The organism is Cognatishimia maritima, from assembly GCF_900129685.1.
GTDB lineage: Bacteria > Pseudomonadota > Alphaproteobacteria > Rhodobacterales > Rhodobacteraceae > Cognatishimia > Cognatishimia maritima.
The window spans coordinates 55383-112852 of the sequence record NZ_FQWM01000001.1; the positions used below are offsets into that span (position 1 = coordinate 55383).

Here is a 57470-nt window from a genome sequence, read left to right on the forward strand (position 1 = left end):
AATGTCCTGCCGCGCGGCCTGATCTTCTGACATGACCATCACACCTTCGCGCGAAAGCACGTCGAAGGCAGGCAGGTCAGAAGGCAGCTTGATGGGCATTGGACAAATTTCCTATATCTTGGAACGCACTATGTAGGGCAGTTGTTATGCGTGCTCAAGGGCGTCGGCGATCAGTGCTTCAAAGTCTGACGCAGATGTGACCTTGCCCACGTCTTTGGCATCCACGGTGAGGCCCCATTTTGCCATGGCTTCGTAGCGTGGCTGGCGATGCGCCAGAGCCTGCGCATAGGTCCATCGGACAAAAGCATCAGGGTCGACCTCAAGCGGCCCACAGCCTTCTTTGGCCAGATACTCTGCCCAGCGGTCATTCAGGAAACCTGCCTGATAATACATTGGTTTCGGCGCACGATCGAAGCGGCGGATCAGCTCTTCGGTATGGGCCTCTGTGCCTTTGATCCAGACCATCAGCGTGTGTTCTGACAGCGTTTTCAGGACCAGATCATCGGGGTTTTCCGGGTCCACAACCTCGCAGATCGACCCGCTCGTGTCACAGATGAAATTGTCATAGCCATAGAGCGACTGTGCGCGATTGATGAAATGCACCGTGTCGAGCATGGCGGCCACCTCGGCGTCATGGTGCAAGCATTGGCGGCGCATGTATTCTTCGAACGGAACGCCGCCCTTGTCGGGATTGCCGGGCTTGCCGAGGTAAGTCGAAAGCGGCGCGAGGTTGTTGAAGGTGATATTGGAGCCGATGTAGATGCTGTCGCTCAGCAAGAGTTCCCGCAGAAAGGGGACTTTCATCGCTTCGGTCTTGGCATTGTCGGCAATATGCTCGCCCATGTATCGCGTGCCGATGCGATAATCGACGGAATAGTGAAACCAATTCCCAGTGCCGCGCAAGATGTTGGAAAGATGCGTTTTTCCAAGCCCTGACATGCCAAAAAGCAAGACTTTCTTTTGCTTGGCTTTGCGCCAGTCATCTGCGGATTTGTAGATCATCGCTGCGCCTCAACTGTGGTTGATTGTTGGTAGCGGGCTAGACTGCTGTGGTCAACAATCCGCAAATGCAAAGCCCCGCCATTCGGGCGGGGCTTTGTGTCGTTTGGGTTAGGGATCAGAAGCGATAGCGGATTCGCAGGCCCGCACCAACGGCGGTGTTGTCGGTGAAACTCGCAACCGCTGTCGGGGCGGCGGCTGAAACCGTGGTGGTGGCATCGCCGATCCAGATGTAGCTGATACCACCTGTGATCTCCATCTGACCCTGCTTGTACGTCGCACCAATGGTGACACCAGAGCGGCCATTGAGGGGACCAAGGTTGGTGTAGTTCCCGGCATTGCTCGGCTCATGTGTCAGCGAAACAGCCCCGGACCACGTGTCGTTGAACCGGCGACCCACACCAAGCGTGTAGGTCACGGTGTCGCTTGGGTAGCTGACCAGCGGCGCGCCGAACGCTGTTGTGTAACTTGTCGGGGAAAGGTCAAACTCCGACCAATCCACCCAACGTGCGCCCCCAAACAGCAACGTGTCTTTGGCAATGCCGGTCTGAAAATCCAAGTTAACCGACTGCGGCGTTTCGTAGGACAGGGTTGATGCCCCCGGCACCGCACCGCCCGTTTCAACAACAGCGTTGTCGTGTTTGATGGCAGAGTTGTAGGTCAGTGCGATGCGCAGGGCGATCTCTGGCTTTTCATAAGCGACACCGGCGACATAGCCGAGGCTGCCGTCTGTTTCGCTTTCGACGTTGTAGCCCGCAAATATCAAGTTCGCTTCGGCGCGCATGGTTTGATAGCGCAACCCGCCAAAGACGCTGACGTTTGCGTCGGTTGTGTATTTCAAAAGGCCTGTCAGAGCGTTGCTGGCCAAAGTCGCAGAAGACCCTTGCGCGAAATAGCCGGTGCCCAGCGGGTAGGCAGTGTTGGCCCCGAAGGGTTGATCGTAAATCAGCGCAAAAGAAAGCCGGTCAGAGAAATCCTGTTTGATCGCAAGACCAGCGTTTGTGTAGCTTTCTGCCAAGTCACCCGAGGCAATGCCCGCTGCGCCAAATGGGGCGAAAGCACCCGTCGTTGCGCCCGAAACTGATGGGTTTACCGACCCGAAACTCAGTTCGACAATATTGCCTTTTTCAAACAAAATCGCTGTTGATTGCGCCGTGCGCTCGATCCCGCCCGCCGATGCGGTTGTCGCTGCCAGCGCTAGGCCAGCCGCAACTTTCCATGCCCGTATCATTCCACGCCTCCCCACGTGTTAAAAAGTGAAGCGAAGCTATGGATCAGTTGACGTGCACGTCAACTATGACCACGCGTTAAACTGGTTGGTCTAACCTTGGGTCAGTCTTTGGCTACGGCGCGCGATGCAACCACGTTTGATTTCATTTCTGATACGATATTCAAATAGTTGCCGCCGAAAATTAATGCAGCACCTAATAAGACAAATATGTCAATTGGTTCGTCATAAAACACCGCGCCGACCACAGCGATGGCAGGTAAACGGATGAAATCAATCGGTGCACAAACCGAAGCTGGCGCCAACTGCAGGGCTTTGGAAATGCAAAGATGGGCCACCAAACCGGTCGCCGTGATTACCACCAAAGGCAGGATCAATTGGGGCGACGGCAGTGTCAGACCGCCGTCAAAGCTGGTGATAATCAGCCCCAATGTGGCTTGCATGATCACCATCTGAAACAGAATGGCCGAGATGCTTTCATACGCCAAAAGCTTCTTTGTGAAGAAGTACGGTAATGCAAAGCCGATGGCGCATCCCAACGCGGCCCAAACGCTGGGGCCAATGGGGACGGCTCCCGGGCGGGCCACGACTAAGATGCCGACAAAAGCCACGCCGGCTGCAACCAACCCCGGCCAGCGCAGCTTGGTGCCCAGCATCAGCGGGGACAATAGGATCACCCAGATCGGCGTTGTGAATTCAAACGCAAACAGTTGTGCCAGTGGCATCACTGTCAGGGCGTAGAACCAAAGGTTTTGACCTACGAAATGCGACAGGTTGCGCGCGCTGTGCATGCGCCAATGCCGCAGCGAGATTTCATGCCAGCCACGCCGCAAACAAAGAACGAAAGCCATCACGATGGCCCCAAGGAAGCTGCGGTAGGTCATCATTTCAAAAGTATTGAGTTCCACGCTTGCCGCGCGTCCGGCCACGGCCATGCCCATAAATGAAACAATTGCCCCGCCCATCCAAAGCGCAGCCCCAAGATATGCGTTCATGAAAACTCCTCTGCCGTGCAGGGTGTCCTAATTCGCGTCTTGGGAAAAGGACTATTTGCCGGCCGCGGTGCCTGTGACGCAAAGATGGAGCGCTTGATCTGCTGTCAAAGGCGGCGTCCAGCCACAATCGGTTGCGGAAAATTGAAGCGATTCAAACAGTTGCTCATAAAGGTAAGGGCGGCGCACCAATGTCGCACCCGCTGACATCAAGGGTTTAGGCACCGCAAAAAGCCGACGCGGCTTGCCCATCGCTTTGCGCAATTCGGTGCAAATGCGTGTGGTGCCAAGATCATCGTGATCCGTGGCAAGGATCACCTCTGGCGTGTCGTCAGATTGCAGGCAATGCCGGATCAGATCGGCCAGATTCTGTACAGCGATCATGCTGCGTCGGTTGCCGACGAAGCCAAAAGGCAAGGGGTAGCCGCTTTGGCAAAGCCGCATCAACTTGCGCCAATTGCCCGGCGCGTGTGGGCCATAGACCAGCGGAACGCGCAAAATGGTGCTTCGCATCGGGCAGGCTTGAACGATGGCTTCGGCCTCTAGCTTGGCTTGCCCATAAGCGGTGTTTGGGGCGCTCGGGTAATTCAGCGCGATAACCTCGGATGCCTTTTGCAGCCCATAGACAGCCACGGTCGACAGAAAAACAAAATGCTGAACACCGGCCGCTTCGGCCTGTCGCAACAGGTCCGCTGTGCCATCACGATTAGCTTTTCGGTGGTCGTCCAGTTCCGTTTTCGGGTCTTCTTTACTGTGCACCCGCGCAGCGCAATGCACCACAGCTTTGGCCCCGGACAGAACCTTTGACAGGTCGCCCATCTCCATCAAATCAAAGCCATGCACCAGACCCTTGGTGGGCTTGCGGCAAAGACCAACCGGATATTCGCCTGCAGCAGCCAGGGCTTGCATGACATGGGTGCCAATAAACCCGCTGGCACCTGTTACAACAATATGTGGTTGTTTTTCAGTCATTTGGGGGTGGCTCGCATTGGCGTTCAGAACGGTGTGTTCCTTGCAGGAAACTTAGATCAGTTCTTCCATTTTGAACTTCCGAGGTATATCGCGTGTGATCTCGGCCCAATGGGATAGCGCGGTGCGGTCCTGATGGCGCTTGAACGCATCCAAATTCATGAAAGTTTCGTCGACTTCCAAACGGAAGGGCACCGACTCACTTTGCTTGACTTCAAATGCGACGTTTCCGGGTTCTTGTCGGGTCCGCTTTATATGTTCGGGAAGTGCCGCGATGACCGTTGCAAAGCGGTCTTCGGGGATGTCGATATAGCCTGTCAATTGAATCATGGTGTCTCCAAATTTCACGAATGCCAGTGCCAGTCGTTTCAAAAGCACAAAAGCCAAGCGCGTGGTTGCGCTTGGCTTTGTTGGTTCAAATCATTCCCACTCGATGGTGCCCGGAGGCTTAGAGGTGATGTCATAGGTGCATCGGTTGATGCCTTTGACCTCATTGATAATTCTTGTGGCGGTTTCGCCGAGGAATTCGTGGCTGAATGGGTAGTAATCCGCGGTCATGCCATCCACCGAGGTCACTGCGCGCAGGGCGCAGGCGTAGTCATAGGTGCGGCCATCGCCCATCACGCCCACGGTGCGCACAGGTAGGATCGCAACGAAAGCCTGCCAGATGTCATCATAGAGACCGTGCTTGCGGATCTGATCGATATAGATCGCATCCGCTTCGCGCAGGATGTCGAGCTTTTCGCGGGTGATTTCGCCCGGACAACGGATCGCCAGACCCGGCCCTGGGAAGGGGTGGCGGCCGATAAAGCTTTGCGGCAGGCCGAGTTCACGGCCCAAGGCGCGCACTTCGTCTTTGAACAGTTCGCGTAGCGGCTCGACCAGCTTCAGACCCATCTTTTCAGGCAGGCCGCCCACATTGTGGTGGCTTTTGATGGTCACGGATGGACCGCCAGAGAAGGACACGGACTCAATCACATCAGGATAGAGCGTCCCTTGAGCAAGGAACTCTGCGCCTTCGATGGTGTCCGCGTGTTTCTGGAAAACGTCGATGAACAGCTTGCCAATGATTTTGCGTTTGGTTTCTGGGTCAGACTGCCCATCCAGCTCACCAAGGAACAATTCCTGCTCATCCGCGTGGATCAACTGCATGTTGTAATTGTCGCGGAACATGGTCACGACTTCTTCGGCTTCGCCTTTGCGCAACAGACCGTGGTCAACAAACACACAGGTCAGTTGGTCACCAATCGCTTCGTGGATTAGAACCGCAGCAACGGAACTGTCGACGCCGCCTGAAAGACCGCAAATGACTTTCTTGTCGCCAACTTCCTCGCGAATCTTTTCGACCATTTGTTCGCGATAGGCGCCCATGGTCCAATCGCCTTTGAAACCAGCCAGACGCACGAAGTTTTCATAGAGCGTCGCGCCATTTGGCGTGTGGTGCACTTCCGGGTGGAACTGCACCGCGTAGAAGTTACGCTCCAGATCTGCCGTGATGGCAAAAGGGGCGTTGGGTGAGGTGCCGTAGACCTGAAAACCCGGCGCAATTTCAGAGACATGGTCGCCGTGGGACATCCAGACCTGTTCGGTCTGCTCAAGGAACCATCCCGTCAGCAAATCGATCCGCTCTTCACTTGGGGTGACATAGGCGCGGCCAAATTCGGCAGTGCCATGGCCACTTTCGACCTTGCCGCCCAATTGGTGCATCATCACCTGTTGACCATAGCAGATGCCCAAGATCGGCACGCCGTAGTCGAAAATCTCTTGCGGGGCGCGTGGGCTGCCCTCGCGGGTGACACTGTCCGGGCCACCGGAAAAGATCACCGCTTTGGGGTCCATCTCGCGCACGAAATCCATCGTGACGTTCTGATAGGGGTGGATTTCACAATAGACGTTCAACTCGCGCAGGCGACGCGCAATCAGCTGCGTGACCTGGCTGCCAAAGTCGATGATAAGAAGGCGGTCGTGGGATGTCTCTGTCATGATGGCCGCATAGGACAAAGCACCTGATTTCGCAAGCGCCATGACGGGCTTGGCCACGTGTTTGTTCCCGGAAAACGCAGTTCGTTGGCGGAAGCTGTGCAAATGCGGTGAAAACAGCCATTGCGCGATGCAAGGTGTCGGCCTGCTAGCCCGGAAAATGTCAGGGACCGCGAAATTCGTAGATGTCGCTTTTCCCCCAATTGCGCCGCTATTTTCCGTTTTCCGCCCTTCAGGTAGGATACTTCTGAAACATCATGCAATTTCGGTCTAAGGATGACACGATATGGGAGAAGCCCCAACCCGGCGCAGATCGCGGAGTGGCGGTGGTGCGGCGCGCCGTGCCGAGCGCACAGCAGTCAGCATTGAAACAGCAAAATATATCGAACGGAACGTGCCCCTCTATGAGGTGCTGACCGACGAAGCCTTGGCCGTGATCGAAGAGAACGCGGAAACGGTGCTGGAAGAAATCGGGGTTGAGTTCCCAAGCAACCCGCGCGCCCTAGAGCGCTGGAAAGCCGCTGGGGCCAGCATTGATGGCACGCGGGTGCGTATTCCGCGTGGACTGGCGCGCGACCTCTGCAAGACTGCGCCAAGCAAATTCACGCAACACGCACGCAACCCAGAAAAATCGGTTGAGATCGGTGGTAACACATTGGTTTGCGCGCCTGTCTATGGTCCGCCCTTTGTGCGCGACGAAAACGGTGGCCGTCGCTATGCAACAATGGATGATTTCCACAAGTTCGTGAAACTTGGCTACATGAGCAAATGGCTGCACCATTCTGGCGGCACGGTTTGTGAACCAACCGATGTGGCCGTGAACAAACGCCACCTTGATATGCTGCTTGCCCATATGACGCTGTCTGACAAGCCTTTCATGGGCTCTGTGACCGCACCAAGCCGCGCGCAGGATTCGGTGGATATGTGCAAAATCCTCTTTGGAGAGGAGTTTGTGCAAAATAACACCGTGATGACCTCGCTCATCAACATCAACTCGCCCTTGACCTTTGACGACATCATGATGGGTGCGCTGGAGGTCTATGCCGAAAACAACCAAGCCTGCATCGTTTCGCCGTTTATCGTAGGTGGCGCGATGGCACCGGTGTCTGTCGCCGGTACGCTGACGCAGGTATTTGCAGAGGTTCTGGCGGGCATCGCTTACAGCCAATTGGTCCGCCCCGGTGCGCCGGTGATTTTTGGGGCCTTTGTGACCTCGATTGATATGGGGTCTGGCGCGCCGACCTTTGGCACTCCGGAAGCCAGCCAAATCCTGTACGGTGCGGGGCAATTGGCGCGTCGCATGAACTTACCGTTCCGCTCTGGCGGTGGGCTATGCGGGTCGAAATTGCCTGATGCGCAAGCGGCCTATGAGACCGCGCACACACATAACGCAGCCCTTCTGGGTGGTGTGAACTTTATGCTGCACAGCTGTGGTTGGCTGGAAGGCGGTTTGGTGGCGTCCTTTGAGAAATTCGTGATGGATGCCGACCAGCTTGGTATTCTGCATAAGTTTGCCGCTGGTATTCCCATTGATGAAAACGGGCAGGGCATGGATGCGCTGCGCGAAGTGGGGCCGGGTGGTCACTATCTGGGTTGTGCCCATACGCAGGCGAATTATCAGACGGCGTTCTGGCGGACCGAGGTTCTGGATTACAAACCGTTTGAAACCTGGCAGGACGAAGGCGCGCGCGATACGCAAACTTTGGCGGCAAAGCGGGTTAATACGCTGCTGGATGCGTATCAGCGTCCGGCCATCGATCCGGCGATTGAAACCGCGTTGATTGCTTTTGTCACTGAAAAGAAAGCATCGATGCCTGACGCGTTGGAATAAGACCAAAGGCGGCAGGTTAGCGTTTGCTGACCTGCCGCTCATTTGCGCGGGCATCGTGCCAATGGCGCGCCTCACCGATGATGGCGGCCAGAACATTGATGTGGTCGGTCAGCGAGTAATCCAGATCAGCCCTTTGACGCATTGCGTTCTGCTGCTGCTCCACCTCCATCAATTCCAATATCGCCGCCCCATGGCTGGGCAGCCACGATGATTTCAGAAACGGCGTCAGGTGACGTTCGCGGTGATAGGCTTCCGCTGCGAGTTTGGCGGTGCGCGCCAAGAGCCGTGGCCGGTTAAGACCGGAAAGCCGTGTCGCAATATCCTGCATCTTGCATCCTCCTGAGAAAGATCAGAGGCGCAGCATGGCACAACCTTTGGGGGTGTTGCGTTGCGACCCGACACAGCGCACGGCGGATTTTTGACCTGTTTAAGTTTCCCGCGCAAACTCGCTTGGGCCGACAGATGTTAATATATGGGTAACCATTTGCGACCTTGGCCTTCTTTCATTTTCCGGGGGCATCTGTGGGCATGGACCATGAAACAGATACCCATCGGGGGCAGGAATGACAAAACATTGGCGGGCGGAGGCGTCCCTTTGCCGCGTACCGAACTGGGTGCCGCAATTTGCGTTGCGCTACCTTGCTCATACGGAAAAAGGTATTTCTATCAGAGAATTGGCGCGCAGTTCTGATGTGCATGCCTCGACGGTTTTACGACAGATCAGGCGGGTGGAATCCAAACGTGACGATCCTTTGATCGACGAAGCGCTTGTACGGTTGGGCGCAGTGGTCGGAGAGGACACCAAAGGCGGTGGTGATTCCGATTTGGCGTCTGAAAGACGAGACACCTCTGAAAGCTACCTCAATGACGAGGCCCTTGATCAGGCGGCGGGTCTGATCCTCTGTAAGTTGAATGTCGCGGGCGCGGTCTTGGCTGTGGCGCAAGACATGGACAAAGCCGTTGTTGCGCGCGATGGGGCAGATGGCAGGACGCGGCGCACCGCAGTGGTGGACCGCGAAGTCGCCCAAGCCATGGCCCTGCAGGATTGGATCAGTTGCAGCGCCAAGGGGCGCATATCGCGGTACAAGATCACGGCTGCCGGACAGGCGAAACTGGCCGAGCTGATGCAAAGCGGTGTTTCGTTTGAGGACGAGAATTCCGAAACAAAGCCCACTCATGCGGAACCAAAGCTGCGCCGCACGCGGTTCAGCACAAACGACGGGCCGGTTCTGACCCTTGCACGTCGAAAAGATCGCGATGGCAATCCTTATCTGACGCCGGACCTTGTCAGCGCTGCAGAACGCCTGCGCGAAGACTTTGAACTGAGCCAATTGGGCCCGATCATTGGCCAGAATTGGAACAATTTCCTCACTCCGGGAACGCGGGTCGCACCCGGAATGGGCCACAACGGCCCCGGCAGCGCGGCGCGTCAACGATTTGAGGCCGCTTTTGAGGCCTTAACCGACGATCTGGCGGGCGCGGCACTCTGGTGTTGTTGTCATCAGGAAGGATTGGAAAGCGTAGAGCGCCGTTTTGGTTGGCCTGCGCGCTCTGGCAAGGTTGTTCTTCGGATCGCGCTTGAGTACCTCAGCAAGCATTATGGCGAAACACGCGACGACAGCCGCGACATGATTGGATGATTGCGGTTGCCTAACAACAATTGCCGCAAAAAACTGTGTCCCTGTATGCGCGGGACACAAAAAGACCCGGCAAGTAGGGATACCGCCGGGCCTCTGATTTTTAGCGAAGTGGGTCTTATGCCGCTGCTTCTGCCTTCGCGGCTTTCAGCGCCTTCAGAACGTTCTCTGGGGAGCTTTCGCCATATGGGTCTTCTGGGTGGTTGTCGTCGCGGCCTGGCTCTTCGAACCATGCTTCTACAACACCGTCATTTACGATGGCCGCGTAGCGCCAAGAGCGCATGCCGAAACCGACGTTGTCTTTGTCGACCAGCATGCCAACTTTACGGGTGAATTCGCCAGAGCCGTCTGGGATCACTTTGACGTTTTTGATGCCCTGCGCTTCGGCCCATTTGTTCATGACAAAGCTGTCGTTCACGGACATGCAGTAGATCGCGTCGATGCCTTCGGCTGCGAAATCTTCAAAACCGTTTTCAAAACCCGGCAATTGGTAGGTCGAACAAGTCGGTGTGAAGGCACCCGGCAGAGAGAAAAGCACAACGCGCTTGCCGGCGAAATATTCATCGGTGGTCATGTCCTGCCAGCGGAATGGGTTTGGTCCTTCGATGCTTTCATCACGTACTCGGGTGCGGAAAGTTACTTTGGGCAGTTTTTGGCCTGCAAACATTTTGGTATCCTCAATCGTTGGGTTCAACTCGACCTGCGATTTAAAATGATTCTAATGTGCCCGCAACGTGGGAATTGGGATATCAGGTCTTGCAAAGGCCGAGGGCAGGAAATTGCCTGCAATCGCATCACATTGCATAGCGGGAATGCACCTCTGGCACTGGTTTTGTTCTGTCGCTATGTTAAGCAGTATTGACGCAATTGATGTGCAAGGAAGACCCGCGTGCGAGATTTGAAGATCCCTGAACAGCGCCACCCCGAAAAGGCGCACCGCCCGGACAACGCTCAGCCGAAAAAGCCAAAGTGGATTCGCGTCAAAGCGCCGACGGGCGAGGGCTATAACGCGACCAAAAAGATCATGCGCGAAAACAAGCTGGTCACGGTTTGCGAAGAGGCGGGTTGCCCGAACGCGGGTGAATGCTGGAGTCAGGGTCATGCCACCATGATGATCATGGGCGATATCTGTACGCGTGGTTGCACGTTCTGCAATATCGCGACGGGCCGCCCGGATGATCTGGACGTGTTTGAACCGGGCCGCGTGGCGGATGCGGTGCAGAAGCTGGGGTTGAACCACGTTGTGATCACCTCGGTTGATCGGGACGATCTGGCAGATGGCGGGGCCGAGCATTTCGCGCAGACCATTCGCGCGGTGCGGCATCGCTCGCCAAAAACGACAATTGAGATTCTCACACCGGACTTCCTCAAATGCGCGCCGTCGGTGCTGGAAACCGTGGTGGAAGCAAAGCCAGACGTCTTTAACCACAACCTTGAAACCGTGCCGGGCCTTTATCCCGAGGTGCGCCCCGGCGCGCGGTATTTCCACAGCCTGCGCCTGTTGCAGCGTGTGAAGGAACTTGATCCGACGATCTTTACCAAATCTGGCATCATGGTCGGGTTGGGTGAAGACCGTCAGTCGGTTTTGCAAGTTATGGATGACGCGCGCGCTGCGGATGTGGATTTCCTGACCATCGGCCAGTATCTGCAACCAACGCCGAAACACCACGGTGTTGATCGTTTTGTGACTCCAGAGGAATTCGCGAGCTACGAGAAAGCCGCCTATGGCAAGGGATTCCTGATGGTGTCGGCCACACCGCTGACTCGCAGTTCCTACCACGCCGGCGATGATTTCGCGAAGCTGCGCGATGCACGGATGAAGAAGCTGGGACAGGCTTAATCGTCGATCGTTTTGATGGAATAGCGGCACCTTCGGGTGCCGTTTCTATTTTGCCAAAGCTTTCAAATAAGCGGCAATCGCTTCGCGATCTTCTGCGGGCAGTTGGGACATGTTTTCAATGACATGCACCATTGCGCCGCCGGAACTGTCAAAATCAGGCGTAAAACCTGTTTCCAGATAGAAGGCGATGTCCTTTTCCGCCCAATCTAGACTTGTTGGATCAATACCAGGGACTTTGCCTTCACCGGGCACCACGGCCCCGGTCATCCACGCATCGGTCTTTAGCCCGCCCAGTACATTGCGGGGCGTATGGCATTCGGCACAATGGGCCTGCGCCTCGACCAGATAGCGGCCTCGGATTAATTCAGGGGTGTCCGCATCCTGCAAGACCCAATCGGTTCCGGCAAAGAGGATTTTCCAGGCACCCAACGTTCGGCGGATGCTGAATGGAAACCCAACGTCATGGGCTTGGCTGGGGGTATCGCTGGCGGGCAGGGCATCTATGAAGGCCTTTAGATCGGCAATGTCCTGATCCGCCATGCGGGCATAGGCCGTGTAGGGAAAGACCGGGTAATAATGCGCGCCATCGGGCGATATCCCGCGCTTTACGGCATTGGCGAATTCAACAAGGCTCCAGCCGCCGATGCCTTGTGTGGTGCTAGGCGAGATATTGGGGGCAATGAAGGTTCCGAAGTCCGAAGGGAATTGCCGCCCGCCTTCCAAAACTGGCTCTGTGGAAAAATCCGTTTTGGGTGCTGTGTGGCAAGAGGCGCAGCCAGCGGCATGAAAGGCTGAAGCACCCCGGTTGGCATCGCCTGTTAGCCCGGCAAAGCGGGCTTCATCCACACCGCGCGGCATGGTTAGAACGTAGAACGCCCCAAGGCCTGCAATCAGCAGAAAGATACTCCATCTGACCAATGCGACCATGCGGCGTCCTGTTTTGTTAAAGCGAAGCGCGCGGCTTAACGGCTGCGATACTCTTTGTGGCAGTCGTTGCAGGCCGCACCAACAGGCCCAAGGGCTGCTTGCATGGCTTCCTTGCCGTCACCAGCGACGGCAGCCAGCGCTGCAGTGGTTTCCTGCATAGTGCCGAGTTTCGCAAACACATCTGGGAAATTGGCCCAGATCTCTGCCTTCGCACGTGTGCCTTCAACGCTGCTGGCGTCCGACCCTTGGGGCCACATGGCACCGCCATTCAGGTTCGCCATGGCAACCAGATTGTCGGCCGCCGCTTGAGCCGCCTCAGCGTTATATTCGATGTCGCCTTTTGCCATGCCAAACAGGGCGCCAACGTTCAGCTGGTTGATATTCATCTGGCCCTGCCGCGCCTTGATCGCTGCTTGAATGGCGCTGTCTGCGTGGCCATCGGCAAACGTAAGCCCTGTGCCCAAGGTCAAAATCAGAGCTGCGGTCATCGTTACCTTTGTCTTCATCGTTATCTCCCTGTTCTCATTTTGGCATTGAGATTCACTTTATGGGTTGGCGCTGCAAAACGAAGCACTGAATCTCGCGGGTTGTTCACGATTAGTTGAACAGCCGCCTTACTGGCGCAGCCCCCGGTTGCCGATTTTCTCGACCGTTAGCGCCTCTGGCCAACCGAAATATTGCTCGATTCCATACAGAATGGCTGTGCAGACCACAGCAAATACCACGATCTGGATACGTCGCTTAGATGGAGGATTGCGCGCCCAAAGCGCCATGCGCATCAACCAACGCGGGTTCATTCCGGGAACCTGACCTTGCCAATGAAGGGCAGGTTCCGGTTGCGCTGTGCGTAGTCGATGCCATAGCCCACGACAAATTCGTCTGGGATTTCAAAGCCGATCCAATCTGCGCGCACATCCGCCTCACGTCGGGTGGGTTTGTCGAGCAGGGCAATGGTTTTCATCCGGCGCGGTTCGCGGCTTTCCAGCAGGTGTTTGACGTGATGCAGCGTGTGGCCGGTGTCGACAATATCCTCGACCACCAGAACATCGCGCCCCTGAATTTCGCCGCGCAGATCTTTGAGAATACGCACCTCGCGACTGCTTTCCATGCTGTTGCCATAAGAAGATGCCTCAAGGAAATCGACCTCAACCGGCAGATCAAGTTCGCGCACCAAGTCGGCAATAAACACAAAGGAGCCGCGCAAAAGGCCGACGACCACCAGCTTTTCGGTGTCCGAAAACTCCTCTCGGATATCGTGACACAGGTCTTCGATACGGGCGGCGATGCTTTTAGCCGAGATCATCTGGTCGATCACATAGTCAGGCTGTGTCATGCTGCCCCCTTGATTTTCCGCGCCCAGCATACGAAATGGGCGCCCACTGTCCATTTGAATTTCGGGAAGATCATGCCGACCCACTCAGAAACCAAGCGGCTGCCCTATTCGGCGCAGCAAATGTACGATCTGGTGGCCGATGTGGCGTCCTATCCCGATTTTTTGCCATGGTGCGCCGCGGCCCGCATCCGGTCGCGCGAGGCGGAAGGCGATGCAGAGCTGATGCTGGCCGATCTGGTGATATCGTTCAAAGTGTTCCGCGAGCGGTTCGGATCGAAAGTGCTGCTGCATCCGGCAGAGAAAAGCATCGACACAGAATATCTGGATGGTCCCTTTAAGTTCCTGAAATCCACATGGGATTTTAAAGACGTGGAAGGTGGCTGTGAGGTGGCGTTTTATGTCGACTTCGAGTTCAAGAACGCGATCCTTCAGGGGATCATTGGCGTGGTGTTCAATGAAGCGATGCACCGGATCGTGAGGGCGTTTGAGAGCCGGGCGGCGGACCTTTACGGCTAACCGCTGTTGGGCGACAGGCGTAGGCCGGGCTTCAGCCCGGCGCCGTAAGCCAGACTGCGATTGCCGGGCTAAAGCCCGGCCTACGAAATGACAGAAAGAAAAGGGGCGGCCCTTGGGCCGCCCAGTTCAGGAAGAAAATTTGATACGACTACGAACGTATGTCGTAAGCGCGTTCGCCGTGCACAGCGAGGTCCAGACCGTTGGTTTCTGTTTCCTCATCCACGCGCAACGGGGTGACAAGTTTCACCACATAAATCAGCACCAAAGTTACAACCACGGTGAAGACACCCACAATAACAAGCGATCCAAGCTGTGCAGCCCATGCGCCGGCACCAAAGACAGCAATCATAATTGTGCCGAAGATACCGCCGACGCCGTGCACCGCGAACACATCCAGGGTGTCGTCGATTTTCAGCCCGTTGCGGATCAGGTTCACGGCCTCTTGGCACAGGATACCGGCGATGGCCCCGATGATCAGCGCTTCAACCGGGCCGACAAAACCTGAGGCCGGGGTGATGGACGCGAGGCCGGCGATGGTGCCGGTGACCATGCCCACCAAGGACGCTTTGCCGTATTTGATCTTTTCCCAAATGGCCCATGTCAATGAGGCCGTTGCAGCAGAGATATGGGTCACGGTCAAAGCCATCGCCGCGCCGCCGTCTGCCGCCAGCTGAGAGCCGCCATTAAAGCCGAACCAGCCAACCCACAGCATCGCGGCACCAATCATCACCATCCATGGCGCGTGCGGCGGCGTGGTTTTGTTTTTGCGCGGGCCAAGCACGACAGCAATCAGCAACGCCGCAATCCCTGCGGTTTCGTGCACGACGATGCCGCCAGCGAAATCTCTGACGCCGGTGTCACCGAAGATGCCACCGTCAGCCAGCATGCCGCCGCCCCAGACCCAATGCACAACTGGCGCGTAGCACAGCAGCATCCAAAGGCCTGAGAAGAGCAGGACAAAGCCAAAGCCGATGCGTTCCACATAGGCACCCACGATCAGCGCCGGGGTGATGATGGCAAAGGTCATTTGGAAGGCAAAGAACAGAACTTCGGGCAGGGTGCCTGACAGGCTGTCAACGGTGACGCCCGACAGGAACATCTTGTCCAGACCGCCCCAGAACCCGCTTTCCCCGCCGCCAAAGGCGATGGAATAGCCAAATATGAACCAAAGCACGCTCATCAGGCAGGCAATGGCGTAGCAGTGCATAAAGACGCTCAGTACATTGCGCGCGCGCACAAGGCCGCCGTAGAAAAGCGCGAGCCCCGGTAGGGTCATAAACAGCACAAGCGCTGTTGCGACGATTATCCAAGCGGTATCCGCTCCGTTCATTGTCCCATCCTTTCCAAATATTTTGGTTGGAAGGGGTGAACCCTATGCGGACTGCAAAACAAAGCGGCATTGCCGCGAATGAGCGCCTAAAGATTGCGCAAGTTTGTTAATGATTAAAAAATAGGCGTATGCTGGTGGTGTTTGATTATTTTTATATCACTTTGTCGAAAGCGCCTGATGCAGAAGCGATAAAGCATGATCGCGCGCCGATTCTCGCACCATTTTGCGGCCCAAAGCGCCGAATTCGACGGTTTCGGTGTGTGTATCTGTTCCAAAAGTGATGCCAAAACAGACGCGGCCTTCGGGCTTATGCTCTGATCCCCCGGGGCCAGCAATCCCCGTGATCGAAACCGCAAGCTGCGCTTTGCTGTTAGCGCGGGCGCCTTCTGCCATCTCTTTGGCCACTTGTTCCGACACGGCACCATGCGCGGCCAAAGTGGCGGACGATACTCCAAGCATCTCTTGTTTGGCGTCATTTGTGTAGGTCACAAAGCCGCGATCCATGACGGCGGAGGAGCCAGCGATGTCTGTCAGGGCCGCGAAGACCATTCCGCCGGTGCAGCTTTCGGCGGTGGCGATCATCACACCTTTTTCTTTGGCGCGGGTCAGGACATCGGCGGCGAGGCTCACAGGATCACCAGATGAAAAAGCGCGGCGAGGGCTGCAGTCGCCATCGCGGCATAAATCCCAGCGATGATATCATCCAGCATCACACCCAAAGCGTCTCCGCGCCGGTCGGCCCAGCCGATGAGGTTCGGTTTGGTGATGTCAAACAGCCGAAACAGCAGGAAACCCGCGATCCAGCCAGGATAAAGCGCCAGCGGGTCAGCGCCCATGCGCCATGCGCCATAACTTGTGACAAGTAGGGCAATCCATTGGCCCGCAACTTCATCAATCACAACCTCACTTGGATCGTGATTTTCGCTGCCAGCAGTGTAATTGGCCGTGGCCCACCAGCCGACCGGAAAAACAAGGAGCGTGGCAAGCGCGAGGAGGGGGAAGCCACCTGCGTAGTGAAGTGCCAGTGCAAGAAGCACAGCGACCGCTGACCCCCAAGTGCCGGGCGCAGGGCGCAAAAAGCCGACGCCGCCGACCGTCGCAATCAGGCGGCTCATGCGGACACCAGCGTGGCTGTTGCAATTGCGGCGATGCCTTCTTCGCGTCCGGTAAAGCCAAGTCGTTCAGAGGTTGTTGCCTTAATCGAAATCCGGTCAACAGACAGCCCCATGATCTCTGCCATACGGGCGCGCATAGCATCTGCATGCGGGCCGATCTTGGGTCGTTCGCAAATCAGCGTGCAATCAATGTTTGAGAACGAGAACCCTTTTTGCCCTGCCAAATCAACAGCATGCTTTAGGAATATCGCGCTGTCGACATCTTTCCACTCCATCTCACTGGGCGGGAAATGGCGACCTATGTCGCCTTCGGCCAAAGCGCCGTAGATGGCATCGGTTACCGCATGCATCCCAACATCCGCATCGGAATGACCTTTCAGCGCTTTGCTGTGTGGGATTTTGACGCCACAGAGGATGACATGGTCGCCCTCTTCAAAAGCATGTACGTCGTACCCATTGCCCAACCGAATATCCATGTGACCTCTTAGTATGTGCTCCGCCCGCGCGAAGTCTTCGGCGGTGGTGATTTTCAAATTTTCTTCGGCGCCGGGGGTGATTGTGACCTCAAGGCCCGCGGCGCGGGCAACTTCGACATCATCCGCTGCCGTGCTTTTGTGGGCGCGATGGGCGCTTAGGATAGCGTCAAAATGAAACCCTTGCGGGGTTTGCGCGCGATAGAGCCCGTCGCGGGCTTGCGTGCCTTTGACTTGGCCGTTCTCTCCACGCCAAAGCGCATCGGTGACCGGGAGCGCAGGGGCCGCGCCCAGCGCATGATCCAACGCATCAACCACGTCTTGGATGCACTGGGCGGGCACGGTCGCGCGGGCGACATCGTGGATCAGCACTTTGCCAAAACCGCGCCCTTCCAGCGCCAGCAAGCCGTTTTTCACGGACTGATCTCGGGTCTCGCCGCCAAAAACGGTTTCAATATCAAGCGATTGGAAATGCGGCGCATCGTCGGGGTTTACGACCAATAGGATGTGATCAATGGCGGGGTGCGATGCAAATCGTGCAATCGTCCAATCCGCCACGCGCTTTCCGGCCAAAATCCGCCATTGTTTTGGAAGCCCTGCACCCGCGCGGGTGCCGCGCCCGGCTGCGACGATCAAAACCGCTGTTTTTTGAGACATTCCATACATGTACGCTGTCTAAGTCTTGCCGCCCAAAGACGCAATCTCCCCCTTTTGATTGCCTATTTATTGAGCATCTGCATATTTCTGAAACAAAAAACGCGCCAGATTCGTTGAGAGAGTCCCGAATCCCCCGTAATTTAGGCGCAATAGACAAGGATTAGACGTTTGAGCATTCGCCTCGGAAACTTGACCCTGGACCCGCCGGTGTTTTTGGCACCGCTTGCGGGGATAACGGACCTGCCGTTTCGCGAACTTGTCGCGCGATTCGGCGCGGGTCTGGTTGTGTCAGAGATGATTGCCTCGCAGGATTTGCTGAACGCAAAGCCGGGTGTTCGAGAGAAGGCCGAGCTTGGGTTTGGAATAGAAGGCACCGCGGTTCAAATTGCCGGTTGCGAGGCCCATTGGATGGCCGAGGCCGCGCGCTTTGCGGAGGCCAGCGGCGCGAAAATAATCGACATCAACATGGGGTGCCCCGCGAAGAAGGTCACCAGTTCCAGCGGGGCCGGTGCCTCTGGGTCGGCTTTGCTGCGCGATTTGGATCATGCGCTGAGCTTGATTGAGGCGGTGGTTGGCGCTGTCGATGTCCCGGTCACCTTGAAAACGCGGCTTGGCTGGGATGATGCCTTGCTGAATGCACCGGAATTGGCCGTGCGGGCAGAAGCAGCGGGCATCCAAATGATCACGATCCATGGGCGGACACGGTGCCAGTTTTACAAAGGTGCTGCCGATTGGCGTGCCATTCGTCGCGTCAAAGATTCTGTACGTATCCCGGTCATCGCCAACGGTGACATTGTCGATACGTGCACCGCGCGGACCGCTCTAGAGCAGTCCGGCGCGGACGGAGTGATGCTTGGCCGTGGTGTTCAGGGGCGTCCTTGGATGCCCGCCTTGGTTGCTTCGGACCTATTTGGCTCGAAAGCGCCAAATATCCCCCAGGATGATGACTTTATCGCCATGGTTTCATATCATTACGAGGCAATCCTAAAGTTCTACGGCAATGACCTAGGAGTACGGGTCGCCCGCAAACACCTTGGCTGGTATATGGATCACCTAGGAACAGAGAAAACCATTAGAAATCAAATACTCACCTGCAAGACTTCAGAGGAAACATTCGCACTTTTGCCGGACATGCTGTGTCAGGCACATGACGGCGTCAAAGCCATTGACGGAAGGGCGGCCGCATGATCGAAAACGCTGCGCTATGGTCCTCGCTTCCGGTGCCTGCGATCCAAGTCGATGCAAATGATGCTATCGTCGACATCAATGGTGTTGCAGAAGTCTTTCTGAATGCGTCTGCAAAATCTTTACGCGGCGTGCCGGTCTGGGACAAGATCGCTGTGGATGCGCCTTTGGAAGAGGCGTTTGATCGCGCCCGGCGCACGGGTACGCCGTTGTTTGTGAATGACGTCGATGTTGGCACGGGCAATGCGCCGCCGATGCAATGTAACGTTCAGATCGCCGAAATTGTGGACAGCGAAGGCGAGATGATCATCCTGATCTCTCCGCGTGAATTGGCCAGCCGGGTCAGCAATTCAGTCACTGTCAAAAGCGCTGCAAAGTCTGCCATCGGTATGGCCGAAATGCTTGCGCATGAAATCAAAAACCCATTGGCCGGTATCACTGGCGCAGCGCAGCTTTTGTCGATGAATCTTCCTACTGAAGAGCTGGAATTGACCGATCTGATCGTCGAAGAAAGCCGCCGGATCGTTAAATTGCTGGAACAGGTCGAGCAATTTGGCAACCTGCAACCGCCCGCGAAACAGGCAGTAAATATTCACGACATTCTGGATCGCGCGCGTCGGTCCGCTCTGTTGGGTTTTGGCGCGCATATGGAGATCATTGAAAACTATGATCCGTCGCTGCCCTATGCCTGTGGCGACAGCGACCAATTGCTGCAAGTTATTCTGAACCTTCTGAAAAACGCGTCCGAAGCCGCTGGAAAAACCGGCACCATACGCATCCGCAGCTATTTTGAACACAGCTTCAAACTGCGCCGCAGCGATGGCACTGGCCATTCGCTTCCGCTGCAGATCGAGATCACCGACGACGGGCCGGGCCTGCCGCAGGACATCAAGGGCGACATCTTTGACCCCTTTGTATCCGGTAAGGAAAATGGCACCGGCCTTGGCTTGGCGCTGGTCAGCAAGATTATCTCGGACCACGGCGGCTGGATTTCAGTCGATTCCGTGCCCGGCCGCACCGTATTTCGTATTTCATTACCAAGGGCCCCCAAGGACCTACTTCCCCCAGAGGAGACATAAGTCATGGACGGTACAGTTCTCGTCGCTGATGACGATCGCACCATTCGCACCGTACTCACGCAGGCGTTGACGCGGGCAGGGTGCAAAGTGCATGCGACCAGTTCGCTGACAACGCTGATGCGATGGGTTGGCGAGGGCAAAGGGGATGTGGTGATCACCGACGTCGCGATGCCGGATGGCAACGGACTGGAAATGTTGCCTAAAATTTCCAAAGACCGCCCCGGGCTGCCGGTGATTGTCATTTCGGCGCAGAATACAATTATGACGGCCATTCAGGCGGCAGAGGCGGATGCCTATGATTATCTGCCGAAACCCTTTGATTTACCCGACTTGATGAAGCGTACCGGTAAGGCGTTAAGCCAAAAGCGGACGTTGTCACCACAGTCGTCAACGGAAAAAGAGCGCCCGGATGAGCTGCCTTTGGTGGGACGCACACCGGTAATGCAGCAGCTTTATCGCGTGGTCGCGCGGGTGATGAACACCGATCTGCCGGTTTTGATTTCAGGAGAGTCCGGCACGGGTAAGTCGCTCATCGCGAAGGAAATTCACGATTTCTCTGACCGCCGCAGCTTGCCGTTTGTGACGGTCACGAAGTCAGACATAAGCGATATCGAAGGTCCCGCGCGAATATTCGCGCGCGCGAAGGGCGGTACGATCCTCTTTGATGAGGTCAGCGATTTTGACGATGTCGATCAGGCGCGACTGGTGCGGATGATCGACAATCCGGGCGAACACGGGCCAAGGTTTATGGCGACAAGTCAGCAAGACCTTATGGAACTGGTCGAAAAGGGCAAAGTACGTCAGGACCTGTTCTACCGGCTCAACGGCGCGGGTCTACATGTGCCGAGCCTCCGCGAGCGGGTTGATGACATTCCGCTGCTGATCGAACACTTTCTGAATCGCACCGAACGCGACGGCGCACCGTTGCGTTTGTTCTCTGCGGATGCGCGCGAACTTTTCCGTGCTTACAGTTGGCCGGGCAACGTGCGTCAGTTGGAAAACGCGGTGAAGCGGCTGGTTTTGACCGCGCGGGGCGAGGAAATCACACGATCTGAGGCTGAATCCGTTCTGGGCAGCCAACCTGAGGCGGTGCCGCTCTTGGGCGGTGGCGAAAGTGAAAAGCTCTCTGGCGCGGTTGAACGCCACCTTCGGCGCTACTTTGATCTGCATGGCAACATCCTGCCTCCGCCCGGCCTTTACGGGCGTATTCTGCGTGAGATCGAACTGCCGCTGATTGAAATTGCACTGGATGCGACGGGCGGGAATCAGGCGAAATGTGCTGATCTTTTGGGGATCAATCGAAATACTTTGCGCAAGAAGATCACTGACCTTGATATTCACGTGACACGTCGTCGTAAGTTGATGTAAAACTGCCACAGGTCGTGGCGGTTGCGCCGCATATACCTTTGAAACCACACGATCTGGCAGAGAATCGCCCATCGGGCACTACATCAATTGGGGGCAACGGGTGGTCACCCGGGCAAAAACATCACATTGGGTTCGTCTGCAGCGCCTGCGCCGACAGCGCCGTGCGCAGAATTTCGCCACTTTCGGGCTGGTTGTGCTTGGACCGATTCTGGCGGCGCTGACCTATTATGTGTTTGGTCCGCTGCAGCAGGGCAGTTCGTCCATTTCGCTGCGCTCCATTCTGCTGGCCGATCTGGTTTACGTTCTTCTGATTGCCGCGCTGGTCTTGCAGCGCGTGGTGCGTGTCATTGCATCGCGTCGCGCGCAATCGGCCGGGTCGCGGTTGCATCTGCGCCTGACGGGGGCATTTGCGCTGATGGCGCTTGCGCCCGCTGTCACAATGGCGATTTTTGCGGGTCTCACAATCAATATCGGGCTTGAGGGCTGGTTCTCTGACCGGGTTAGCAAAGTGGTCGGCAGTTCAGTGGCCGCCGCCGAAGCCTATGAAGCCGAGCATGTCAGCGCGCTGGAAACCGACGCATTGGCGGTCGCGGCCTATATCAATGCGAACCGTTCGACCGGGGGGCGGATATTCCTGACCGGCGACTTCAGAACGCTTCTCAGCCAAGCCCAGTCGCGCATTCAGCGTGGCCTGCGTGAGGCGTATATCGTGAACGGCTCGGGCGATTTGCTCGCCCGTGGAGATCGGTCCTACCTTTTTGATTTTGAACAGCCAAGTGCCGAGCAAATTGCCGAAGCGACGGAAAATGGCGTGCTGGTGATCCGTGACTTGGAACAAAGCGAGTTGCGTGCGCTGGTGCAACTTGACGGCTTTGTGGATCGTTACCTCTATATTAGCCGCTCGGTCGATGCCTCGATCTTTAGCCTGTTGGATGAAACCAAAGAAACCGCGAAACTTTATGCTCAGTTGGAAAACGAGCGGGGTGAGGTATTGATCCGCTTTGGCCTGATCTACATGGGATTTGCCGCGATTTTGATCCTTGCGGCAACGTGGCTGGGTCTTTTGTTTGCCGAACGGTTGTCGCGTCCTGTCGGGCGGTTGACGGATGCCGCGCAGCAGGTTGGCGCCGGGGATCTGGACGTGCAGGTCATCGAAGAAGACGGTGATGACGAAATCGCCATGCTTGGGCGCTACTTCAACCAGATGACGCGCCAGCTAAAAGGCCAACGGCAAGCGCTGCTGGAAAACACCGATCAAATCGAACGCCGCCGCCGCTTGTTTGATTCTGTTCTTGGGTCGGTCACGTCCGGCGTGATTGGCTTGGACCCTCTGGGGCGGATCACCTTCCTTAATCGCTCGGCGGAACATGTGCTTGAATCAGATCAGCACGACGCTTTGGTGCCGCTGGCTGTGGCGATTCCTGAGTTCACCGCTATTTTTGAAGATCTGCGCCAGTCGGGTGCTGAAGTCGCGCAGGAGGAAATCAAAGTGCTGCGCGACGGTCAGTTGGAAAGCTTACTGGTGCGCATATCGCCACGGCGCAGTGAGGCAGGAGCTTTGGAAGGTTACGTGGTTGCCTTTGACGAGGTGACTGACCTGGTGACGGCGCAACGTATGGCGGCTTGGGGTGATGTCGCCCGCAGGATCGCACATGAAATCAAGAATCCGCTGACGCCGATTCAACTGTCTGCGGAACGGATCAAACGCAAGTTTGCGCCACGTGTCGGGGATGACTCTGACAAACTGGAACAGATGACCGATGTGATCGTGCGCCAGACAAATGACCTGCGCCGGATTGTCGATGAGTTCTCAAAATTCGCGCGCATGCCCGAACCAGAGCGGCGTGATGTTGACCTGGTGCAATTGGTGAAAGACGCGGTTCTTTTGCAGGAGTCTGGCCAGCCAGAAGTGCGGTTTAGAACTGACATTCCGGATCGCGTTGTGCAGGGCTTTGCAGATGAAACCATGCTGAGTCAGGCCTTGACAAACCTAATTAAGAACGCAGGGGAAGCCATTGAAAGCCTTGCGCAAAAAGGTGAAGTTGAATCGCTGAAACCTGAAATTTGGGTGAGCGTAAAAGTCACAGATGGCGACTGCGTGATCTGCGTCGCCGACAATGGCATCGGCCTGCCAGAAGATCGCGCCAAACTGTTTGAGCCCTATGTCACCACACGTGACAAGGGCACCGGTTTGGGGCTTCCGATTGTGAAAAAGATTATCGAAGAACACGGCGGCACTTTGGCCTTGCTGGATGCACCTGTGTTCGAAGGAAATGCCCATTTCGGGGCAATGGCGGAAATTACGTTACCAGTAACTGCAGCGGCACAGCCCGCGGGTGAAGCTTAAGGTTTGGGGGAAGATATGGGCGATATTCTAATTGTAGATGACGAACGCGACATCCGGGAGCTGGTGTCCGATATTCTTGAGGATGAGGGCTATACCACCCGTCTGGCAGGCACCAGCGATGAGGCCATGCAGCAGGTCACTTCAGAACAGCCGGCGCTGATGATCCTCGATATCTGGCTGAAAGACAGCAATATGGATGGGATCGACATCCTGAAGGTCGTCAAACGCGACTACCCTGACGTGCCGGTTGTCATCATCTCGGGCCACGGGAATATCGAAATCGCGGTCGCTGCGATCAAACAGGGGGCATACGATTTCATCGAAAAGCCCTTCAATATTGACCAGCTTCTGGTGGTGATCCGCCGTGCGATGGAAACCAGTCGTCTGCGGCAGGAAAATCAGGCGTTGCGCCGTCAGGACAGCAAACCGACTGAGATGATTGGGCAAAGTGCGTCGTTCCGAGCGCTAATTTCACAACTCGATAAGGTCACAAAGTCCAATGGTCGCGTGATGCTATGCGGCCCGGCGGGCGCAGGCAAAGAGGTCGCCGCGCGCTACATTCACGCGCATTCCAACCGTGCGAATGCGCCTTTTGTGACGGTGAATTGCGCGGGCGTTGAACCTGACCGTATGGAAGAGGTTCTGTTTGGCCGAGAAAGCCCAGAACGCGGGATCGAACAGGGCCTTCTGGAGAAGGCCAACGGCGGTGTCGTTTACTTTGATGAAGTTGCGGATATGCCTTTGGGTACGCAATCCAAGATCCTGCGCGTATTGGTGGATCAAAGTTTCAGTCGTGTCGGCAGCACCGATGCTCAGAAAGTCGATCTGAGGGTCATTTCCTCAACCAGCAAAGACCTTGCCCTTGAAATCGCCGCCGAACGGTTCCGGCAAGAGCTTTATCACCGGCTGAATGTGGTGCCGATTGACGTGCCCTCTTTGGAAGACCGGCGCGAAGATATCCCGACCTTGGCCGAACACTTTATCGCCGAACTCAATGACACGCAGGGGCTGCCTTTGCGGAAACTGTCGGACGAGGCCATTGCCTTGATGCAGACCATGTCTTGGCCGGGTAACGTGCGCCAGTTGAAGAACCTGATTGAACGCGTGCTGATCCTTGGAGATGGGACCGGAGAGATTCTGGCCAAAGAACTGCCGGGCAACGACATAGCAGGCGAAGAAGAGGGGCGCGTGGTGCTGTCTGGCGCATTGGCCACATTGCCTCTGCGTGAGGCGCGTGAGGCATTTGAACGCGAATACCTGCTGACGCAAATCAATCGTTTCGGTGGAAATATCAGTCGCACCGCCAATTTTGTGGGCATGGAACGCTCTGCCTTGCACCGCAAACTCAAGTCTCTGGGGGTTGTGACCTCTAGCAAACAAGGTGCTCGCGTGGCGCGTGTAGATGAAGTTGACTAAGGGCTGCGGCCTAGGATGCGGGTGCAGCAATGAATTGACGCCTGCGCTGCGGTCTGCCACACCAAGGGCCTGACGAATGCGGAGGCATGCATGAAGGTCATCATTTGCGGCGCAGGGCAGGTGGGCTGGCAAATCGCCCGCCATTTGGCCAATGAGCTCAACGATGTCACGGTGGTCGACAACAATCCCGATTTGGTGCGCAGTGCGACGGACACCTTGGATGTTCAGGGTGTGGCTGGGTTTGCAAGTTACCCGGATGTGCTGGACCGGGCTGGCGCGCGCGATGCCGATATGATCATCGCCGCCACCCATTCGGATGAGGTCAATATGGTCACCTGTCAGGTGGCGCATTCGGTGTTCAACATTCCGCGCAAGATCGCGCGCCTGCGGGCGCAGTCCTATCTGGACGCGATTTATTCTGACCTTTACCGCCGCGAACACATGCCGATTGAGGTCGTCATTAGCCCGGAACGCGAAGTTGCGGCAGCCGCACTGAAACGTCTGGCGGCCTCTGCGGCTTTTGACACCGAATTCTTTCTGGACGGTAAGCTGCAGTTGATTGGCATTGTGCTGGATGAAGACTGCCCTGTCGTGAACACGCCTTTGCGGCAGTTGTCTGATTTGTTCTCCACGTTGCGGGCCGTAGTTGTTGGTGTGCGCCGTGATGGCACGCTTTTCGCCCCGGAACCCGGCGACCAGCTTTTTGTTGGCGACGATATCTACGTGATGGTGGATGTGCGCGACACGCAGCGCACGCTTGAGATTTTTGGCAAAACTACACGCAAACAGGAACGCGTTGTTTTGATCGGTGGCGGCAACGTGGGGCGGATGGTGGCCCAGGAACTTGAGGCACTGCCGGGTCGCGCGATCCGCGCCAAAATCATCGAGCGCGACCGCGCAACCGCTGAAGCAGCAGCCGATGCGTTGGAACGGACGATTGTGTTGAACGGAGACGGAATGGATGCCGCGCTGTTGCGCGAGGCGGGGATTTCGCGCGCAGACGCCGTGCTTGCTGTGACCGATGACGACAAGACCAATATTCTGACCGCGGTGCGCGCCAAATCCCAAGGCTGCCCGCTGGCCATTGCCCTGATCAATGATCCAACTTTGGTGCCATTGATGGCCCCCTTGGGCATCGACGCCCATATCAACCCGCGCGGAACAACTGTATCCTCGATCCTGCGTCACATCCGCCATGGCCGCGTGCGCGATGTCTATTCGTTGGGCGATGCCGAGGCAGAGATCATTGAAGCAGAGGTTCTGTCAACGTCACCCATCGCGGGCCGTCTGCTGCGCGACGTGGATTTTCCCGAAGGCGTTTTGCTGGGTGGCATCCTAAAAGACGGAGAGATGATCAAGCCCCAGGGCGACACGCAGATCGAGGAAGGTGACATTATCGCCCTGTTCGCGCTGTCTAAGGACGTCGGCGAAGTCGAGCGCCTGCTGCAGGTCTCGATTGATTTCTTCTAGGGCCAGATGAAGGGCTTTTTCCAAAACATGCCCTTGTTGCTGCAATTCTCTGGGATTGCGGCGCTCTTGATGTTTCTGCCCGCAATTTATGCGTTGCGGCTGGAAGACTTTGAAATTGCCCGGTCATTTTTTTATGCAGGTTTGCTGACGCTTTTTGCGACCGTGTTGATCTCGATTGCAATGTCCAAAGCCGAGGGGCGGCAATTGCGGCTGCAGCGCTACCTGCTTGCGCTGTTTGCGGCCTATACATTGCTGCCAGCGGTGCTGGCGCTGCCATTCCATGAATCGCTGCGCACGACGAGTTTTCTGAACGCCTATCTGGAGATGGTCAGTTGCCTGACCACCACCGGATTGATCCTTTTTGACGATCCGGGTCGTCTTCCGCCGGCGCTGCACCTGTGGCGCGCCATTGTCGGCTGGATGGGGGGCATGATGATGTGGGTGGCGGCTGTCGCGGTGTTTTCGCCTTTGAACCTTGGTGGATTTGAGGTTTCTGCCCGCAGCGATTTTGGTCAGTTCCACGATCATGGGCAGCGTCTTGGCCGATTGGATGCGGGGCGACGTTGGCGGCGGGCGGCCTATCACCTGATACCGATTTACGCTGGGCTCACGCTTGTTCTGTGGATCTTATTGATGGTGGTCGGAGAGCGGTCTTTGACCGCGCTGACCCATGCTATGTCGGTCATGGCCACAAGCGGCATCTCGAACGTGGGCGGAATGGAGGGCACCACAACGGGCTTGCCCGGAGAGATTTTGATTTTCCTCTTTCTGCTTTTTGCGCTGTCCCGCCAGACGTTTTCAGCCGACTGGGGGGCAACCCGCCGCGAAAGCCTGTTTGAGGACCCGGAGTTCCGCTTTGGCCTGTTCTTGATCTTCATTGTGCCGACGCTTTTATTGCTGCGGCATTGGTTCGGCGCGATTGAGGTCGACGAAGAATACAATCTGACCGCGGCCTTCCGCGCGGCTTGGGGATCGGTCTTTACGATTTTGTCGTTCCTGTCGACCACAGGATTTGAAAGCGCTGAATGGCAGACAGCGCAGAACTGGTCGGGGCTTAGTACGCCTGGCTTGATCCTTTTGGGTCTGGCGATGATCGGCGGTGGCGTCGCCACCACCGCAGGTGGCGTGAAATTGTTGCGCGTCTATGCGCTTTATCTACAAGGGCTGCGCGAGATGGAGCGCCTTGTGCATCCCAGTTCGGTCAGTCGCTCGGGCAGTACATTGCGCCGAATCCGGCGACAGGGCGCATTGATCGCTTGGGTTTTCTTTATGCTGTTTGCGCTATCGCTGACGGCGGTTACGCTGATGTTGACGGGATTGGGGATTGGATTTCAGGACGGGCTGGTGCTGGCGATTGCCACGTTGTCAACCACAGGCCCCTTGGCACAAAGCGCGGTTGAGGTGCCCATCGACATCTTATCTGCGAGTGCAGCCGTCAAGGTTGTATTGTCTGTCGCGATGGTGCTGGGGCGTCTGGAAACCCTAGCCATCATCGCGCTTTTGTCGCCAAACCTTTGGCGCAGTTGACAGATACAGACGCCACGACACAAAATATCGCAGTTTTAGGGGGTGGAATCTTTTCACGCATCGTTTCATACTCTCTGACGAATACTTCAACCGTGGCACAACAAGAATAAAGGCGAACAAGCAATGGCTTCGGATCGACAGAACCTTCAGGATGCATTCCTGAACCATGTCCGTAAGACAAAGGTTCCGGTAACTATCTTCCTCATCAACGGCGTGAAACTGCAGGGTGTTATCACTTGGTTTGACAACTTCTGTGTGCTGCTGCGCCGCGATGGTCAAAGCCAGCTGGTGTATAAGCACGCGATTTCCACGATCATGCCTGCGCAACCCATCAGCCTCTATGAGGGCGAAGACGCCCAGTAATTATCCCCAATGATGGAACATGATACGCACGTCACCCGCGCTTGGGTGCTGCGTCCAGAAGTGAAATCGGCAGATCAAAAACGCGACGCCTCCTCCGCCTTGGAAGAGGCGATTGCGCTTGCGGCTGCTTTGCCCAACCTTGATGTGGTTGGCGCCGATGTCGTGCGCCTGCAAAAGATCCAGCCGGGTCAGCTGTTTGGATCGGGTAAGATCGAAGAACTCAAGGCGAAGCTAAAGGCCGAAGAGGTCGAATTGGTGCTGATCGACGGCCCTGTGTCGCCTGTGCAGCAACGCAACCTTGAAAAGGAATGGAAGGTCAAACTTCTGGACCGCACCGGGTTGATCCTGGAAATCTTTTCGGATCGCGCGCGCACCCGCGAGGGTGTTTTGCAGGTTGAGATGGCTGCGCTGTCCTATCAGCGCACGCGGCTGGTGCGGGCTTGGACCCACCTTGAGCGGCAACGCGGTGGATTGGGCTTTGTCGGTGGTCCCGGTGAAACCCAGATCGAGGCCGACCGCCGCGCGATTGACGAACAGCTTGTGCGTTTGCGTCGCCAATTGGCGAAGGTTGTTAAAACCCGCGAATTGCACCGTGGTGCGCGCGCCAAAGTGCCTTATCCGATTGTTGCCCTTGTGGGCTATACCAACGCTGGTAAGTCCACACTGTTTAACCGCGTCACCGGGGCTGAGGTTCTGGCCAAGGATATGCTGTTTGCAACGCTTGACCCAACGATGCGGCGGCTCGAATTGGCGGATGGGCCAGAGGTTATTCTATCAGACACCGTGGGTTTCATTTCCGATCTGCCGACAGAACTTGTCGCGGCGTTCCGCGCCACGCTGGAAGAGGTGCTGGCCGCCGACATCATCCTGCACGTGCGGGACATTTCGCATGCCGAAACCGAAAATCAGGCAGAGGATGTGAACACCATCCTGACGCAGCTTGGCGTGTCAGAGGACATTCCGCAGTTGGAAGTCTGGAACAAGATCGACCTGCTGGACGACGGTGATATCAGCGCAATGCATGCCAAGGCTGCACGCAGCGAAGACATCTATGCGATCTCTGCCATCACAGGCGAAGGCATTGACGCGCTGCTGCACGAGGTGACGCGCCGCCTGCAAGGGGATGTCACCATCGAAACCCTCAGCTTGCCATTTTCGGCAGGCAAAGAACGCGCTTGGCTTTTTGCGGAAAACATTGTCGAGGCCGAAACCCAAACCGATCAAGGCTTTGATATCACCGTCAAATGGACGCCGCGCCAAGCGGCGAAGTTCAAAACGCTCTGATCTTCTTATTGGTCTCAAAACCTAGGGCATTGCGAGGGGTTTGCCCCCTCGCAATGTTTGCCTTTACGGCAAGAGACGTGTGATCCCGACCGCTGCCGCGCGCGCCAGTTCTTCGTCCAGCGACATCGGAACATATTCGCCGCGCCGCCAAAGCTGTGCCATGTCGTCATAGTAGCGGCTTAGGAAGTGGCCGGATTGCCCGGTTGCAATCACAAAAACCGAACTGTCGGGATCCGCAAAATCATAGACCCCGCGATAGCCCGCCGCATGCCCACTGAGGAACGGATCAGGTCCGCGCCCAATGGTTTTGCCACGCTGCAATGTGTTGTCACCGCCGCTGGTCGATTGGCGAATATTCACAAAATTCTTCAGCAACGGCACTTCGCCCAGAACCTGGTGGTCATGGGTCGCTTGGTGGGCATCTCCCCATCGTAGGCTTTCAAGGTTGCGGCCGTATTTCTCATCAATCCAAATCAGAGCATCATCCAATGCAAGCCGCGCCATGTCTGCGCAGGTTTCCTTGGCAGAACTTTGGATCACATCGCACCATGTTGCCGCGCCATCAACATCGCGGAACACGCGTTCGATAAAGAGCGGTTCAAGATGGGTGAATTCTGGTTCCAGCGGCCCCAACTCGTCTTTGATGATCCGGGTCTGCAAAGCGCGCATCCACGCGGAATAGATCAAGGGTTCCGGCAAATGTTCGTTCATCTCGCCGTTCCATTCCGCCAACAAAGCCAGCGCGCGTTGGCGTTGGCGTTCGGGCGTGCCTTCTGGCGCGGATTCTCCGGTGAACCACAGATCAGCGGCGACCAAAGGCAGCAGGCTGCGGGCGGTGAAGCTGACAGTATCCAGTTGCGCTTCGATAAAACTGTCGCGCGTATGGACCTGACGGCCTTGCATCAAACGCTCCCAGCGATGGATGCGTTGCGTGTCACCCCAAGTGAAGGACATATGCAGCGGAAAGGCGCGGTCGACGGTTTTGTTGTTGGTGTTGCCCAGAATGCCGCCGATGGGGGCGACAAATTCCGGGTTCGAAGCATAGGGCAAGCGGCCCTGCCACCGGTTTTCCCGTCTCCAGCCGAGGCTTGGCATACGCCCTTGGGATTGATGCAGCGCCGCCCGGCGCGGGTTCGCACCAACTGTTTTGAAGCCAATGGTTTCGCGGTCAACCAGCATTAGGTTTATGGCGGGGGAAACGTATTTCTCTGCCGCATCAATGGCGTCTCGGACGTTGTCTGCGTACATCAATCCAATGGCGGCTTCCATCGAGGTGTCGTTGGGGCTGAGGGCGGTCCAACTGACAGCGGCCACATGGCCATTGGGTGTGACGGTTTTCAGATCGAAAAACCGCCCCGGTAGGATCGGGCCATTGTCAGACCACCGCAGGGTCAGGGTGATCGGCTCAGAATCTTTGATATTGATGATCGAATTGCGGCTGCGGAATTCTTTGAAGCCGTCGGGCGTGCGGTATTCGTTTGGATTGGCCGTGTTCAACTCTTCGATCAGAACGTCCTGATCATCCAGATGGGCTGCCGTCAGCCCCCAACCAAGCCGCGCGCTGCGCCCGGTCAGGATTGCTGGAATGCCGGGAATGGTGCCGCCGATGACGCCGCCAGAAGACAATTCCATTCGCGCGAGATACCAAATCCCCGGCGCGCTGAGTTCCAAGTGCGGGTCATTGGCCAAAAGCGTTCCACCGGCGGCGGAGCGTGAAGGCGCAGCCGCCCAAGCGTTTGATGCGCCTGCCAGACCGCGCGGCTTGAAAGGGGACAGCGGGTGCGGCTCGTAGTCTGCGGTTTGGATAAATGACGGATTGCCCGGCACGAGTGCTGCGTATTCGGGCAGGGCGGTGATGCCTTTGCCAGGTTCATCCGGCATGATGTCAGACAGGCGTTTTTCATCCGGGATCAACAGCGAGACGCGCGCGCGCAGCACTTCATCCTCCAGGTGACCGGCCAGTTGCAACGCCATAACGCGTTGTATGGCAAGGGAATCTGCCATACGCCAAGGGGCAACCGGGGCGTTGAACAGGAACATCTCTGGCGCACCCCGGCCAAGGGCTTCTGTGTTCACCTCATTGATCCGGGCGTTCACGCCATTGGCGTAGGCCGTCATCATGGCGCGGGTGTGATCGGACAGGGATTCGACGGATTGGACTGACAGCGGGTAGATGTCTAAACGGCGGATCAGCTGGTCGATATCAACGGTGCGGGTGCCAAAGACCTCGGACAAACGCCCCTGCGCGGTGCGCCGCATGGTGACCATTTGCCAAAGCCGATCTTGCGCGTGCGCGTAGCCCAAGCCAAAGAACACGTCCTCGTCCCGCTCGCCAAAAATATGCGGCACATTGGCATTGTTGCGCACAATTTCGACCGGGGCGCTGACGTAGCCTGTACGCAAGTCTTTGCTGTATTCGGGCAGGGACCGCGACGCGAAAAAATAGATCAGGGCGACAGCCAGACCAGAAAGGATCAGTAGGCCACTGACGATTCGCAGGAGCCATTTGAAGATTAACGCCATGTCTTGCCTTTATTCGCCTTGCATCTCGGTATGTTGCGCGGGCAAGTATTACTGCGAAACGCAAGAAGGGGAAAGCACATGGCGAAGGTTGCATTTTTGGGTCTGGGTGTGATGGGATTCCCGATGGCGGGGCACCTTCAAGCCGCGGGGCATGAGGTTACGGTTTACAACCGCACAGCCGCCAAGGCCGAAGCATGGGTGGCCCAGCATGGCGGTGCCATGGGGCTGACGCCAGCGGCGGCTGTCGATGGGGCGGACTTTGTCATGGCTTGCGTCGGAAACGATGATGACTTGCGTCAGGTCTGTACGGGCGCAAACGGCGCGTTTTCTGGCATGAAAGACGGTGCGATTTTTGTCGATCACACTACGGTTTCTGCCAAGGTCACAGCTGACCTCTATGAGGCTGCAAAGGCGCAGGGTTTGAATTTTGTGGATGCGCCTATTTCCGGCGGGCAGGCGGGGGCTGAAAATGGCGTTTTGTCGATCATGTGCGGCGGTGACGCAGCGGCCTATGAGGCGGCGGAACCTGTCATGCAGGCCTACGCGCGCATTTGCCGCCGGATTGGCGAAAGCGGCGCAGGCCAGATGACCAAGATGTGCAACCAGATCGCCATCGCGGGGTTGGTTCAGGGCCTGTCGGAGGCACTGCATTTTGCCGAAAAGGCCGGGCTTGATGGGCGTGCTGTCGTCGAAGTGATCTCGCAAGGGGCGGCGGGCAGCTGGCAGATGCAGAACCGCCATGAAACCATGCTGGATGATGAATTTGACCACGGTTTTGCCGTCGACTGGATGCGCAAAGATTTGGGCATCTGCTTGGCGACGGCGGATGAAACCGGGGCAAGCCTGCCGGTGACCGCGCTGGTGGATCAATTCTACAAAGACGTTCAGAAAATGGGCGGCAGCCGTTGGGATACCTCAAGCCTCATCAAGCGCCTGCGCGCGCTTGGCTGATCATTTCCCAGCCAATTCCGGGTGCCCATAGGCCTCTGGGTAAGGCATGGGGCGCAACGGCCCCAAAGGCACAACATTGTTCCACGAGCGTCCAAAATACCCCTGTCGGCAGTGGATCAACGACCCACTGTCGGCCACGCCGGGCAGGGCATAAACCCGACACAGCCAGCGCCAGAGGTGCGGGTAGTCTAGAATGCGCGCACTATTCAATTTCATGCGCAGAAAGTAGACCGGATCATGGCGATACAGCGTTGGAAAGAGACGCAGGTCAGCTTCGGTAAAGCGGTCTCCGGTCAGGAAGGCGCGATCGTCTGAAAGCCGGGTTTCCAGATCATCGAGTGTGTCAAAATATGCTTTGAAAGCATGGGCGTAGACCTCTTGGTTCGACGAAAACCCGGCCTTATACGCCCCGTTGTTGATTGTGACATAAATCTGCTCGTTCAAGGCGTCGATGTCTGCGCGCAGGTCAGCGTTGTCCCGCCCTTGTGGATAGAGGTCGGGTCTTTCAGCGCGCACCAACGCGCTGCCAAGTGCCTCGGCCTGTGCGTCTAACATGCGAATGATATCGGCGCTTTCGTTGGTCACAATGCGTTGCGTTTTTTTGTCAAAGAGGACTGGGACGGATTTTTCGGTTGATCCTTCGGCTTCGTAAAACTCTTTCACAAGCCGCAGCCCCTGACCGGTGGCGGTTTCATGGGTGCATTCGGGCAGTGTTGCATCGGTCAAGGTAGCCACTTTGTCCGGCGCAAATTCCCATTGGTTCGGACCGGCGGGATCGTCATCACCTGTGCGGTTGGGAAAGACCACGTCCATCGAGATACTGTCCTGCAGGCCCAGCGCATTGCGCGTCAGTGTTACGCGGTGGCACCACGGGCAATTCAGCGCAACAATCAGGTGGTAGCGATTGGGTTCGGCTGGAAATTCTGCTGTTTCCCCAATGACCGCGCGAAATCCACTGACGCCGCGCACGAACTCTCCGCTAGCGCGGCGCTTGGCGGCGTCTTGCTGGTTTTCTTCTGTGGCTTTTTCGGGCATCACGCTCTCCTTCTTTGGTCAACAACATGCGGCATTTGATTTGGTTGGGCCAGTCCACCAGCGCACAGCGCCTCTGCAATGGTGCAGGCCCCAACAAAAAAAAGCCCGACCAAATTGGGCCGGGCTTTGAAAATCTGCGATATGGATGCGATCAGGGAATGATGCGCGTGTATTTTGTGCCTTCCAACGTCGCGCCAACGCGCAGCCCGGCGCGGCCAAAGACCACGGCCAAAACTGGCGCGGTGAGGGTTGTTGTCTCTGTCGCGAGGCTGTCGCCTACATCCGAGAAGACATATTCCAGATCAGCCCCCGCGGCCCAGCCACTGGACCGACGGAAGTTGTAAAGCGCGTCTTGGGTCATAAAGAACAAGACGTGGGCATATTGCTGAGCGCCGATCTGTAGGCCGAAATTAGCTTTGGCCGTCGAGTAGTAATCGACCGTCGTGTCTTCCACCAGCAACGCGCCGCGCCCATATGCGCCGCCAAAGCCAAGACCGGCTTCTGTCACCAGAGGCATGACCAGCATGCCAGCGGCCTTGTTTTTCAGGTCCAGCGTATTGGGGTAGGTGCTGTACATATGCGAGAGCGTGGTCTGCACGCGCGCGTCAATTGCTGCGCTGCCGTTGCCGCCAATGCCGTTGCCGCAAGCGGCGGTCATGGATGCGCCTGCAAGGGCTGTCATCGCAAAGGTGCGTCTGTTCATCTGTGTCATGGTTTTGCCTGTCACTAAGGTCACTGCTGAATGTCGCCTAATGGCGATCTTGGCGTCACTATAGCTGAGCTTTACCGGGCTGTCATCCAAAGGCGGCCCAGTGTCGTATGATTTGGGCGATTAGACGCCTTTTGCTGTCAACGCGGCGACTTCAGGGGCGAAATAAGTCAATATCCCGTCACAGCCTGCGCGTTTGAAGGCCATCAGGCTTTCAATCATGGCTTTTTCGCCGTCGATCCAGCCGTTTTGCGCGGCGGCTTTGATCATCGCGTATTCGCCGGACACCTGATAGGCGAAGGTCGGCACGCCAAAGGTGGTTTTGACTCGTGTGCAAATGTCCAGATAGGGCATGCCCGGTTTGACCATGACCATATCCGCGCCTTCTTGTAGATCGCGTTCGACCAGTCGCAGTGCCTCGTCCGAATTGGCCGGGTTCATTTGATAGGTCTTTTTATCACCTTTCAGCGCGCCCGACGCCCCAACGGCGTCGCGGAATGGGCCATAAAAGGCGCTGGCGTATTTGGCCGAGTAGCTCATCAACATCGTGTCTTTGTGTCCAGCGCCTTCAAGGGCCGCGCGTATGGCACCGATGCGGTTGTCCATCATGTCAGAGGGGCCAATGATGTCTGCGCCAGCTTCGGCCTGACTTAGCGCCTGTTTCACGAGCGCCTCAACCGTGCGGTCGTTCACAATCTCGCCGTTATCGACAAATCCGTCATGACCGTTGATATTGTAAGGATCAAGCGCGACGTCGGTCATCACGGCGATGCCTGGCACTGCGGCTTTGATGGCGCGTGTGGCGCGATTTGACAGGTTTTCAGGGTTCCAAGCTTCGGTACAATCTACGGTTTTCAGGGCAGGGTCGGTGTATGGGAAGAGGCAGATCACCGGGATGCCCAGATCATGCGCGCGTTTTGCGGCCTCTACGGCGCGATCAACGGAATAGCGCACCACACCCGGCATGCTGGAAATCGGTTCTTCGACGCCCTCGCCATCGCGCAGAAAGATTGGCCAGATCAGGTCAGCCGCACTGAGGTGGTTTTCCTGTACAAGCGCGCGAATGGCACCGGATTGGCGCGTGCGGCGCAGGCGTGCGGCGGGAAAGGGGGCAACGATTGGGCGCATCTTCGACCTCATAATCTTTGTCTTTCAGTTGCCATGGATATTCCTTGGCGACAAGGGTAGGAATTGGCGATTTGACGCGCTATGTGGAAGCATCGTGCAGAAGGACACCCCCCTTGGAATGGTTTGAGATCATATACGAGCTTATTGATTTCCGCAGTTTTTCGAACCTGTGGTTCTGGATCATGCTGGCCGCCATATGGTCCACCGCCGCACATTGGGTGCTGGGGGTGCCTTATGATCTGGTGCTGCGCGCCCGGCGCAAAGGCGGTCGACATGAAGAAGATTTCGAGGACCTCGTGCGGATCAACGTTGGGCGCATCCTGTTCATTTCGCGCACCTCTGGGTTATGGATGACGTCGTTTGGATGTTTTTGCCTCAGTGTCGCGGCGGTCCTTGGTTTTTATTACAACTACGAGTTTGCGCAGGCGGTCTTTTTGATCATCTTCCCGCTGGCATTTGTCTGGCTGATCACGCTAAGCACCGCGCGCTATATCGAAGCGAATGAAAGCGTCGGCGAAGACCTCTATAGGCGCGTCGCGCGTCATCGGGTCTATGTGCAACTCATTGGTGTGCTTGCGATTTTTGTCACGTCGCTTTGGGGCATGTATCAGAATTTCCAGCTCTCTCCGCTGAATTAACGGGATCGTCCAATGCAGAACACGCATGTCACCATCGGCGGTGCGCCAGAAGGCTATGATGCCAAGCTGATCTTGGATGAAGTCGGCAAATCCGCGGGCCCGGTGATCCATGTTGCACGTGATGACAAACGCCTAGCCGCCATGAAAGCGGCGTTGGCGTTCTTTCAGCCCGACATGCCTGTCATTACCTTTCCGGGGTGGGATTGCCTGCCCTATGACCGCGTTTCGCCGAATGCCGATATTTCAGCGGCACGCATGGCGACTTTGGCAGGGTTGCTGCATGGGGCTTTGCCTGAACAGTTTGTGCTCCTGACAACTCTGAATGCCGCGACACAACGGGTTCCGGCGCGGGATGTGTTGAAAGACGCCGTGTTCCGCGCGCAGGTCGACTACCGCATGGATGAGGCCGCATTGCGCGCGTTTCTGGTGCGTATGGGCTTTACCCAAGCACCGACGGTGATGGAACCGGGCGACTACGCCGTGCGTGGGGGTATCATTGACATCTTCCCACCGGGCGAAACCGGGCCGGTGCGCTTGGATTTATTCGGCGACGTGTTGGACGGGGCGCGACGCTTTGATCCTGTGTCCCAACGGACAACGGAAAAGCTGGATCTCATCGAACTTGCGCCAGTGTCTGAGGTTATCTTGGATGAGGCGGCGATCACGCGGTTTCGCCAGAACTACCGGATCGAGTTCGGGGCCGCTGGTACGGATGACCCGCTTTATGAGGCGGTCTCTGCCGGGCGCAAGCATCAGGGGGTGGAACATTGGTTGCCGTTCTTCCATGAGCGGCTTGAGACACTCTTTGACTACCTGCCTGATGCAGCGATCACCTTGGATGATCAGACAGAAGCGATGCGGCTTGCACGCTGGGCATCAATTGCGGACCAATACGAAACGCGCAAACACGCGCTTGCCCAGAAAAAGCGGTTGGACAGTGTTTATAAACCCGTGCCGCCGGAGCAGCTTTATCTGGATGACGCTGCGTGGCAATCGGCGGTTGCCGGTAAGCGCGTCCTGAATTTCAAACCTTTGCCACAAGCCTCTGGTCCCGGAGCCATCGACAGTATGGGGCGCATCGGGCGGAATTTCTCACCGGAGCGGCAGCAGGAAAACATTAGCCTTTTTGGTGCTTTGGCGGATCACATTAAAGCGAAACTTCAAGTTGGACCGGTGGTGATCGCGTCATATTCTGAAGGCGCGCGAGAACGACTTTCTGGTTTGATCGAAGACGAAGGTCTTGCCGAGACGATCCTAATCAAGAACGCGAAATCCATAGGAAAGTCAGGGCTTTACCTGACGGTATGGGCACTGGAAAACGGGTTCGAAGCCCCCGGTCTGACGGTGATTTCAGAACAGGACGTGCTGGGTGACCGGCTGATCCGCGCGCCGAAGAAAAAGCGCCGCGCTGAAAACTTTCTGACCGAGACGCAATCGCTCTCTCCGGGTGACTTGGTGGTGCATGTTGATCACGGCATCGGGCGGTATCACGGGATGGAAGTGATCACCGCCGCCGGGGCGGCGCATGAATGTCTGAGCCTTGAGTATGCCGAAAACGCCCGGCTGTATTTGCCGGTCGAAAACATCGAGCTGCTGACCAAATACGGCCATGACGAAGGTCTGCTTGATAAACTGGGCGGCGGGGCATGGCAGGCGAAAAAGGCCAAGCTGAAAGAGCGCATCCGCGAGATGGCGGATAAGCTGATCCGTGTCGCGGCAGAACGTGCCTTGCGCAAAGCACCTGTTCTGGAAGCACCGCATCACGCGTGGGAGAGTTTTTCGGCCCGATTCCCATATCAGGAAACCGACGACCAATTACGCGCCATCGAAGATGTGCTGGGCGATCTGACGGCCGGTCAACCCATGGATCGTTTGGTCTGCGGCGATGTGGGCTTTGGCAAGACCGAAGTTGCCATGCGCGCAGCCTTTGTGGCCGCAATGACCGGGGTGCAGGTCGCGGTGATTGCGCCGACGACCTTGTTGGCACGGCAGCACCTGAAGAGCTTTAAAGACCGGTTTCGGGGCTTCCCGCTGGAGGTGCGCGGGCTGTCGCGATTCATCTCTGCCAAAGAGGCTGAGAAAACGCGCGAAGGACTGGGGCGCGGCACGGTCGATATTGTCGTGGGCACCCATGCTTTGTTGGCAAAGTCTGTGCGTTTCAAGAACCTAGGTTTGCTGATCGTAGACGAAGAACAGCATTTTGGTGTGGGCCACAAAGAGCGGCTGAAGCAAATGCGCTCTGACATTCACGTTCTGACCCTGACCGCGACGCCGATCCCGCGCACGCTACAACTGAGCCTGTCGGGCGTGCGCGATCTCTCGATCATTGGAACGCCGCCGGTGGACCGCTTGGCGATCCGCACCTATGTCAGTGAATTTGATGCGATAACGATCCGTGAGGCGCTGCTGCGCGAACACTATCGTGGCGGCCAAAGCTTTTATGTTGTGCCGCGCATTTCTGACCTGCCCGAAATCGAAGAGTTCCTGAAAGAACAACTGCCAGAGCTGACCTATGTGGTCGCCCATGGGCAGATGGCGGCGGGGGAACTGGATGACCGCATGAATGCCTTTTATGACGGTAAGTACGATGTGCTGCTGGCGACCACCATCGTTGAATCGGGCCTTGATATTCCGACAGCCAACACGATGGTCGTGCATCGGGCGGATATGTTTGGGCTGTCGCAGCTGTATCAAATCCGCGGGCGTGTCGGTCGCTCTAAAACCCGCGCCTATGCCTACCTGACGACGCAGCCGCGCAAGAAGCTGACAGCCACGGCGGAAAAACGTCTGCGCGTGCTTGGCTCTCTTGATACCTTGGGTGCTGGCTTTACGTTGGCCAGCCAAGACCTCGACATTCGCGGGGCGGGCAACCTTTTGGGCGAAGAACAGTCCGGCCAGATGCGCGATGTGGGCTATGAACTTTATCAGTCCATGCTGGAAGACGCGATTGCCAAGATCAAATCGGGCGAAATGGAAGGTTTGTCAGAGACCGACGATCAATGGGCGCCGCAGATCAACCTTGGTGTGCCGGTTCTGATTCCCGAGAAATTCGTGCCCGATCTGGATGTGCGCCTTGGGCTTTACCGTCGCCTGAGCGGATTGACCACCAAGGTCGAACTGGAAGGTTTTGCCGCCGAACTGATCGACCGGTTCGGGAAATTGCCACGCGAGGTCAACACATTGCTACTGGTCGTTCGGATCAAGGCCATGTGTAAGAAGGCGGGCATCGCGAAGTTGGATGGCGGGCCAAAAGGCGCGACCATTCAGTTCCACAACGACAAGTTCAAATCACCCAAAGGTCTGGTTGAGTTCATTACAGAGCAAAAGGGTTTGGCCAAGATCAAAGACAACAAAATCGTTGTGCGCCGCGACTGGAAAAACGATGCGGACAAGATCAAAGGTGCTTTTGCGATTGCCCGTGATCTTGCCCATAAAGCGCGGGTGGAAAGCTAGACCGTCAGCTCGACCGGCTGAACCCGAGGGCCAAGGCGCAGCATCAGCAACAGCGCTGTCGTTTCAAAGATCAGCACGCCAATCAGCAGCGACAGAGGCGTCCCATCAAAGCTAAGGCTGATTGGGATTGCCAACAGGGCCGCACAGACCGCGCCAACCGCGCCGCTGATTGAGGCGGCCGAGCCCGCGATATGGCCCAAAGGCTCCATAGCCAAGGCATTCAGATTGCCAAAAACGAAGCCGACAGAGACAAAGATACACGTCGCCCAAGCGAAGAACACCCAGACGTTCATAACACCTGAAAGCCAAGCGATAAGTCCGAGGCTGGAAGTTATGACAATACCAAACAAGGCCGATTTGATCATCACGCGCATTCCAAACCGCATCACCAGCTTGGCGTTGATCACGCTGGCAGGCATCGAGATCAGCGCAGAAGCCGCAAAAAACAATGGGAAACTTTCTGCCTTGTCAAAGGTCTGCGCATAGACTGGCTGCACCGTTGAGACCAAGGAAAATAGCGCTGAATAGACAGCCACTTGTGTTGCAACGGAATAAAAGAAGACGCGGTTGCCAAAGCATTCTTTGACCGCCCGGCCAACTGCGGCAACCGACAGCTTATTGCGCGCCTCAGGCAGGTGCGTTTCTGGTTGTCGGAGGCCGACCCAAAGTGACGCCAGCAGCGCGAAAATCGCGAAGGCAAAGAAAATAGCTCGCCAGCCAAAGCCAAGCAGGATGACTTGGCCAAGTGATGGCGCAAGCGCAGGCACCAAAGCAAAGACCGTCATGGCAAATGACATGATCGAGGCCATTTTCTCGCCCTGATAAAGATCACGCACAAGCGCCACGCAGGCGACACGCGGCCCGGCAATGGCAAGCCCCTGCAGGAAGCGCCCCATAAGGACGCCGTCAAGGTCACTTGCAGACCCCGCCCAAAGCGCGCCAAGGGTATAGATGGCAAATCCAACCAGTATCACCGGCTTTCGGCCATAGGCATCTGACAGTGGCCCTGCAAAAAACGTACCGATCCCCATACCCATCACAAAGATGCCCACGACCAACGTGGCGCGTTCCGGGTTTTCCGGGCTAAGGTCCTGACCCATCTGGGTAAGGGCGGGCAGCATGGCGTCAATCGAAAGCGCGATTGTCGAAAAAAGCATCGCGATCAACGCAATGAATTCTGGCTGCGCAAGGCGGCGCGTTACGGGCATTAATCTATCCTGAATATAAATGGGCCGGGCTAAAGCCCGGCAACCTCTGCGTAACCTAAAGTCTCAGTTCGAGATTACAAGCGGCTTTGGCTAGGCGTTTTGGGCCTGTTGCTCTCGTAGCTCAGCGATCACTTTTTGCCACAGTTCCGGTGGTTGCGCGCCGGGGACAGCGTGCCGTCCACCGACGATAAAGGTCGGGACGGAATTCACCCCCATCTCGCGCGCGGCTTCATCGCGCTTTTTGATTTCATCCAGGTCCGCATCGCTTTTCAGAAGGCGTTGCACCACCGCGGCATCCATGCCGACACTATCGGCAACATCAGCCAACACCTCATGGTCGCCAATGTCGCGGCCTTCGATGAAATAGGCTTTGAACAGGCTATCGACCACGGCGTTTTGTTTGCCTTCGATGCGCGCCCAGGTGATCAGGCGATGGGCGTCCAGGGTGTTTGGCGTGCGTTTGATCGCGGCGACATCGAGTTTGATATTGGCCTTTTCGGCATGTTCAACGATCTGAGAATAAACACGCACGGCATTCTCTTTCCCGCCGAATTTCTTTTCCAGATACTCTGCGCGATCCATGCCGCCTGCGGGCATGTCAGGGTTCAGTTGAAAAGGATGCCACTCGATCAAGAATGGGTGGTCGCCTTCTTGTTCCAGCGCGCGGTCCAGAAGGGTCTTGCCGATATAGCACCATGGGCAAATCGGGTCTGACATGATGTCGAGCTTAATCGGATCCATTTGAACTGGCCTCGTATGCGGCGCGCAGCCGCTTGCGGTTCAGCTTGCCGTTCGGATTGGTTGGCAGGCTGCTTACCTTGATGAAAAGTCGGGGCTGCTTGTAACGCGCCAAGACCGATTTAGCAAAAGCTTCGATGCTTTCGATGGTCACACTGTCGTCAGCAATGAAAAATGCGGCGATCACGTGGGTGTCAGCTTTGATTTCAACCTCGGTAACGGCGATCTGGTGCAGGCCCGGCATTGTGGAAAGCGCTTGCTCTACTTCTACGGGGGAAACGCGAAAACCACCGGCATTCATCATGTCGTCTGCGCGGCCTTGGTAATGGATGCAGCCGTTTTTGGCCATGCAGCCAAGGTCGCCCGTTAAGAACCAGTCGCCCTTAAAGCGGGCTTCCGTTTCTGCAGGTGCGTTGACATAGCCCAGCATCAGGCCGGGATCATCGCGATGCACGGCGATTTGGCCAATATCACCAAGGGGCACGGGGCCGCCGCTGGTGACGATGGCGACCTTACGGCCTGTCTGTGGGTGTCCAAGTGATGCGGGGTCGCTGGCAACATGAGGGGCTTGCGATATGAAGGTGGAACATTCCGACATGCCAAAAGCTTCGTAGATGTTGGTGCCTGTGCGCCTTTGCCATTGTTCCCTTTGACGCGCCGGGAGTTTTTCCCCCGCTGACAGCGCATGGCGGAGATCCGGCAGGGTCAAAGCCCCTTCGGTTTGAAGCAGTTTTCGGAAGACCCCGGGCGCTGCCGCGAAAAGCGTTGCACGGTGTTGACGGAGGATATCTGGCAAGTCTGCCAAGTCCGTACCCGGTGCAAGGATCAGGCTGGTGGCCCCGACGCTCCATGGGTCCAATAGGCCGGTGCCCATGGTGAACGTCCAGTTGAAGGCCCCAGCATGCAGCAGACGGTCAGTCGATTTCAGGTCATACCAATCGCGGATCATCATCTGCCGTGCCCAAATCGCACGATGCGCATGCATCACGGCGCGCGGCTGACCCGATGTGCCCGAAGTATAGACGATATAGGCTGGCCTATTTGCATCGCCCATGTGGAATTGCGCAGGCGGGCGCTTCTTGAGCGAAACAAGGTCGGTCTCTGTAAGCACAGGGCAGGGCGGGTTGCCCAGGGCAACGCCTTCGCAATGCAAGACAAGCGCCGGATCAAGGTCGGCGTATATCTTATTAACTTCTGGGTCCGTCAATTGGCTTGAGGTCGGAACGGACACCATACCTGCCGCTATGGCTGCCAGATGGGCAATCGGATAGTCCGCCGTATTGCCAAGCCGCAGAACGATAAGATCGCCGGGATTTAATCCCTGTTCAAGAAACCCTTGAGCAAGACCCAGCACCGCCGACGTCAACTCGCCGTAAGTCATTGATGTTTCAGAACCACCACCGATGACGGACAGCGCAACCTTCTCTGCGCAGTCTTCGGCGCGTCGCAGCACATGCGCCGCCATATTGAAGGGCACAGGGCAGGGCAAAAAAGGGCCTTTATCGAACACAGACAGCATGATCTCGTGCTAGTCAGGCTTTACCCCAAAGGCAAGGCCAGCCACCCCTTGGGCTTATTTACATGGTTGATCTGGCTTGATGTTTTTTTGGCGAAGGCCTAGAGACTTTTCATGGCAGGACAGACACCAAAATCACTTATTCAAGTTGCCCGCGAAAACGGCGCGCAAGAAGCGGCAGAACCTTTGGATCTGGGCGTGCGCGTGCGCGAGTTGCGGAAGGCACGCAATTGGACGTTGGAACAGGCCGCAAATCAGGCAGGTTTGGCGCGCTCGACTTTGTCAAAGATCGAAAATGGGCAAATGTCCCCGACCTATGACGCGCTGAAAAAACTGGCGGAGGGGCTGGAAATTTCCGTGCCGCAGCTTTTCACGCCGCCTGTCAAAGGCCAGATCAATGGGCGCTTGGCGGTGACCAAACAGGGCGAAGGCGCAAGCCGACCGACCGCGACTTATGAACACGAACTGCTGGCTGAAAACCTGACCAAGAAAAACATGCTGCCTTATCGCGCGCGCGTTCGCGCCCGCAAGATGGAAGAATTTGACGGATGGGTGCGCCATGATGGCGAAGAATTCCTTTATGTTCTGACAGGCGTCATCAAGCTTTACACGGAATTCTACGAACCCATCGAAATGCGGCGCGGTGACAGCGCCTATTACGACAGCTCCATGGGGCACAATGTCATTTCTGTCAGCGAAGAAGACGCCAGCATCCTTTGGGTGACATCGCTGGTTTAACGATTTGCCAGCGATTTGAGGCTCGTGGCCAGATCGCCGTATCCTGTAAACCGATGTTCAAAGGTCAGGCCCAGCCGGTCTGCGCAATCCTTGGCTTTTGCGACCAATGCCGGGTCATCTGTCTGCGCCTGATAGACCAGCTTTTCATAGTTACCAAAAATCATGTCGCGCAGTTCAGGATGCCGGTCCAACCCCATGGGTTTCCAGACAAAAGCATCAAATTGCCGGACCAAAAAGTCGGTCAGATAGAAGCTGGTGAATTCGGTTTCGGACAGTTCGGCGAACCGGTCATTGCCTTCGTAGAAGCTATAGCAATGCGGGCCGGAGACCATTTCGACACCAAGGTCTTTGCAAGTGGTTTGCAATAGCCCGCCCGTACCGCAATCGGCGTAGACAACGAAGATGTCGTCATAGTTTCCACGTTCACGGGTCACTACCTCGCGCACAGCTTCGGGGATTTTCTCAGGACGGATGTGGTAAATCGCAGGAAGGCAGGTCAGAACCATATGGTCCCAGCCATTGGCCTCTTTCAAGGCCAAGATTTCACGCGCCAGCGCCCCGCAGGCCAAGAGGAGAATGCGCCCGGTCTCGGACGTAGCTTCCAACCCCCGATCGGTCAGGTGTTCATCGCTGATATTCTGCAAAGTCTCGCTCATCATTCCCTCAAACAAAAAAGCCTGCGCATTTCAGGCGCAGGCTCTTGTGTCGTGATGTCTGACAAAAGATCAGGCGCTTAGTGCGTTGTGCTTGCGGCCCATGAACTCTTTGGCGGTTTCCACTGCAACCGCAGCGTCACGGCAATAGGCATCGGCCCCGATGGCCTTGCCAAATTCTTCGTTCAACGGCGCGCCGCCAACCAAAACAATGTAGTCGTCGCGCAGGCCTTTTTCGACAAGCGTGTCGATCACGACTTTCATGTAAGGCATTGTCGTGGTCAGCAGGGCCGACATGCCAAGAATGTCAGGCTGTTCGCTTTCCAGTGCGTCCAGATAGCTTTCCACGGCGTTGTTGATGCCCAGATCAACCACTTCGAAACCCGCGCCTTCCATCATCATGCCAACAAGGTTCTTGCCGATGTCGTGAATGTCACCTTTGACGGTGCCAATGACCATCTTGCCGACACGCGGTGCGCCGGTTTCCACCAGCAATGGTTTCAAAATCGCCATGCCACCTTTCATGGCGTTCGCGGCCAAAAGAACCTCTGGCACAAACAGGATACCGTCGCGGAAATCGTGGCCCACGATGGTCATGCCGCCCACAAGCGCTTCGGTCAGAATGCGGTAAGGTGACCACCCGCGTTCGAGAAGGATGTTCACACCTTCCTCGATTTCCTCTTTGAGACCATCGTAAAGGTCGTCAAACATCTGATCGACAAGCTCTTCGTCGTTCAGTTCCGACAGGATGATTTCTTCTTCGTCTGACATTCAACTGTTCCTAGGGGTGGCTTTTATGTGCCGTCTTCATCTCATTTTCTCGCCGAAAGTCATGGTTTAATTCCGACCTCGGCGCGTTCAGTTCCGACTTATAGACTGGTTTCACAGGGAATGCTTTTGAAAAAAATTCATTGAGATCATGTGAGGAATTGCATTTGTTCTCTTTTTGTTCCAGATTTATCTCATGTCTGCCAATGATGAGATCACAATCGAACAGAAACGCCGCCGTGCACGCGGGGCCATCAGCAATGCAAGCGGTCGATATGAAACCGCAGAGCGGGTTGAAACGCATGACGGTTGGGACATTGCAGAAGATCGGGCCAGCTTTGTCACCCATGTTGTGGAAGAACATGCCAAGTCGATCATCACCCGGAATACTTCGCCCGATTTGCCGTTTGATCGGTCCATCAACATGTACCGTGGCTGCGAACATGGTTGCATCTATTGTTTTGCGCGCCCGACGCACGCCTATCTGGGGTATTCGCCCGGCCTTGATTTTGAAACGCGATTGATCGCCAAGGTCAATGCCGCGGCGCTGCTGGACAATGAGTTGCGCAAAAGGGGTTATGGGGTGGCTCCGATAGCGATTGGTACCAATACTGACCCCTATCAGCCGATCGATAAATCGCTGCAATTGATGCGGGAATGCCTTTCGGTCTTGCAGAATTTCCATCACCCGGTGGCGATTGTCACCAAAGGCACTCTGATAGAACGGGACATTGATATACTGTCTGACATGGCGGCGCAGGGGCTTGTGCATGTGGGAGTGTCTGTCACCTCGCTTGACAATCGCACCTCGCGGCTGATGGAGCCTCGGGCGCCGGTTCCTGCGCGGCGGCTGGCCTTGATCGAAAGGTTGTCAAAGGCGGGCATCCCGGTGCGTGTGATGCTGGCGCCGATTGTGCCGGGCATCAACGATCACGAAATTGAACGTATCTTTGGATCTGCCGCGCAAGCCGGGGCCAAGGCGGCCAGTTGGATTGCGCTTCGGTTGCCGCTTGAGGTGTCGGACCTGTTTCAAGAGTGGCTGAAGGCTCATTTCCCGGATCGCGCGGGTAAAGTGATGAAGCAAGTCTGCGACATGCATGGCGGTCAACCCTACGACCCCGAATGGGGCAAACGCATGCGCGGAGAGGGGCATTACGCCGAAATCATGGCCCATCGTGCAGCGCTTGCGATGCGCAAAAACGGGTTGGTGAAACACCTACCAGCCCTGCGCACCGATCTTTTTGCGGTGCCCTATGAACAGGGCAACCAACTGAGTTTGTTCTGAGTTTCCGATTAGCCCCGGCGACGGCGACGGCGTTTTGGTGCGTCTCCGCCTTCTTCGGTGCCGTCCTGCGCGGAAGAAAAACCGCCGAGGGCTTCGGTGATCTTTTCTAGCGATGGGCGATCCGATTTTTCGCGTGTTTCCAGCGCTTCTTTCATGGCCACCAGATGCTCACCCTTGGTGCCACAGCAGCCGCCGATGATCGTTGCACCTGCATCGCGCGCCATGACAGCATATTCCGCCATCAGGGGCGGTGTGCCGTCATAATGAATGTGCCCGTCTTCATATTTCGGGATGCCCGCATTGCCTTTGGAAATAATCGGGCGCTCTGTGCCTTGTGCCGAAAAGCCCAAAACTGTGCGCAGCAAATCAGACGCGCCTACGCCGCAGTTTGCGCCAAAGCCAATTGGTGGATTGGGCAGGTCTTCGACCAGTTTCACAAGATCAGCAGAGGTCACACCCATCATGGTGCGCCCTGCGGTATCAAAACTCATTGTGCCACACCAAGGCATGCCAGCCAGCGCAAAACCTTCAGCGGCGGCGCGGAATTCTTCGGGGGCCGAAATGGTTTCCAGCCACAGCACGTCTGCGCCGCCTTCTTTCAGCCCCTCAGCCTGTTCATGGAACATCTCAACCGCGCTCTCATGGGACAGAGACCCGACAGGCTGCATGATTTCGCCGGTCGGGCCGACTGAGCCAGCAACGACAACTGTACGACCAGAGGCGTCAGCAACTTCGCGGCCAAGCTCTGCGGCGATGCGGTTCAATTCTCGCACGCGCTTTTCTGCATTGTGTAGTTTCAGACGCGAGGCATTGCCGCCAAAAGAATTGGTCAGGAAAAGGTCGCTCCCTGCATCCACGGCGATCCGATAAAGCGCCTTGATCTTTTCAGGTTCATCGACATTCCAAAGCTCTGGGGCATCGCCTGACATCAAGCCCATGTTGAACAGGTTGGTGCCAGTTGCGCCGTCTGCCAACAGCCAGTCGCGTGTTTCCAGCAGGCGGGTCAGTGCGTTTGTCATGGTCGGGTCCTTTGCGGGAGTCGTCATCGTGATTTGCGTCCCCCATGACACGACCGCGCGCGAAGGACAAATGCAATCTCTTCACGATGATTATGAGGGCAGGGTGGTCACCTGCGACGATGCCAACGCGAATGCGGGGCGAAGTGGTTTCGCGCGCCTCACGGACCGGATCAGATCAAGCGCCGCCAGCAACAGCTGAGCGCGGCCAGGCGCTGCCAGATAAAGCGGCTGCCATCGCGGGTGAAAACTGGCCTTGAATTGGCGCAGACCTGGGCCACCAGCCTTTGCAAAGAATTTTGAACGCAGCCATTTTTCAAAGCCGCAATGCCAGCCCAAAGCGCCGGCTGGGGTGGCGGCCAATGAAACGCAAGGAACAAGGTTTTTATGTGCGGTTTCAATCGCTTGCTGAACAAGCATATGCATGGTTCCATCCTGCGCGTCTGGTCGTGCGCGCATCAGATCGAGACACCATTCATGTGACGTTTTGTGCAGGGTGATAAAGCCAATCAGTCGGTCATTGTCATAAGCCAGAAACACGGCCTGACGCGCGACATAAGTCTCTTCGAATTGCCCCATCGACAGGCCGCGCGCGCCGCCGTGGCTGTTTTCCCAGAGTTTTGAAACCTCCGCCATTGCGCCAAGCGGCAGGTGATCTGTGGCATGAGTTATTTTCACGCCGGATTTCTCGGCCTGTCGCAGCTTGCGCCGCAGTTGCCGAAAGTTTGAACCGGCAAGTTTGGACGTAACATGCGTTTCAGTGGAAATCAGCGCTTCGTCGGATATGTGCACAACGCTCCAGCCCGCGCGCCGCGCGTGAACCGCGTGGCGTTTGGTGATTTTGTATTTGCAGACGATCCGGTTTTGCTCTTTTGCAATCCGCTTCAAAGAGGAGACCAGATCAGAAGTTTGCCCCATCACCGGATCAAAGAGGGCGGTCAGTGTTTGCCCCGTGCGCACCACACCGCAGGCACCCGCCGTGCAATGCAGGATCGCACCGCCGTTCTGGCGTACGACACCCAATTCAGCGCGGGCGGTCATCTGGCTTAGGGCAGAGTCAATACAGCCATCCACGCTGAGCGCCCAATCGTCGCCTTTGCGCGCCATGGGCCGCAATAGGGCGATGCCGCCCAGGATTGCAGGGATGGCATAATAGACAATGCGAAACGCGAGGATTGCAGCCATCAGCTCTGTTTCGGGCAGATGGGGTAACAGGGCCAGCACGGTCAGTTCAAAAGGACCAACACCGCCGGGCGTACCAGACAGGATCGCAGCACCGAGCGCAATCAGATAGACCGGCAAAAGCTGTGCAATCGTGAGGTCAAGCCCCGCAGGCAACAGCGCCCAAAAGGCGACGCATGCAGCGACGACATCCAACAAACAGAAGCCGGCCAGCGCAGCGATTGCAGGCAGCGTGGGCAGTTCAAACGTGCGTCCCGCGCGGTTGAGAACGGGCTTTAGAAAAGCAAGCGCCAGCACCCCGGTCGAAATGGCAAGGACAGAGCAAGGGATGGCGAGATGAACACCCGAATTTGGCACGATCAATACGGCAGCGGATGTAATTGCAGCCCAACAGGCTAAGAAGCTGATTGTGACAAAGGCAGTAATTTTGGCGCTGGTGACAAGGCTTTGCCCCGACTGCATACGCCAGCGTATAAAAGTGCCTACCACTGCACCGGCACCGGTGGTCTGCCCAATTGCGATGGCTGTGGCACCCGTGATCGTGGCGCGATGCACTGGGGTTCCGGTCCGAAAATGGCGGTGGGCAATCACATCATATCGCGCAATGGCCCAGAAGCTGACCATGGTGGCGCAAAGCGCCATGACCCAATGCAATGGATGAACGGCGAGAACGGCAGTCCAAAGCTGTGCAAAGTCGATATGCTGGAGTTGATCGTAAAGTGCAAAACAGCAAATCGCCCCGATACCAATCGGAATGAGATGCCGCAGCACAGTTCTTGTGCGACGGAGAGCCTGCCCCAAATTCGTGTCCTCAGTATATTAGGTCCCGTCGTATCCATTCTGGTCGACAGGTTGGAAGGAACCATAACTGGGGCTGATTTAAAGCAGGTTTAAAACGAGCGGCATGCGACACATATTCCGCTCGCTTTGTGGGTGTTTTTGCAACAGGTGACCGAGGTCACGCATCCGTAAAGGGATTACGCGTTTGGATCAGCCGCCAATTGACCTTTGGCTTGCAGCAAGCATTCGCGGCGTTTGGCGCGGATGGTGTCAGATGGCACTTTGCCCTCAAGGTCAGCCGTGACCTTGCGGATCACGTCTTCGTCGCCAGCTTCTTCAAAGTCAGCCACGATGACAGATTTTGCATAGGCAGCGGCATCATCGCCTGTTTTGCCCATCAGCTCTGCGGCCCAAAGGCCAAGCAATTTGTTTGCTCGTGCCTCTGCTTTAAAGTTCATTTCTTCATCATGTGCGAATTTTGCTTCAAAGCTCTTTTCGCGATCGTCAAACGTGTTCATGGCCTACCTCTTGGAATTTAACGCGTTTCCTTAATGATATGCGCAGATCGCGCAGATGTCGCAAGGGGTAAGCTTATCTTGCGACATTTCAATGCATGGATTAAGAGGGCGCCAAGAAGCGGGGAGTCGGTTCCTGCCCATCTAGAAAGTTCTCTCATGGCACGCGGAAAGAAAATCTACGAAGGTAAAGCCAAGGTCCTTTATGAAGGCCCAGAGCCAGGCACAATCGTGCAATACTTCAAGGATGACGCGACCGCGTTCAACGCCGAGAAGAAAGACGTGATCGACGGCAAAGGCGTGCTGAACAACCGCCTGAGCGAGTTTTTCATGCTGGGACTGGGTCAGATTGGTGTACCGACGCACTTTCTGAAGCGCCTGAACATGCGTGAACAGCTTGTGCGTTCATGCGAGATCATTCCGCTGGAAGTCATCGTGCGCAATTTTGCCGCAGGGTCGATGGCCAAGCGTCTGGGACTGGAAGAAGGCACGCAATTGTCGCGTCCTGTTGTGGAATATAGCTACAAAGACGACGCGCTTGGCGATCCGCTGGTGCCAGAAGAATATATTGCTGCCTTTGGCTGGGCCAGCCCGCAGGACATGGAAGATATTCTAAGCATCGCTTTGCGCGTGAATGATTTCCTGTCTGGTGTGATGTATGGCGTTGGCATCAAGCTGATCGACTTCAAGATCGAGATCGGCCGCGTCTATGATGGCGATTTCCAACGTCTTGTGGTTGCGGATGAGATTTCTCCAGACAGCTGCCGCCTGTGGGATATCGAAACTGGTCGCAAGCTGGACAAAGACGTCTTCCGCCGCGATCTGGGCAATCTGACCGATGCCTATTCAGAGGTCGCGCGCCGTTTGGGTGTTCTGCCAAAGAACGCGACGCCCATCACCAAACCGACCCTGATCAACTAAGAGATCGCCCTGCCGCTGGTGGGGCGTTTGAGTATTTTTGGAAAGATGAAGCCGGGGACTGGGCTTCTATACCGAGCTGGAGAAAAACGACATGAAAGCACGTGTCTATGTGATGCTGAAAAACGGTGTTCTGGACCCACAGGGCGAAGCGGTGCGTCACGCACTCGGCTCTTTGGGGTTTGACGGCGTTGAGGGCGTGCGTCAGGGCAAAGTGATCGAACTTGATCTGGCAGAGGGCACCACCGAGGCGACCGTGACAGACATGTGCGAAAAGCTGTTGGCGAACACCGTGATCGAAAGCTACCGCGTGGAGCTGAACTGATGAAGGCAGCGGTTGTCGTTTTTCCGGGGTCCAACTGTGACCGCGACCTTGCGGTGGCCTTTGAACGGGCAGGCGCAGAGGTCAGCATGGTCTGGCACAAGGAAACCGCGCTGCCAGAAGGCGTTGACATCGTCGGCGTGCCAGGTGGCTTTTCCTATGGCGACTATCTGCGCTGTGGCGCGATTGCCGCCAATTCCCCAATCTGCCGCGCTGTTGTAAAACATGCCGAGGCCGGTGGGTTTGCTTTGGGCGTTTGCAACGGTTTTCAGATCCTGACGGAAACCGGTCTTTTGCCTGGCGCACTGCGTCGCAATGCAGGCTTGAAATACATCTGCCGCACCATTGGTCTGAAAGTAGAAACAACAGAGACCGCCTTTACCGCAGGCTATGCCAAAGGCGATGTGATCGATATTCCAATCGCGCACCATGATGGCAACTATTTCGCTGATGAAGACGTACTTGCGCGCCTGAAAGGTGAAGACCGTATCGCCTTCACGTACACCGACAACCCCAACGGGTCGGTTGCGGATATCGCAGGTGTTCTGTCGGCCAACAAACGTGTGCTTGGCATGATGCCGCACCCGGAACGCGCGGCGGATTCCGGCCATGGCGGCACCGACGGAACGGCAATGTTTAGCGCATTGGTAGAGCAGGTCGTGTCTGCCTGACTTGAGTGCGCCGCAAGAGCGGCGTACCCTGACCCCATGAGCGGGGAAAACGTGACTACTGGATCAACAAATCGATTGCGCACGGTCTCTTGGCGGGTGCGCGCGGCCCTCCTTGTGCTTTGCGTGATTGCAGGTACGGTGATCTGGGTCACAAACTCGCTTTTGACAGATCGTTTCACGCAAAACACCAGCAACCGGGCTGAACTGCGGCTGGCGCTCTATTCCGGCAACCTACTATCGGAACTGCGCCGCAGCGCCATCGTGCCGCAACTTTTGGCACGTGATCCAGAATTGATCCGAGCGCTGGAAACCGGCGACTATAGCCAATCCACCGCACGCTTGATTTCTTTTGTCGAAGAAATTGGCGCGGCGTCCTTGGTCCTTTTGGATGCCGATGCCCGCACGGTGGCGGCGACCGATCGCAATCGATTGGGCGAAAGCCACCGTCAATCCGCCCATTTCGTTGAGGCGATGCGCTCTAACGCGACGGTTTTCACGGTCGAGCCGCGAGACAGCGCGGGTTACACTTTTACCTATTCGCGCAAAATGGATGACCTGAATGTCCCGCTTGGGGTCATTGTGGTTGAGGTCGACCTGCAGAAATTTGAACGCGCCTGGGCTGGGATTTCCGATGCGGTTCTGGTGACGGACTCAGAAGGGACGATCATCTTGGCAACAGAGCCACGTTGGCGCGGCCTGACCGAAGATGCGGCCCTTGTGCGTCAACCGCCGCAAGGGGCCATTGAGCGCGCCATTCAGGCGACATCCGATTGGACAGCGCTGTCAGCTGATGCCTATTTGCAAGGCGAGGCGGTGATGCGCAAAGAGGCGCGCATTCCATTTCGTGGCTGGCAAATCGCCAGTTTTACCGCCTACACCAATGTACGTGAGCGCGTGAATGCCGTCCTTGCGCTCGAGATCATGGGATTCGCAATCCTATTGGCGCTGGCGTTCTATTTTCTTAGTCGAAAGAACGCCTTGCGCATGGCCTTGTTTCAGCGAGAGTCGGCAAGCCTTCGCGCATTGAATACCCGGTTGCAGCGGGAAATTGCCGAGCGGGAACGCATGCAGGCAAGCCTTGAAGTGGCCGAACAAAGCCTCGCGCAGAGTTCGAAACTGGCCGCTCTGGGCGAGATGTCAGCGGCCGTTTCGCACGAGCTGAACCAACCTTTGGCGGCGATGAAAACATACCTCGCGGGTGCGCGGTTGCTGGTGCGTCGCAACCGCCCTGAAGAGGCCCTGACCTCCTTCACCCGGATCGACGATTTGATCGAACGGATGGGGGCCATCACCAAGCAGTTGAAAAGCTATGCCCGCAAAGGCGGAGAGGACTTTCGCCCTGTAGAACTTGGGCAAGCTTTGGGGTCTGCGCTCTCGATGATGGAACCGCAATTGCGGCAACGGCAGGTCAAGATCAGCCGTATCGTACCCGATGATCCGGTGCTTGTGATGGGCGATCAGGTGCGGATTGAGCAGGTCATGGTCAACCTATTGCGCAATGCTTTGGACGCCACTAAGGGCGAAGACGAGCCTGAGATCGAGGTGTTGCTGGCCGCGGGTGAAACCGCGACCCTGACGGTGCGCGACAATGGGCCGGGGATCGAAGATCTCGATAGCCTGTTTGAACCCTTCTACACCACCAAGCAGCCGGGCGACGGGGTTGGGCTGGGGCTTGCCATTTCCTCTGGGATCGTGAACGACCTAGGCGGTCGACTAACCGCCAGAAACGGTCAGGGGCGGGGGGCTGTATTTGAAATGCAGCTTCCTATCTTAACAGGTGAGATTGAAGCTGCGGAATAACGCGGAGAGAATGTATGGCTCAGGCAATGAAAATCGCGATCGTGGATGACGAGAAAGACATGCGTCAGTCCATTAGCCAATGGTTGGCGCTTTCGGGATATGACACCGAAACCTTCGCCAGTGCCGAGGAGGCACTGAAGGTTCTGGGGCCGGAATATCCGGGCATTGTGATTTCTGACATCAAGATGCCGGGTATGGACGGCATGCAGTTTTTGAAAAAGCTGATGGGGTCTGACAGCGCCCTGCCAGTGATTATGATCACCGGCCATGGCGATGTTCCCATGGCGGTAGAAGCCATGCGTGTCGGCGCGTTTGACTTCCTTGAAAAGCCTTTCAACCCCGACCGGATGAGCCAGCTTGCCAAAAAAGCGGCCAATGCGCGGCGTTTGACATTGGACAACCGTATTCTGCGCAAAGAGCTGTCTGACGGCTCTCAGTTGATGAAAAAGCTGATTGGGTCCTCGCCCGTCGTATCGCGTTTGAAAGAGGATATCCTCGACCTGGGTCAAGCCGACGGCCACGTGTTGATTGATGGCGAAACCGGTACTGGGAAAACCCTGGTTGCCCATGCGTTACACGCTGTTGGCAGCCGGGCCGGGAAGAAATTCGTTCTGGTCAGCTGTTCAGCCCTAGAAGAAGACGCCCTGACGAAACGCCTTTTTGGGCCAATGATGCCCGAGGACACACAACTGCCCGCCATCGAAGAGGCGCGCGGTGGTACCTTGGTTCTGGAAGATATCGAAGCGCTGTCTGATACCCTGCAGGCGCGGCTTCTGAGTGTGATCAACGATCAGGGCACACCCGCTGAAACTCGGATTGTGGCGATCTGTAATTTGCAGGAGCAGAACCGCACCTGCGAAGACGCGCTGCGGTCTGATCTGTTTTACCGCCTTGCCGCACTGCGCATTACCGTGCCGCCGCTGCGTCAACGGGGCGAAGACATCCTAACGCTGTTCACCCGCCATGCGGAACAGTTTGCCGATGAATACGGCTGTGACGCGCCGCAAGTGTCCGCGCAGGAAGCGGCGCAATTGTTGCAAGCGCCTTGGCCCGGCAATGTGCGGCAGTTGATCAACCTCGCCGAACGCGCGGTGCTGCAATCGCGCCGGGGCGGCGGGACCATCGCCTCGCTCTTGATGAACGATCACGAGGAAATGCAACCCGTGATGACGACCGAGGGCAAGCCGCTGAAAGAATACGTCGAAGCTTTTGAACGCATGCTGATCGACAATACCATGCGGCGTCATCGTGGCTCCATCGCCTCTGTTATGGAAGAACTCTGTCTGCCGCGCCGGACCTTGAACGAGAAAATGGCGAAATACGGCCTGCAGCGCGCCGATTATCTATAGCCACTGCAATGTAGTGACATGACAGGTGATCGTGGTGGTCATGGGATGTTTACATCCAAGGTGTTAACCCGCTCCTATATGAATTTACGGAGTTTCCCATGACATCTTACGCCGCGTATCTCTTTGATATGGATGGACTCCTGCTTGATACAGAGCGTCTCTTTATGGTGCCGCTTGTCACATTGGCCGCGCGTGAAGGGATCGATGCATCAGCAGCAGAGGCGTTTTATCTGGATCTGATCGGGACAAGCGTGGCCGAGACGTCTCGTCGGCTAGAGACCTTCTTGCCTCCGCATATTGATGTTTCAGCTTTTGAAGCAAATTGGCGGCTGGAGTACGATGCCCTTGTCGCAAAGCATGTTCCGCTGAGACCATATGCAAAAGAAGTGTTGGACGCGTTGAAGTCGCAGGGCGCGCGCATGGCCCTCGTGACGTCGACACATGGCGCTTCTGCCCGATCGAAACTGACCAAAGCCGGCATCATTGACTATTTTGAACTTATCAAAGCGGGCGATGAAGTCAGCGCCAATAAGCCCGATCCGGCTCCGTATCGAGAGGCCGCGAAGGGGTTGGGTGTTGATCCAAAGGACTGCGTCGCCTTTGAAGACAGTGATACAGGCACCACCTCGGCGATACGGGCAGGGTGTTTGACCTATCAAATCCCGGATTTGCGCCCCATTGGGAAACCCTTGCCAAATCTGGGTCAGAAAATGGCGCAAACCCTATGGGAAGCGGCGCGAGACCTGGGGGTCATTAATCCGGCATTGACGTCTTGATTGTAGCTTGATGACGATTACCCATTGTGTTTTCCACAGGCCTGCCCTTATGTAGGGGTGATGGATTGCGTAATTTGACGCACCGCATGAGTTTCGCTGGTTGAAGGCCGCGAAGGACGCTGAAGCGCCCGGATTTCAACCAGACCGATTATGCCCCTTGGTAACGCCAAGGTGCAAAAGAACCGCCCGGACCGCGACATCGCGACGGGTATGTAATTGGCGCCAGTAGGCGTCGGAGAAGAACCGCGATGAAGCGCGCGCTGACATATACAGACCGAGCAGAGGCCGCCAGCGGCCCTCTTGGCCGCGCGACTTACATTGCCACGACTAGACACTCCCCGCAAAGCAACGTTCCGCCCGGATTGACACCCCGGCGCGCGCAGCATTCGCGTGGGTGCACACGGAAAACATGGCTAAGAAAATGCTCATCGATGCCACCCACGCGGAAGAAACCCGCGTTGTGGTGGTCGACGGAAACAAGGTTGAGGAATTTGACTTTGAATCCGAAAACAAACGCCAGCTTGCTGGCAATATCTATCTAGCAAAAGTCACACGGGTTGAACCGTCTCTGCAGGCGGCCTTTGTAGACTATGGCGGCAACCGCCATGGCTTCCTCGCTTTTTCGGAAATTCATCCTGACTACTATCAGATCCCGGTCGCGGACCGCGAAGCCCTGATGGAAGAAGAACGCGCCTACGCTGAAGCACAGAAAGCGCGTGATGAAGAGGACGAAAAGCCCAAGCCAAAACGGGCGCGTCGTTCGCGCTCCAAGACCCGGACCAAAAAGGCAGAGGCAACGCCAACTGTTGATCAGACTGCTGAGCCAGCAACCGATCAAATCGAAGGCATGGAAACCATTGACCTTGAGGATGGCAATGCCCCTCAGGACGATGCGCCTGCGCTGATCGAAGACACGGCTGCCGTTGCAAGCG

General features: G+C 56.5%; 54 protein-coding genes (2 of these 54 cut by a window edge). 25 read left to right on the forward strand and 29 right to left on the reverse strand.

What is annotated here, in order from left to right:
* The 7 genes from metA to guaA all read right to left on the reverse strand — a co-directional run.
* Nucleotides 1-99, reverse strand: the start of a protein-coding gene (metA, locus tag BUA39_RS00295) for a homoserine O-acetyltransferase MetA (protein ID WP_072789273.1). It extends 825 nt beyond the left edge of the window; only the first 99 of its 924 coding nucleotides appear in the window; it begins with the start codon at nt 97-99; the stop codon falls past the left edge of the window.
* 45 nt (nt 100-144) lie between these two features.
* On the reverse strand, nt 145-1002 hold the full coding sequence (locus tag BUA39_RS00300) for an ATPase (RefSeq protein WP_072789276.1): 858 nt from the start codon (nt 1000-1002) through the stop codon (nt 145-147).
* Nucleotides 1003-1117: 115 nt separating this feature from the next.
* The gene (locus BUA39_RS00305; RefSeq protein ID WP_110721796.1) at nt 1118-2230 is read right to left on the reverse strand and encodes an outer membrane protein transport protein; all 1113 of its coding nucleotides are present in this window, start codon (nt 2228-2230) and stop codon (nt 1118-1120) included.
* A gap of 101 nt (nt 2231-2331) precedes the next feature.
* On the reverse strand, nt 2332-3222 hold the full coding sequence (locus BUA39_RS00310) for a DMT family transporter (RefSeq protein WP_072789279.1): 891 nt from the start codon (nt 3220-3222) through the stop codon (nt 2332-2334).
* Between the two features lie 51 nt (nt 3223-3273).
* Nucleotides 3274-4191 (reverse strand): NAD-dependent epimerase/dehydratase family protein, encoded by a 918-nt coding sequence (locus tag BUA39_RS00315; protein WP_072789283.1) that lies wholly within the window; start codon nt 4189-4191, stop codon nt 3274-3276.
* 51 nt (nt 4192-4242) lie between these two features.
* The gene (locus BUA39_RS00320) at nt 4243-4518 is read right to left on the reverse strand and encodes a putative quinol monooxygenase (protein WP_072791613.1); all 276 of its coding nucleotides are present in this window, start codon (nt 4516-4518) and stop codon (nt 4243-4245) included.
* A 90-nt stretch (nt 4519-4608) separates the two neighbouring features.
* Nucleotides 4609-6171, reverse strand: coding sequence for a glutamine-hydrolyzing GMP synthase (guaA, locus tag BUA39_RS00325; protein ID WP_072791614.1), 1563 nt, complete (start codon nt 6169-6171; stop codon nt 4609-4611).
* A gap of 283 nt (nt 6172-6454) precedes the next feature.
* Between guaA and BUA39_RS00330 the strand changes: the two genes are divergently transcribed.
* Nucleotides 6455-7999 (forward strand): trimethylamine methyltransferase family protein, encoded by a 1545-nt coding sequence (locus tag BUA39_RS00330; RefSeq protein ID WP_072789286.1) that lies wholly within the window; start codon nt 6455-6457, stop codon nt 7997-7999.
* A 16-nt stretch (nt 8000-8015) separates the two neighbouring features.
* On the opposite strand, the gene BUA39_RS00335 is transcribed toward BUA39_RS00330, so the two are convergent.
* On the reverse strand, nt 8016-8327 hold the full coding sequence (locus BUA39_RS00335) for a DUF6477 family protein (RefSeq protein WP_072789290.1): 312 nt from the start codon (nt 8325-8327) through the stop codon (nt 8016-8018).
* Nucleotides 8328-8562: 235 nt separating this feature from the next.
* Between BUA39_RS00335 and BUA39_RS00340 the strand changes: the two genes are divergently transcribed.
* The gene (locus tag BUA39_RS00340) at nt 8563-9639 is read left to right on the forward strand and encodes a DUF6456 domain-containing protein (RefSeq protein WP_072789293.1); all 1077 of its coding nucleotides are present in this window, start codon (nt 8563-8565) and stop codon (nt 9637-9639) included.
* A gap of 115 nt (nt 9640-9754) precedes the next feature.
* On the opposite strand, the gene BUA39_RS00345 is transcribed toward BUA39_RS00340, so the two are convergent.
* Nucleotides 9755-10303 carry a peroxiredoxin gene (locus BUA39_RS00345; RefSeq protein ID WP_072789296.1) on the reverse strand — a complete coding sequence of 183 codons (549 nt, stop codon included), beginning with the start codon at nt 10301-10303 and terminating at the stop codon, nt 9755-9757.
* 222 nt (nt 10304-10525) lie between these two features.
* On the opposite strand from BUA39_RS00345, the gene lipA reads away from it, so the two are divergent.
* Entirely contained in the window at nt 10526-11476 is a 951-nt protein-coding gene (gene lipA / locus BUA39_RS00350) for a lipoyl synthase (RefSeq protein ID WP_072789300.1), read from the forward strand.
* Nucleotides 11477-11521: 45 nt separating this feature from the next.
* Here the strand turns inward: lipA and BUA39_RS00355 are convergent, their stop codons facing one another.
* The 4 genes from BUA39_RS00355 to hpt form a co-directional block, all read right to left on the reverse strand.
* On the reverse strand, nt 11522-12403 hold the full coding sequence (locus BUA39_RS00355) for a cytochrome c (protein ID WP_072789303.1): 882 nt from the start codon (nt 12401-12403) through the stop codon (nt 11522-11524).
* A 35-nt stretch (nt 12404-12438) separates the two neighbouring features.
* On the reverse strand, nt 12439-12909 hold the full coding sequence (locus BUA39_RS00360) for a c-type cytochrome (protein WP_072789307.1): 471 nt from the start codon (nt 12907-12909) through the stop codon (nt 12439-12441).
* A gap of 108 nt (nt 12910-13017) precedes the next feature.
* A complete protein-coding gene (locus BUA39_RS00365; RefSeq protein WP_072789310.1) occupies nt 13018-13200 on the reverse strand; it encodes a hypothetical protein in 183 nt (60 codons plus the stop codon).
* Nucleotides 13197-13736, reverse strand: coding sequence for a hypoxanthine phosphoribosyltransferase (gene hpt, locus BUA39_RS00370; RefSeq protein ID WP_072791615.1), 540 nt, complete (start codon nt 13734-13736; stop codon nt 13197-13199). The genes BUA39_RS00365 and hpt overlap by 4 nt, the downstream gene beginning before the upstream one ends.
* 72 nt (nt 13737-13808) lie before the next feature.
* Between hpt and BUA39_RS00375 the strand changes: the two genes are divergently transcribed.
* Entirely contained in the window at nt 13809-14252 is a 444-nt protein-coding gene (locus BUA39_RS00375) for a type II toxin-antitoxin system RatA family toxin (protein ID WP_072789313.1), read from the forward strand.
* 148 nt (nt 14253-14400) lie between these two features.
* Here the strand turns inward: BUA39_RS00375 and BUA39_RS00380 are convergent, their stop codons facing one another.
* From BUA39_RS00380 to BUA39_RS00395, 4 genes are all read right to left on the reverse strand, one after another.
* Nucleotides 14401-15582 (reverse strand): ammonium transporter, encoded by a 1182-nt coding sequence (locus BUA39_RS00380; protein ID WP_072789316.1) that lies wholly within the window; start codon nt 15580-15582, stop codon nt 14401-14403.
* Nucleotides 15583-15738: 156 nt separating this feature from the next.
* Complete coding sequence (locus BUA39_RS00385; protein ID WP_072789319.1) at nt 15739-16212, reverse strand: CinA family protein; 474 nt, start codon at nt 16210-16212, stop codon at nt 15739-15741.
* Complete coding sequence (locus tag BUA39_RS00390) at nt 16209-16697, reverse strand: phosphatidylglycerophosphatase A family protein (protein WP_072789322.1); 489 nt, start codon at nt 16695-16697, stop codon at nt 16209-16211. Before BUA39_RS00390 ends, BUA39_RS00385 begins: the two co-directional genes overlap by 4 nt.
* A complete protein-coding gene (locus tag BUA39_RS00395; RefSeq protein WP_242648517.1) occupies nt 16694-17836 on the reverse strand; it encodes a bifunctional 2-C-methyl-D-erythritol 4-phosphate cytidylyltransferase/2-C-methyl-D-erythritol 2,4-cyclodiphosphate synthase in 1143 nt (380 codons plus the stop codon). Before BUA39_RS00395 ends, BUA39_RS00390 begins: the two co-directional genes overlap by 4 nt.
* Before the next feature lie 159 nt (nt 17837-17995).
* Between BUA39_RS00395 and dusB the strand changes: the two genes are divergently transcribed.
* The 9 genes from dusB (at nt 17996) to hflX (ending at nt 29866) form a co-directional block, all read left to right on the forward strand.
* On the forward strand, nt 17996-19015 hold the full coding sequence (gene dusB, locus BUA39_RS00400) for a tRNA dihydrouridine synthase DusB (RefSeq protein ID WP_072789328.1): 1020 nt from the start codon (nt 17996-17998) through the stop codon (nt 19013-19015).
* A complete protein-coding gene (locus BUA39_RS00405) occupies nt 19012-20091 on the forward strand; it encodes a two-component system sensor histidine kinase NtrB (protein ID WP_072789331.1) in 1080 nt (359 codons plus the stop codon). Before dusB ends, BUA39_RS00405 begins: the two co-directional genes overlap by 4 nt.
* A 3-nt stretch (nt 20092-20094) precedes the next feature.
* On the forward strand, nt 20095-21459 hold the full coding sequence (locus BUA39_RS00410) for a response regulator (RefSeq protein ID WP_072789334.1): 1365 nt from the start codon (nt 20095-20097) through the stop codon (nt 21457-21459).
* A gap of 100 nt (nt 21460-21559) precedes the next feature.
* Nucleotides 21560-23806, forward strand: a complete 2247-nt coding sequence (locus tag BUA39_RS00415; RefSeq protein WP_072789337.1) for a sensor histidine kinase — start codon at nt 21560-21562, stop codon at nt 23804-23806.
* A 15-nt stretch (nt 23807-23821) separates the two neighbouring features.
* Nucleotides 23822-25222 (forward strand): nitrogen assimilation response regulator NtrX, encoded by a 1401-nt coding sequence (gene ntrX, locus BUA39_RS00420; RefSeq protein WP_072789340.1) that lies wholly within the window; start codon nt 23822-23824, stop codon nt 25220-25222.
* Nucleotides 25223-25312: 90 nt separating this feature from the next.
* Nucleotides 25313-26692 carry a Trk system potassium transporter TrkA gene (trkA, locus tag BUA39_RS00425; protein ID WP_072789344.1) on the forward strand — a complete coding sequence of 460 codons (1380 nt, stop codon included), beginning with the start codon at nt 25313-25315 and terminating at the stop codon, nt 26690-26692.
* A 69-nt stretch (nt 26693-26761) separates the two neighbouring features.
* Nucleotides 26762-28219 carry a TrkH family potassium uptake protein gene (locus tag BUA39_RS00430; RefSeq protein WP_341349512.1) on the forward strand — a complete coding sequence of 486 codons (1458 nt, stop codon included), beginning with the start codon at nt 26762-26764 and terminating at the stop codon, nt 28217-28219.
* A gap of 123 nt (nt 28220-28342) precedes the next feature.
* A complete protein-coding gene (hfq, locus tag BUA39_RS00435) occupies nt 28343-28582 on the forward strand; it encodes an RNA chaperone Hfq (RefSeq protein WP_058314310.1) in 240 nt (79 codons plus the stop codon).
* Between the two features lie 12 nt (nt 28583-28594).
* Entirely contained in the window at nt 28595-29866 is a 1272-nt protein-coding gene (gene hflX / locus BUA39_RS00440) for a GTPase HflX (protein WP_072791617.1), read from the forward strand.
* Between the two features lie 63 nt (nt 29867-29929).
* Here hflX and BUA39_RS00445 read toward each other — a convergent pair whose 3' ends face one another.
* The gene (locus BUA39_RS00445; protein WP_072789350.1) at nt 29930-32389 is read right to left on the reverse strand and encodes a penicillin acylase family protein; all 2460 of its coding nucleotides are present in this window, start codon (nt 32387-32389) and stop codon (nt 29930-29932) included.
* A 78-nt stretch (nt 32390-32467) separates the two neighbouring features.
* Between BUA39_RS00445 and BUA39_RS00450 the strand changes: the two genes are divergently transcribed.
* Complete coding sequence (locus tag BUA39_RS00450) at nt 32468-33340, forward strand: NAD(P)-dependent oxidoreductase (protein ID WP_072789353.1); 873 nt, start codon at nt 32468-32470, stop codon at nt 33338-33340.
* Here BUA39_RS00450 and BUA39_RS00455 read toward each other — a convergent pair whose 3' ends face one another.
* The 3 genes from BUA39_RS00455 to hemB form a co-directional block, all read right to left on the reverse strand.
* Nucleotides 33341-34375 (reverse strand): glutathione S-transferase C-terminal domain-containing protein, encoded by a 1035-nt coding sequence (locus BUA39_RS00455; protein WP_072789356.1) that lies wholly within the window; start codon nt 34373-34375, stop codon nt 33341-33343.
* A 151-nt stretch (nt 34376-34526) separates the two neighbouring features.
* The gene (locus BUA39_RS00460) at nt 34527-35087 is read right to left on the reverse strand and encodes a lipid-binding SYLF domain-containing protein (RefSeq protein WP_072789359.1); all 561 of its coding nucleotides are present in this window, start codon (nt 35085-35087) and stop codon (nt 34527-34529) included.
* 120 nt (nt 35088-35207) lie between these two features.
* Nucleotides 35208-36212 carry a porphobilinogen synthase gene (gene hemB / locus BUA39_RS00465; protein ID WP_072789363.1) on the reverse strand — a complete coding sequence of 335 codons (1005 nt, stop codon included), beginning with the start codon at nt 36210-36212 and terminating at the stop codon, nt 35208-35210.
* A gap of 113 nt (nt 36213-36325) precedes the next feature.
* Between hemB and BUA39_RS00470 the strand changes: the two genes are divergently transcribed.
* Together BUA39_RS00470 and mfd are read left to right on the forward strand one after the other, a co-directional pair.
* Nucleotides 36326-36850 (forward strand): component of SufBCD complex, encoded by a 525-nt coding sequence (locus BUA39_RS00470; protein WP_072789366.1) that lies wholly within the window; start codon nt 36326-36328, stop codon nt 36848-36850.
* A gap of 12 nt (nt 36851-36862) precedes the next feature.
* The gene (mfd, locus tag BUA39_RS00475) at nt 36863-40303 is read left to right on the forward strand and encodes a transcription-repair coupling factor (protein ID WP_072789369.1); all 3441 of its coding nucleotides are present in this window, start codon (nt 36863-36865) and stop codon (nt 40301-40303) included.
* On the opposite strand, the gene BUA39_RS00480 is transcribed toward mfd, so the two are convergent.
* The 3 genes from BUA39_RS00480 to BUA39_RS00490 all read right to left on the reverse strand — a co-directional run bounded on the left by BUA39_RS00480 (nt 40300) and on the right by BUA39_RS00490 (nt 43768).
* A complete protein-coding gene (locus BUA39_RS00480) occupies nt 40300-41511 on the reverse strand; it encodes a multidrug effflux MFS transporter (RefSeq protein WP_072789372.1) in 1212 nt (403 codons plus the stop codon). The two genes, mfd and BUA39_RS00480, sit on opposite strands and share 4 nt — an antisense overlap.
* 90 nt (nt 41512-41601) lie before the next feature.
* Entirely contained in the window at nt 41602-42252 is a 651-nt protein-coding gene (locus BUA39_RS00485) for a DsbA family oxidoreductase (RefSeq protein WP_072789375.1), read from the reverse strand.
* Nucleotides 42239-43768, reverse strand: coding sequence for a class I adenylate-forming enzyme family protein (locus BUA39_RS00490; protein ID WP_072789378.1), 1530 nt, complete (start codon nt 43766-43768; stop codon nt 42239-42241). Before BUA39_RS00490 ends, BUA39_RS00485 begins: the two co-directional genes overlap by 14 nt.
* 111 nt (nt 43769-43879) lie before the next feature.
* Here BUA39_RS00490 and BUA39_RS00495 point away from each other — a divergent pair, with 111 nt between their 5' ends.
* The gene (locus BUA39_RS00495; RefSeq protein ID WP_072789381.1) at nt 43880-44503 is read left to right on the forward strand and encodes a helix-turn-helix domain-containing protein; all 624 of its coding nucleotides are present in this window, start codon (nt 43880-43882) and stop codon (nt 44501-44503) included.
* Here the strand turns inward: BUA39_RS00495 and BUA39_RS00500 are convergent.
* A complete protein-coding gene (locus BUA39_RS00500) occupies nt 44500-45159 on the reverse strand; it encodes a DUF1638 domain-containing protein (RefSeq protein ID WP_207546187.1) in 660 nt (219 codons plus the stop codon). The genes BUA39_RS00495 and BUA39_RS00500 overlap by 4 nt on opposite strands.
* Nucleotides 45160-45228: 69 nt before the next feature.
* Nucleotides 45229-45927 (reverse strand): corrinoid protein, encoded by a 699-nt coding sequence (locus BUA39_RS00505; protein WP_072789384.1) that lies wholly within the window; start codon nt 45925-45927, stop codon nt 45229-45231.
* A 193-nt stretch (nt 45928-46120) separates the two neighbouring features.
* Between BUA39_RS00505 and BUA39_RS00510 the strand changes: the two genes are divergently transcribed.
* Nucleotides 46121-47209: a PA0069 family radical SAM protein gene (locus BUA39_RS00510; protein WP_072791621.1), complete on the forward strand. Its 1089-nt coding sequence runs from the start codon at nt 46121-46123 to the stop codon at nt 47207-47209.
* Nucleotides 47210-47217: 8 nt separating this feature from the next.
* Here BUA39_RS00510 and bmt read toward each other — a convergent pair whose 3' ends face one another.
* From bmt to BUA39_RS00525, 3 genes are all read right to left on the reverse strand, one after another.
* Complete coding sequence (bmt, locus tag BUA39_RS00515) at nt 47218-48228, reverse strand: betaine--homocysteine S-methyltransferase (protein ID WP_072791623.1); 1011 nt, start codon at nt 48226-48228, stop codon at nt 47218-47220.
* Nucleotides 48229-48318: 90 nt separating this feature from the next.
* Entirely contained in the window at nt 48319-50208 is a 1890-nt protein-coding gene (locus BUA39_RS00520) for a phosphatidylglycerol lysyltransferase domain-containing protein (protein ID WP_110721797.1), read from the reverse strand.
* A gap of 176 nt (nt 50209-50384) precedes the next feature.
* Nucleotides 50385-50705 (reverse strand): DUF1476 domain-containing protein, encoded by a 321-nt coding sequence (locus tag BUA39_RS00525; RefSeq protein WP_072789390.1) that lies wholly within the window; start codon nt 50703-50705, stop codon nt 50385-50387.
* Nucleotides 50706-50861: 156 nt separating this feature from the next.
* On the opposite strand from BUA39_RS00525, the gene purC reads away from it, so the two are divergent.
* From purC to BUA39_RS00560, 7 genes are all read left to right on the forward strand, one after another.
* Nucleotides 50862-51623 (forward strand): phosphoribosylaminoimidazolesuccinocarboxamide synthase, encoded by a 762-nt coding sequence (gene purC / locus BUA39_RS00530; RefSeq protein ID WP_072789394.1) that lies wholly within the window; start codon nt 50862-50864, stop codon nt 51621-51623.
* Between the two features lie 91 nt (nt 51624-51714).
* Nucleotides 51715-51945, forward strand: coding sequence for a phosphoribosylformylglycinamidine synthase subunit PurS (purS, locus tag BUA39_RS00535; protein WP_072789397.1), 231 nt, complete (start codon nt 51715-51717; stop codon nt 51943-51945).
* Nucleotides 51945-52613: a phosphoribosylformylglycinamidine synthase subunit PurQ gene (purQ, locus tag BUA39_RS00540; protein WP_072789400.1), complete on the forward strand. Its 669-nt coding sequence runs from the start codon at nt 51945-51947 to the stop codon at nt 52611-52613. Before purS ends, purQ begins: the two co-directional genes overlap by 1 nt.
* A 36-nt stretch (nt 52614-52649) precedes the next feature.
* Nucleotides 52650-54413, forward strand: coding sequence for a sensor histidine kinase (locus BUA39_RS00545; protein WP_072789403.1), 1764 nt, complete (start codon nt 52650-52652; stop codon nt 54411-54413).
* 14 nt (nt 54414-54427) lie between these two features.
* Complete coding sequence (locus BUA39_RS00550; RefSeq protein WP_072789406.1) at nt 54428-55762, forward strand: sigma-54-dependent transcriptional regulator; 1335 nt, start codon at nt 54428-54430, stop codon at nt 55760-55762.
* Nucleotides 55763-55860: 98 nt separating this feature from the next.
* Nucleotides 55861-56538, forward strand: a complete 678-nt coding sequence (locus tag BUA39_RS00555; protein WP_072789409.1) for an HAD family hydrolase — start codon at nt 55861-55863, stop codon at nt 56536-56538.
* A gap of 409 nt (nt 56539-56947) precedes the next feature.
* Nucleotides 56948-57470, forward strand: the 5' portion of a protein-coding gene (locus BUA39_RS00560) for an Rne/Rng family ribonuclease (protein WP_072789412.1). 2378 nt of this gene lie beyond the right edge of the window; only the first 523 of its 2901 coding nucleotides appear in the window; it begins with the start codon at nt 56948-56950; its stop codon lies off the right edge, out of view.

Bases quoted from the DNA above. Each gene is read 5' to 3' on its own strand.
- BUA39_RS00300 (WP_072789276.1), bottom strand. From the start codon at position 1,002: ATGATCTACAAATCCGCAGATGACTGGCGCAAAGCCAAGCAAAAGAAA.
- BUA39_RS00305 (WP_110721796.1), bottom strand. From the start codon at position 2,230: ATGATACGGGCATGGAAAGTTGCGGCTGGCCTAGCGCTGGCAGCGACA.
- BUA39_RS00310 (WP_072789279.1), bottom strand. From the start codon at position 3,222: ATGAACGCATATCTTGGGGCTGCGCTTTGGATGGGCGGGGCAATTGTT.
- BUA39_RS00315 (WP_072789283.1), bottom strand. From the start codon at position 4,191: ATGACTGAAAAACAACCACATATTGTTGTAACAGGTGCCAGCGGGTTT.
- BUA39_RS00320 (WP_072791613.1), bottom strand. From the start codon at position 4,518: ATGATTCAATTGACAGGCTATATCGACATCCCCGAAGACCGCTTTGCA.
- guaA (WP_072791614.1), bottom strand. From the start codon at position 6,171: ATGACAGAGACATCCCACGACCGCCTTCTTATCATCGACTTTGGCAGC.
- BUA39_RS00330 (WP_072789286.1), top strand. From the start codon at position 6,455: ATGGGAGAAGCCCCAACCCGGCGCAGATCGCGGAGTGGCGGTGGTGCG.
- BUA39_RS00335 (WP_072789290.1), bottom strand. From the start codon at position 8,327: ATGCAGGATATTGCGACACGGCTTTCCGGTCTTAACCGGCCACGGCTC.
- BUA39_RS00340 (WP_072789293.1), top strand. From the start codon at position 8,563: ATGACAAAACATTGGCGGGCGGAGGCGTCCCTTTGCCGCGTACCGAAC.
- BUA39_RS00345 (WP_072789296.1), bottom strand. From the start codon at position 10,303: ATGTTTGCAGGCCAAAAACTGCCCAAAGTAACTTTCCGCACCCGAGTA.
- BUA39_RS00355 (WP_072789303.1), bottom strand. From the start codon at position 12,403: ATGGTCGCATTGGTCAGATGGAGTATCTTTCTGCTGATTGCAGGCCTT.
- BUA39_RS00360 (WP_072789307.1), bottom strand. From the start codon at position 12,909: ATGAAGACAAAGGTAACGATGACCGCAGCTCTGATTTTGACCTTGGGC.
- BUA39_RS00365 (WP_072789310.1), bottom strand. From the start codon at position 13,200: ATGAACCCGCGTTGGTTGATGCGCATGGCGCTTTGGGCGCGCAATCCT.
- hpt (WP_072791615.1), bottom strand. From the start codon at position 13,736: ATGACACAGCCTGACTATGTGATCGACCAGATGATCTCGGCTAAAAGC.
- BUA39_RS00375 (WP_072789313.1), top strand. From the start codon at position 13,809: ATGCCGACCCACTCAGAAACCAAGCGGCTGCCCTATTCGGCGCAGCAA.
- BUA39_RS00380 (WP_072789316.1), bottom strand. From the start codon at position 15,582: ATGAACGGAGCGGATACCGCTTGGATAATCGTCGCAACAGCGCTTGTG.
- BUA39_RS00390 (WP_072789322.1), bottom strand. From the start codon at position 16,697: ATGAGCCGCCTGATTGCGACGGTCGGCGGCGTCGGCTTTTTGCGCCCT.
- BUA39_RS00395 (WP_242648517.1), bottom strand. From the start codon at position 17,836: ATGTATGGAATGTCTCAAAAAACAGCGGTTTTGATCGTCGCAGCCGGG.
- BUA39_RS00405 (WP_072789331.1), top strand. From the start codon at position 19,012: ATGATCGAAAACGCTGCGCTATGGTCCTCGCTTCCGGTGCCTGCGATC.
- BUA39_RS00410 (WP_072789334.1), top strand. From the start codon at position 20,095: ATGGACGGTACAGTTCTCGTCGCTGATGACGATCGCACCATTCGCACC.
- ntrX (WP_072789340.1), top strand. From the start codon at position 23,822: ATGGGCGATATTCTAATTGTAGATGACGAACGCGACATCCGGGAGCTG.
- trkA (WP_072789344.1), top strand. From the start codon at position 25,313: ATGAAGGTCATCATTTGCGGCGCAGGGCAGGTGGGCTGGCAAATCGCC.
- BUA39_RS00430 (WP_341349512.1), top strand. From the start codon at position 26,762: ATGTTTCTGCCCGCAATTTATGCGTTGCGGCTGGAAGACTTTGAAATT.
- hfq (WP_058314310.1), top strand. From the start codon at position 28,343: ATGGCTTCGGATCGACAGAACCTTCAGGATGCATTCCTGAACCATGTC.
- hflX (WP_072791617.1), top strand. From the start codon at position 28,595: ATGGAACATGATACGCACGTCACCCGCGCTTGGGTGCTGCGTCCAGAA.
- BUA39_RS00445 (WP_072789350.1), bottom strand. From the start codon at position 32,389: ATGGCGTTAATCTTCAAATGGCTCCTGCGAATCGTCAGTGGCCTACTG.
- BUA39_RS00450 (WP_072789353.1), top strand. From the start codon at position 32,468: ATGGCGAAGGTTGCATTTTTGGGTCTGGGTGTGATGGGATTCCCGATG.
- BUA39_RS00455 (WP_072789356.1), bottom strand. From the start codon at position 34,375: ATGCCCGAAAAAGCCACAGAAGAAAACCAGCAAGACGCCGCCAAGCGC.
- BUA39_RS00460 (WP_072789359.1), bottom strand. From the start codon at position 35,087: ATGACACAGATGAACAGACGCACCTTTGCGATGACAGCCCTTGCAGGC.
- hemB (WP_072789363.1), bottom strand. From the start codon at position 36,212: ATGCGCCCAATCGTTGCCCCCTTTCCCGCCGCACGCCTGCGCCGCACG.
- mfd (WP_072789369.1), top strand. From the start codon at position 36,863: ATGCAGAACACGCATGTCACCATCGGCGGTGCGCCAGAAGGCTATGAT.
- BUA39_RS00480 (WP_072789372.1), bottom strand. From the start codon at position 41,511: ATGCCCGTAACGCGCCGCCTTGCGCAGCCAGAATTCATTGCGTTGATC.
- BUA39_RS00485 (WP_072789375.1), bottom strand. From the start codon at position 42,252: ATGGATCCGATTAAGCTCGACATCATGTCAGACCCGATTTGCCCATGG.
- BUA39_RS00490 (WP_072789378.1), bottom strand. From the start codon at position 43,768: ATGCTGTCTGTGTTCGATAAAGGCCCTTTTTTGCCCTGCCCTGTGCCC.
- BUA39_RS00495 (WP_072789381.1), top strand. From the start codon at position 43,880: ATGGCAGGACAGACACCAAAATCACTTATTCAAGTTGCCCGCGAAAAC.
- BUA39_RS00500 (WP_207546187.1), bottom strand. From the start codon at position 45,159: ATGAGCGAGACTTTGCAGAATATCAGCGATGAACACCTGACCGATCGG.
- BUA39_RS00505 (WP_072789384.1), bottom strand. From the start codon at position 45,927: ATGTCAGACGAAGAAGAAATCATCCTGTCGGAACTGAACGACGAAGAG.
- BUA39_RS00510 (WP_072791621.1), top strand. From the start codon at position 46,121: ATGTCTGCCAATGATGAGATCACAATCGAACAGAAACGCCGCCGTGCA.
- bmt (WP_072791623.1), bottom strand. From the start codon at position 48,228: ATGACAAACGCACTGACCCGCCTGCTGGAAACACGCGACTGGCTGTTG.
- BUA39_RS00525 (WP_072789390.1), bottom strand. From the start codon at position 50,705: ATGAACACGTTTGACGATCGCGAAAAGAGCTTTGAAGCAAAATTCGCA.
- purC (WP_072789394.1), top strand. From the start codon at position 50,862: ATGGCACGCGGAAAGAAAATCTACGAAGGTAAAGCCAAGGTCCTTTAT.
- purS (WP_072789397.1), top strand. From the start codon at position 51,715: ATGAAAGCACGTGTCTATGTGATGCTGAAAAACGGTGTTCTGGACCCA.
- purQ (WP_072789400.1), top strand. From the start codon at position 51,945: ATGAAGGCAGCGGTTGTCGTTTTTCCGGGGTCCAACTGTGACCGCGAC.
- BUA39_RS00545 (WP_072789403.1), top strand. From the start codon at position 52,650: ATGAGCGGGGAAAACGTGACTACTGGATCAACAAATCGATTGCGCACG.
- BUA39_RS00550 (WP_072789406.1), top strand. From the start codon at position 54,428: ATGGCTCAGGCAATGAAAATCGCGATCGTGGATGACGAGAAAGACATG.
- BUA39_RS00555 (WP_072789409.1), top strand. From the start codon at position 55,861: ATGACATCTTACGCCGCGTATCTCTTTGATATGGATGGACTCCTGCTT.